This window comes from Oxalobacteraceae sp. CFBP 8761 (assembly GCA_014841595.1).
GTDB lineage: Bacteria > Pseudomonadota > Gammaproteobacteria > Burkholderiales > Burkholderiaceae_D > Telluria.
This window is the reverse complement of the sequence record JACYUE010000002.1, coordinates 286,702-344,372: the sequence shown is the minus strand read 5'-3', so window position 1 is coordinate 344,372 and position 57,671 is coordinate 286,702. Positions and strand designations below refer to the sequence as shown.

Below are 57,671 nucleotides of genomic sequence, written 5' to 3'. Positions count from 1 at the left end.
CTGGCCGGGCTACGACGTCGTGTTTCCCGAACACGCGCGCGCGCTGAGCGGCGGGTATGCCAGCATTGCCTCGCCCGATTTTGCGCGCACCATTGAAGCCGCCCTGGGACCGCTGCTGCGCACCGGCGTGCGGATCGACGCCGTCATGCCCACGAGCGTGCGCCTGGCCGACGGCACGCTGCTGCATGCGCACGCCGTCATCGACGGGCGCGGCCCCAGCGCCAGCCCGCACCTGGCACTGGGCTACCAGACCTTTCTGGGCCAGGAAGTGCGCCTGCATACGCCGCACGGTTTGACGCAGCCGGTGATCATGGACGCCAGCGTGGCCCAGCAAGGCGGCTACCGCTTCGTCTACCTGCTGCCGTTCGGCCCCGACCGCGTGCTGATCGAAGACACCCATTACGTCGACAGCGCCATCTGGGAACCGGAGCGGCTGCGCGCCAACATCGCCGCCTACGCCGCCGGGCGCGGCTGGCAGATCCGCGATGTGCTGCGCGAAGAACAGGGCTCGTTGCCGATCGTGCTGGCCGGCGACTTCGACCGCTTCTGGGCTGCGCTGGACGGCCAGCCCACTGTCGGCCTGCGCGCCGGTCTGTTTCACCAGACGACCGGCTATTCGCTGCCGGTGGCCGTGCGCCTGGCCGAACGGATCGCGGCCCTGCCCGACCTGGCCGCGCCATTTGCGGCACAATCACTGTTTGCGGCGATCCGCACCGAGGCACGCGAGGAATGGCAGCGCCAAGGCTTTTTCCGCATGCTCAACCGCATGCTGTTCATGGCCGGCAGCCCCGACCACCGCTGGCACGTGATGCAGCGCTTTTACCGCCTGGGCGCGCCGATGATCGCGCGCTTTTACGCCGGCCGCCTGACATTCGCCGACAAGCTGCGCCTGTTGACCGGCAAGCCGCCGGTCCCGGTCATGGAAGCATTCGTCGCCGTCCGCAAGACACAACCCCATCAGATCAGGAATTCCGAATGAACCAGATGAAAATCGAACCCAAGCGCGCCGTCGTGATCGGCGCCGGCTTCGGTGGCCTGGCCCTGGCCATCCGGCTGCAGGCCGGCGGCACGCAGACCACCCTGCTCGAAAAGCGCGACAAGCCGGGCGGCCGCGCCTACGTCTACGAAGACCAGGGTTTTACCTTCGACGCCGGCCCCACCGTCATCACGGATCCGACCGCGATCGAAGAACTGTTCACGCTGTGCGGCAAGAAGATCGGCGACTACGTCGAGATGCTGCCGGTCACGCCGTTCTACCGCCTGTGCTGGGAAGACGGCACCTTCTTCGACTACGCGAACGACCAGGAAGCGCTCGATCGCCAGATCCATGCCCTCAATCCGGCTGACGTGGCAGGCTACCAGCGCTTTCTCGCCTATTCGAAAGCCGTGTTCGACGAGGGCTACCTGAAGCTGGGCGCCGTGCCGTTCCTGTCGTTCCGCGACATGATCAACGCCGGCCCTAAGCTGGCGCGCCTCGAAGCGTGGAAGAGCGTCTACAGCATGGTCTCGCGCTTCGTGAAGAACGACCATCTGCGCCAGGCCTTCTCGTTCCATTCGCTGCTGGTGGGCGGCAATCCGTTTGCCACCAGCTCGATCTACACGCTGATCCACGCGCTGGAACGGCGCTGGGGCGTCTGGTTCCCGCGCGGCGGCACCGGTGCACTGGTCAATGGCCTGGTGCGCCTGTTCCAGGACATGGGCGGCAAACTCGAATTGAACGCCCCCGTGGCGCGCATCGAAACCGTTGGCAACCTGGCCAGCGGCGTGCGGCTGGAAGATGGCCGCTGGTTCCCGGCCGACGCCGTCGCCTCGAATGCCGACGTCGTGCACACCTACGCCAACCTGCTGAGCAACCACGGTCGCGGCAGCAGCCAGGGCGAAGCGCTGCGCAAGAAGCGCTGGAGCAATTCGCTGTTCGTGATCTACTTCGGCCTGAACAAGCACCATGAGCAGCTGCAACATCACACGGTCTGCTTCGGTGCGCGCTACAAGGACCTGATCACCGAAATCTTCAAGAGCGACAAGCTGGCCGACGACTTTTCGCTGTACCTGCACGCGCCCTGCGTGACCGATCCGTCGCTGGCGCCACCGGGCTGCGGCAGCCACTACGTGCTCGCGCCGGTGCCGCACCTGGGCAATGCGCCGATCGACTGGGATGTCGAAGGGCCGCGCTACCGCGACCGTATCTTCGACTACCTCGAGAAGCGCTACATGCCGGGCCTGCGCAGCCAGCTGGTCACGAGCCGCATCTTCACGCCGAACGACTTCCGCGATGAGCTCAATGCGCACGTGGGTTCGGCCTTCTCGCTCGAGCCGATCCTGACGCAAAGCGCCTGGTTCCGCCCGCACAACCGCGACGCCGAACTGCCGAACCTGTACTTGGTCGGCGCCGGCACCCACCCCGGCGCGGGCGTGCCGGGCGTGATCGGTTCGGCCAAGGCCACGGCCGGCCTGATGCTCGAAGGTGTCAACGCGGGAGCGCACGCCGGAGGGCTGCGATGACGACGCAGGCCGGCCAGACCCTGATGGCGCACGCGACCCAGACCATCGAGGTCGGGTCGAAGAGCTTTGCAGCGGCGGCCAAACTGTTCCCGCCGGCCACTCGGCGCGCCGTGCTGATGCTGTATGCGTGGTGCCGTCACTGCGACGACGTCGTCGACGGCCAGGAGCTGGGCTTTGCCAGTGCACCGGCAGCCCAGGTCACGCACGATGCGCCGTTCGAACTCGACCGGCTGTACGACAACACCCGCCGCGCCTACGAGGGCGAGCCGATGCGCGATCCGGCCTTTGCCGCGTTCCAGGAAGTGGCGCTGGGCCACGCGATCGCGCCGCGCTATGCGTACGATCACCTGGCCGGCTTTGCGATGGACGTCAACGAGGCGCGCTACCGCACGATCGACGACACGCTGCGCTACTGCTACCACGTGGCCGGCGTCGTCGGGCTGATGATGGCGTCGATCATGGGCGCGCGCGACGAGGCGGTGCTCGACCGCGCCTGCGATCTGGGGCTGGCGTTCCAGCTGACGAATATCGCGCGCGACATCATCGACGACGCCGCCATCGGCCGTTGCTACGTGCCGGACGCGTGGCTGATCGAGGCCGGCATCCAGCCGGATCTGGTTGCGTTGCCGCGCCACCGGGCCGCACTGGCCACGGTCGCTGCACGCCTGGTGGACCATGCGGAGCCGTACTATGCGTCAGCGTCGATCGGTCTGGCGGCGTTGCCGCTGCGCTCGGCGTGGGCGATTGCCACGGCGCGCAATGTCTATCGGCAGATCGGGGTGGAAGTGAAACGGCGCGGACCGCGCGCGTGGGACAAGCGGGTCGGCACGTCGAAGGCGACCAAGCTGCGCCTGCTCGCGCTGGGCGGGCTGCAGGCGCTGGCCTCGCGCTTACAGTCTAGTCGCGAGCTGCCGGTGCGGCGTGGTCTGTGGCAGCGCCCTGGCCGCGTGGACCCCGCAGCTGGTTCTGCTGGGCCTGCAACTGCTGCTTGAGTTTGGTGACGGGCGGCGCGTACAGGAAACCGAACGACACGGCGCCCTCTTTGCCCTCGACCGCATGGTGCATGCGGTGGGCCTGGTACAGGCGCTTGAAGTAGCCGCTGCGCGGCACGTAGCGGAACGGCCAGCGCTGGTGCACCAGGCCATCGTGGGCAATGAAATACAGCAGGCCGTAGCCGGTCATGCCGGCGCCGATCCATTCGATGCGCCCGTAGCCGCGCGTGCCGAACCAGATCAGCGCGATGGCGATGCCGGCAAAGACGACGGCGTACAGGTCGTTCTTTTCGAACCAGCCGGTGCGCGGCTCATGGTGCGAGCGATGCCAGCCCCAGCCGAAGCCGTGCATGATGTACTTGTGCGCGACGATGGAAAACAGTTCCATGAAGGCGATGGTGGCGAGAACGATGAGCGCGTTGAGCAGCATAATGAAGTAAGCGCCTTGATGGGGTGGCGGGCATGGAAGCGGATGCCGACAGCCTAACATGCGACCGCTCCGCACGGTAGCGCAGCAACGGCGGCAGGCGGTCAAACACGATACACCAACAATTGAACCATTGGAGAATACATGCAATCGACTTTCCGTACTTTAGCACTCGCCGCAGCACTCTGCGCCGCAGGCAGCGCCTCGGCCGCCTCGATCGAAGTACGCGTCCAGGGCGTCACGGCCAAGGGCAAGGTGCTCGTCGCCGTGTGCGACAAGACGACCTTCCTGAAGGATTGCGCGTATTCGGGCTCGGCCCCGGCCAAGGCGGGTGAGACGGTCGTCACGGTCGATGGCGTGCCGACCGGTTCGTGGGCCGTGCTGTCCTACCAGGACGAGAACGACAACGGCAAGCTCGATCGCAACGTGCTGGGTATTCCGAAAGAGCCGTACGCATTCAGCCGCGATGCCCGTGGCCGTTTCGGTCCGCCGAGCTTCGAGGATGCGGCGTTCGAGCTGCGTGACGAGAAAGCCGTCACCACGATCAAGCTGCGCTGATCGCTGTCAGTGCGTCGCACCGCCCGCTTCGCGCAGGTCGGTGTCGACGCCGAGCGTGACTTCCACCGCCAGTTTGACCCCGGCGATGATGTCTTCCAGCGCCATCGACGGTGGCGCATCCGGTCGCGCAGCCGCCTGCTCCGGCAGGAACGGCACGTGGATGAAGCCCGCCTTGATCGGTTGCGGCTGCATCGCCGCGTGATGCATCAGGCCATAGAACACATGGTTGCAGACGAACGTGCCGGCCGTCTGCGAGACCCCCGCCACCAGCCCTTGTTCTCGCAGCGCGTGCACGATCGCCTTGATCGGCAGCGTCGAGAAATACGCGGCTGGACCGTCGGCGGCAATCGCCGTATCGACCGGCTGCTGCCCGCCGTTGTCCAGAATCGACGCATCGTCGACATTGATCGCCACCCGCTCGACCGAGATATCGGGCCGCCCGCCCGCCTGACCCACCGCGATGACGACGTCCGGATGCAGCTCGTCGATCAGCGCCGTCAGATTCTCGATGGCGTCGCCGAACACGCACGGCAACTGGCGCACCTCGACCTGAAAGCCGTTGCCCTGCCAGCCTTCCAGCGCGCGCACGGCCTCCCATGCCGGATTGATAGTGGCGCCATTGAACGGCTCGAAGCCCGTCAGCAGAACAGTCTTGATCATCACAGGTTCATCAAAAAGTAGAGCAGGAAGATATTCGCCACCAGGATCGGCAGCGCACTCGGGATCTGGGCCCGGATCACGGCGTTCTTGTCGGGTAGTTCCAGCAGCGCGGCCGGCACGATATTGAAGTTGGCCGCCATCGGCGTCATCAGGGTACCGCAATACGCGCTGAACATGCCGATCGCCGCCATGACGGCCGGGTTGGCGCCGTACACGCCCACCAGCACCGGGATCCCGACGCCGCCGGCCATGACGGGAAACGCGGCAAAGCCGTTGCCCATCACGATCGTAAATAGCGCCATGCCGAGGCAGTACACGGCCACCGCGATGAATGCCGAATCCAGCCCGATATAGGTTGTCGTCAGGTGCGCGACCGCCTTGCCCACGCCGGCTTCGGAAAACAGCAGGCCCAGCACCGCCAGAATGTGCGGCAGCACGACCGCCCAGCTCATCGCGTCGACCAGGCGGCGCGCTTCGCGCACGCCCTGCAGCGGCGTGGCGCGCGTGAGCCAGCAGGCAGCAATCAGCGCCACGACCGCGCCGCAACCCATGCTCACGATGGTGATGTGGGCCGGATCAAGAAGCGGCAGGCCGCGCAGCTGCACGTCCTTCAGCAGGGTCGCGCCGATGACGGTTACCAGCGGCAGCAGCAGCGCCGGGATGAACAGGCGGTTGCCCAGCCGCGCGGCGCTGGCCTGGCGTGCTTCCGGCGCCAGCGCCTTGGGCTGGCCGGCCTTGACGCCGCCAAAACCGGCCAGCAGCGCCATGCCGATCATCAGCGCGCCGACCGCCGCCAGCGGCAGCGCTTCACCCGCCAGGTACAGCAGCGCGTACAGGCCCCAGAACAGGGCCGTCGTGAACCGACGCGGATTGCTGCGGTCCACCAGGTTCATGATGGCCACGGCCGCCAGCAGCAGGCCGACGAGGATATAGAAGTGATCGATCGAGAGCGTCATGCGGCGCCCTTCTCGTCCAGCACGGCGCGGGCAATCTCGGCGTCCAGGCGGCGCAGGTTCCAGGCGTGGATGACGAACGCCGTGATCGCCGTCGGGATGCCCCACAGCGCGATGTGCAGCGGATTGACCTCGATGCCTTCGGCCTGCAGGATCGTGTGCATCAGGACGATGGCACCGAACGCCACGAAGATGTCTTCGCCGAAGAACAGGCCGATATTATCGGTGGCAGCCGACATCGCCCGGATGCGGTAACGGATGCGCTGGGGCAGCGGGCCGTGCTGCGCTTCGGCCGCCGCTTCGGCCATTGGCGCGACCAGCGGGCGCACCATCGTCGGATGGCCACCCAGGCTGGTCAGGCCCAGCGCCGCCGTGCTTTCGCGCGCAAACAGGTAGACGATCAGCAGGCGCCCGGCGGTGGCTGAGCGCACCTTGCCGATGGCGGCCTGGGCGCGGTCACGCAGCCCGAAGCGCTCGAGCAGGCCGATGGCGGCCAGCGGCAGCAGCAGGATGAGTGGCAGGTTACGGGTCTTGAGGAAGGCGGCGCCGAGCGTTTCGAGCAGCGTCATGACGGACATCGCCGCAGCAACGCCCGTCACGCCGCAGGCAGCAACGGCCACCAGCACCGGATTGGCGCGCAGCACGAACCCCACCACGATGACGACCACGCCGAGCAGTGGCCACAGATTCACAGCAGATTGCATTGCATTCCCCGGCGGTGATAAACGCGGGCAATCTTACCCGATGTTCATGGGGCGCCGAGGTGAATGTCGGATGAAGGTTAGCCGGGCCGGACGGGATTGGTCGCCAGGTCGCCGACGACCGTATTCCACTGGCGCACGTGGAACGCGCGCACGAGGCCATTGAGCACGTAGGGGTCGCGCGCCGCGAACAGCTGTACCAGCTCCGCGGTCTCGCAGTCGAACACGAGGACGGCCTTGTCGGCCGGCTCGGCCATGGCGCCAGCAAGGATCAATTCGCCACGCTCCTGGGCTTCCCACGCCAGCGCCAGGTGGGCGTCGCGAAATTCACCGCGGCGTTCGAGATAGTCGGGGGCCAGATCATAGGTCAAAAGAAAATGCACAAAGACTCCAGGAGATGGCGCGAGGCCGGATGCATCAATCCTACCGGAAAGCCGACCCGGCGGCGCAAGCGTGCCGTCCGGCATCGCTACAATCAGACGGGCTCAGCTATGTTGGAATAAAACAACTTTTTAGGCTGACAAACCGTCATGGAACATGCATAGAAGGATGCCTCTAAGAACAAAACTCGACGGCAGGCGTAGACTTGCAAGCATGGACACCTCGAAAAAAATGGCGGCGGGACTCACTGGACTGGCCAGCATGCTGTGGCTGGGCCTGACCGCTGCCGTTGCGGCCAACCAGCGCCGCCTCGTGTTCAATCCGACGCTCGTGCGCGAAGTCAAAAGCCCCCGTTCGAGCGGCCACCGCACCCGCCCTGTCGTCTTGCGCGCGAAAGACGGCACGCGCCTGGCCGGCTGGCTGATGACGCCCGTCATTCCCGGCCCGCGCCCGGCCGTGCTGTATTTCGGCGGGCGCTCCGAAGAAGTGTCGTGGGTCGCGCGCGACGCCGGCAAGCTGTTCCCCAACATGACCGTGCTGGCGATGAACTACCGTGGCTATGGCGACTCGCAAGGCATCCCGGCCGAGATCCACATGATCGAGGACGGCGCCCTGCTCTACGACTGGCTCGCCACGCGCGGCCAGGTCGATCCGCAGCGCATCGCCGTCGTTGGCCGCAGCCTGGGCTCGGGCGTAGCGGTGCAGGTGGCCCGCGAACGCCCCGCGCATTCGGTCGTGCTGATCACGCCGTACGATTCGATCCTGGCGATTGCCAAGCGGCGCTTTCGCGTGATGCCGATTGAATACATGCTGCGCCACCGCTTCGAGTCGATCAAGTACGCACCGATGCTCAAGGCCCCCACCTACGTGCTGCGCGCCGCCAGCGACGACGTCGTGCCCCACTTCCACACCGACCTGCTGGTGGCCAAGCTGGGCGCGCTGGTGGCCGACGAGGTGGTGCCGGACTCCGACCACATGACCATCCCGTATCTGGAGGCGACACACGCCATGGTCGCCGGATTTCTCACGCGCCAGTTCAGCCAACCGGTGACGCCGGCCGCTGCGGCCGCCGTGGCCGATGCCGTGGCCAATGCCACGCCACCGGTCGAAACGACCGCAGCAGCGCCCGATCTGGTCCTCGCCACAAAATAATTGATGAAAGTTGTCAGCATTTATATTTCCAGTGAATAAATTGGGAAGTAAAATCGTATTTGTCATCAACTTGCAGCTTGATGCATATTTGACAGCTTGTGCCCGAAGGGCGCGGGCCTGGCCCCAACGACCCTCCCCAGATACAAACCGTAACCACTTGCACGGCGCCGTGCTGCGACAATCGCGCAGCCGATCCCATCGCAAGGCATGCGGCGGGTACAATATCGCTATTCCAGGAGCTCAACCATGAAATTCAAGCAACTCAGCATCACCGTGGCGGCCATGTGCCTTGCCGGCAGCGCGCTGGCGGCGCCATCGACCGCACCGATCGCCGCGCCGAAATTTGGCATGGTCTACGATGCGGGCGGCAAGTTCGACAAGTCGTTCAACCAGTCGGCCTTCGAGGGCCTGCAGCGCTTCACGAAAGAGACCGGCGTGAAAGTGTTCGAGGTCCAGGCCAATAGCGATACCCAGGCCGAGCAAGTCATGCGCGGCCTGGCGCGCAAGAAGGTCGACCTGATCGCCGCCATCGGTTTCTCGCAAACCCAGGCCGTGCAAAAAGTCGCCCGCGAATTCCCGAACGTGCGCTTCATCCTGATCGACAGCGTGGCGCAAGGCCCGAACATCGAATCGGTGATGTTCAAGGAACAGGAAGGCGCGTACCTGGTCGGCGTGGCGTCGGCCATGGCGTCCAAGACCAAGAAGCTCGGCTTTGTCGGTGGCATGGACATTCCGCTGATCCGCGCGTTTGCCTGCGGCTACGGCCAGGGCGCCAAGGCGCAGGCACCAAAAGCGGAAATCATCCAGAACATGGTCGGCACCACGGCAGCAGCCTGGAACGATCCGGCCAAGGGCGGCGAGCTGGCACGCGCGCAATTTGACCGCGGCGTGGACGTGGTCTTCGCCGTGGCCGGCGGCAGCGGCATGGGCGCGCTGCAGATGGCCAAGACCAAGGGCAAGCTGGCCGTGGGCGTCGACTCGAACCAGAACTACCTGCACCCGGGCACGATGCTGACCTCGATGGTCAAGCGCGTCGACGTGGCAGTGTATGACTCGTTCATGGCCGTCAAGAAAGGCACCTGGAAAGCAGGCGTCACCTACAAGGGCCTGAAAGAAGGCGGCGTCGACTGGGTGCTGGACAAGGATAACCGCGCGGTCGTCACGCCGGAAATCGAAAAACGCGTCAACGGCGTACGCCAGGACATCATCAACGGCAAGATCAAGGTCATCGATTACCGCGCCGGCAGTTCCTGCCCGGTCTGATCACCTTCATTCCATTCGAAGCGCGCCGCGCCGGTTGATTACCGGTCCGGCGCGCTTTTGAATGATAAGCACACTTCCTTTTTACGACAGATCGCAATGCAGCCAGCCGTAGAATTTCGCAACGTGAGCAAGGCCTTCGGGCCGGTGCAGGCGAACGCCGACGTCAGCTTCTCGATCGCCAAGGGTTCGATCCATGGTGTGATCGGCGAAAATGGCGCGGGCAAATCCACCCTGATGAGCATCCTGTACGGCTACTACCACGCCGACAGCGGGCAGCTCGTCATCAACGGCAAGGAGCAGCAGATCCGCTCGAGCCAGGAAGCCATCGGGCTCGGCATCGGCATGGTGCACCAGCACTTCATGCTGGTCGAGAACATGACGGTGCTCGACAACGTGATGCTGGGGGCCGAAGGCGCCTTCAAGCTGTCGAAAAAACGCCGCGAGACCGAGGTGAAGCTGCGCGAAATCTGCGCGCGCTACCACCTTGACGTCGATCCGCTGGCTGTGATTTCCGATTTGTCGGTGGGCGCGCAGCAGCGCGTTGAAATCCTTAAGCAGATCTACCGCAGCGCCGAAATCCTGATCCTGGACGAGCCGACCGCCGTGCTCACCACGCAGGAAATCGCGTCGCTGTTCGACATCCTGCGGCTGTTCAAGGAACAGGGCAAGACCATCATCCTGATCACCCACAAGCTGGGCGAGATCATGGACATCACCGACCAGGTGACCGTGATGCGCGCGGGCCGCCTGGCCGGCGCCGTCGCCACGGTCGACACCAGCAAGGAGCAGCTGGCCAACATGATGGTCGGCCGTCCGATCGAAGGCAACCTGCCGCGCAAACCGTATGCGCCGGGCGCCCCGGTGCTGCAGGTCGAGAACCTGCAACTGAAGGACGCGAACGGCGTGCAGCTGCTGGGCGATATCGCCCTGTCGGTGCGCTCTGGCGAGATCGTTGCCATTGCCGGCGTGTCGGGCAATGGCCAGAGCGAGTTGATGCACATCCTGTCGGGCATGCGCCTGCCAACGTCCGGCACGGTCTCGCTCGAGGGCAAACCCCTGCCCTTCGCTGGCCGCTCGAACGCCGACGGCCTGCCCGCCGAACTGCGCGACATGGGCATCGGCCACGTGCCGGAAGACCGCCTGCGCGACGGCGTGATCAAGGATTTCTCGGTCATGCAGAACACCGTGTTCGGCTACCAGGAGCGCGTCACGAAAGGCATGGGCCTGTTCGATTTCGACGCCATCGCCAAGCGCTGCGCGCATTTGCTTGAGGCCTTCGATGTGCGCCCGAAAGACCCCAACGTGCGTATCGGCCTGCTCTCGGGCGGCAACCAGCAGAAGGTCGTCATCGCGCGTGAAGTGTCGGCCTCGCCCAAGCTGCTGCTGGTGGGCCAGCCCACGCGCGGCGTGGACATCGGCACCATCGAGAGCATCCACACGCAACTGCTGCGCCTGCGCGACGAGGGCGTCGCGATCCTGCTGGTCTCGACCGAGCTGGAAGAAGTGCGCGCGCTGGCGGACCGCATCATCGTGATGTCGGGCGGGCGCATTACCGGCGAATTGCCGATCGACGAATTCGACACGACCCGCATTGGCCTGTTGATGGGCGGGATGCACAAATCATGAAAACCACTGAACTCCCACGCTGGGCCTCGGGCTTTGTCCTGCCGGTCCTGAATTTGCTCTCTGCCCTGCTGGTCGCGGCGCTCGTGATCCATCTGCTGGGCGAAAGCCCGGTCGAGTCGCTGCAGATCCTCGTCAACAGCGCCGTCATCAATCCGGAAGGCCTGTCGTATACGCTGTTCTACGCGTCGACCTTCGTGTTCACCGGCCTGGCCGTGTCGATCGCCATGAAGGCGGGTCTGTTCAACATCGGCGCCGAGGGCCAGATGTATCTGGGCGGCCTGGGCCTGACGCTGGCGATGCTGGCGTTCGACGCGACGCTCTCGCCGTGGCTCCTGATCCCGCTGGCGATCGTCGCCAGCGCCGTCTTCGGTGCCGCCTGGGCATTCCTGCCGGGCTACCTGCAGGCCAAGCGCGGCAGCCACGTGGTGGTCACGACCATCATGTTCAACTTCATCGCCGCCGGCCTGATGAACTTCATCATCGTCAAGTACATGATCCCCGAGGGTGACCAGAACCCGGCCAGCCGCACCTTCACCGACGCTGCCGCGATCCCGCTGCTGTCGAACTGGCTGCCATTCTTCGGCGAGAGCACGCCGCTGAATCTGGCCTTCCTGCTGGCCCTGGTCGCGCTGGTGGTCTACTGGGTGGCCGTGTCGCGTTCGAGCTGGGGCTACCGCCTGCAGGCGACGGGCCTGAACGCCCACGCCGCGCACTATGCGGGCGTGCGCATCAGCCGCACGATCATCATTGCGATGCTGATCTCGGGCGCCCTCGCGGGCCTGGCGGCGGTGAACTCGATCCTCGGCTCAACCCACTACCTGAGCCTGAACTTCCCGGCCGGTGCGGGCTTCATCGGCATCGCGATTGCACTGATGGGCCGCCAGCATCCGGTGGGCATCCTACTCTCGTCGATTCTGTTCGGCGCGCTGATCCAGGGCGGTTTTGACCTGTCGCTGGAAAAACCGAACATCCCGCAAGAGACCTTCATTTTCATCCAGGGCCTGATCATCCTGTTCTGCGGCGCCATGGAAAACATGTACGCGCCGGCGGTACTTAAACTGATCAACGCAACACGCTCCAACAACGGCGCAAGCAAGGGATAAGCCATGGAAGACTTCCAGTTCGCCAGTATCGTCGTCTCCACCATCCGCAACGCGCCGGTGCTGATGTTCGCGGCCATGGCCGGCCTGTTCGCCGAGCGCAGCGGCGTGGTCGACATCGGCCTCGAAGGCAAGATCCTCGCGTCGGCTTTCGTCTCGGCCGGCGTTGCCTACACCTACCAGGATCCCTGGCTGGGTATCGCGGCCGGCATCGTCGCCTCCGTCGTGCTGGCGCTGATCCAGGCCTTCGTCTCGATCACGCAAAAGGGCAACCAGCTCGTGGCCGGCATTGCGATCAATATCGCGATGAGCGGGCTGACGTTCGTCGTCGCCCAGTATTTCTTCCAGCAGGGCGGGCGCACGCCGGACCTCGGCGAGGCGCGCCTCGCGAGCGTCATCCTGCCCGGGACCGAACTGGTGGCCGACGTGCCGGTATTGGGCTGGGTTTACGGCAGCCTGATTGGCGGGCACTCGGTGCTGGTGTACCTGGCCTTTGCCCTGCTCCCGATCGTGCACTGGGTGCTGTTCTACAGCCGCTTCGGCCTGCGTCTGCGCGCCTGCGGCGAAAACCCGCACGCGGCCGACGCGGCCGGCATCTCGGTCCAGCGCACCCGTTACACGGCGATGATCATCGCCGGCGTGCTGTGCTCGTTCTCGGGCGCTTACCTGTCGATCGTCCAGAGCGGCTTCTTCCTGCGCGACATGTCGGCCGGCGCCGGCTACCTGGCGCTGACGGCGCTGGTGTTCGGCAACTGGCGCCCCGTGCACACGGTGCTGGGTTGCATGATGTTCGGCTTCTTTGCCGCAGTGCAGATCCAGATCGAAGGCGTCGACCTGCCGGTCGTGGGCCGCATTCCGGGTTCGCTGATCCAGATGATTCCGTACATCGTCACGGTGGTCGTGCTGGCAGGCCTGATGGCCAAGTCGGTGGCGCCCAAGGCGCTGGGCAAGCCGTTCGTCAAGTCGCGTTGATCCTCCGCCGGCCAGTGCCGGCCGGTGCCTGAACAATGACGCTGCCGCCCTGGCAGCGTCAAAAGCAGCCAGGGCCAGGTCTAACATTAGCAGCCAGGGTCAGGTCTGACATTTGGACACGGACTCTAGCAGCCAGGGTCAGGTCTGACATTTGGACACGGACTCTGCCCAATCCCGTTCAGAAGGGCTTTGAAGAACAGCCGGGGTCAAGAACAGCCGGGGTCAAACAGCCGGGGTCAGGTCTGACATTTGGACACGGGCTCTGCCTTAGTCCGTTCATAAGGGCTTTCATCAATAGACTTTTGTTGAGCCCGTGTCTGAATGTCAGACCTGACCCCGCCGTGTGTGTGTTGAGCCCGTGTCTGAATGTCAGACCTGACCCCGCCGTGTGCTGACCCCGCCGTGTGTGTTGAGCCCGTGTCTGAATGTCAAACCTGACCCCGCCGTGTGTGTGACCCCGCCGTGTGACCCCGCCGTGTGTTGAGCCCGTGTCTGAATGTCAGACCTGACCCCGCCGTGTGTGTTGAGTCCGTGTCTGAATGTCAGACCTGACCCCGCCGTGTGTGTGACCCCGCCGTGTGTGACCCCGCCGTGTGCCCCTGCCGTATCCTTGCCCCTGTTCGTGCTGAGCCTGCCCAGCATGTGGGAGACCTGCAACAATGTAAAAAAATGGAATCGTGCGCACAACCAGATTTCTGCTCTTATCTTAGTATGTGCCATATCATTTTTTTAACAGCCAAGGAAATTTTGTAATGAAGACTGTCTCCGTACGCCTCCTGTCCAGCCTGGTCTTGATGGCCGCTTCGTTCTCGGCCTCTGCCGGTCCGAACGTCGTCAGAGCGCTTGAAGTCAAAGGCGTATTCAATGAAAAAGTGGGGCCTGCGCCGCAATGTGCGTCCACCCTTGGCGGCAAGCTCGCCGGCCACGGTGAGACGGCTGAAGGAACGCCGGTCGCGTTCGTGGGCGGTGATTGCTTCGCTCAGTCTGGCACGACGTTCACCTTCAGCAAGGGCAAGTTCATCCTGCTGTATCCAAACGGCGACCAGATTTTCGCCGACTACAGTGGCCAGTTCGTTCCTACCGGCGCAGGCACTGCCTACGTCATGAACGGTGGCACCTTCACCATCACCGGCGGCTCCGGCACTTATTTTCACGCAACCGGCGGCGGCTCCCTGAGCGGTACCGAAGACTTGTCGAACGGCGCCGGTACGATTGGCTTATCGGGTCGGGTTTCTTACAAGCAGAAGTAACTCCCTGAAACAGCGCCGAGCGACGCTGATACTGCGTCGTGGCGGCCTGAGTCAAAAAGAGCGGCATGTAAAAGAGCGGCGGATGTCCCGCTCTTTTTACATGCCGCTCTTTTGCTTGCCGATTTCTGATGGTGTCATTAACGAGCAGCGAAGCTGACTGTCGTCAAACCCGACGATGCCCGCGTTATGTCACGGCGTAACGGGATCGACCGGCTCGAAGCCCGCCGCTCGGCGGCTCGAGCGTGCCAGTGTCCAGGCGAAGCCGATGCCCGCCGACGTGCCCGAATTCTTCAGGTGCAGCGGGCTGTCGCGGTTGGCGCTGCCAGCGTACGACTCGTAACGCACGTAGCCGAACAAACGCACGTCAGGATTGAGCTGGCGCGTGGCGAACAATCCCACGCGCGCGAGGACCAGGCCGGCGTCGGCGCTGTACGCATCGCGGCTCGCGGTTGCATACTGCGGCGCGACCTCATAGAAGTAGCGGTTGATACGCTTGTCGCCGAACACCACCGACGTATTGGCTTCGAACGACCACAGACCGCGTTCGCCGCGCGTTTCGTAGGCCAGCTTTGGCTCGAACGTCCAGCCCTGGCGCCGCAGGCCACCGCGTGCTTCGATCACGGCGCGCACTGGCAGTTCGGCACGCAATCGACTCGTCGCGTCAATGTCAGCCACGCGGATTTTCAGGCGCGGGCCAAATTCGAACAGCGCACCCAGGTCCGGCATGCCGGCGCGCGCCTCGACGTCATCGGAATCAGACGGCAACGCCCCGGACAGGCCAACATCGAACTCTAGCCGATCGGAGCGGAACAGACGCGCACCGATACCCGACTGGTCAGCGCGCAGCACTTCCCCGCGATAGAGCAGGAACGGGATGGGCAGGATGCGATTGGTGCGATCGTCGGCGCCGGGATAAGCAGGCGTGCTCAGGGCCGCAGCGCCAAGGCCAAACTCCCACAGCGGCAGGCTGGCGCCGGCCGGGGTTTGTGCGTGGGCGTGGAGTGCGGGAAACAGGCAGGCTGCCGCGATGGCAGCCTTCAATGGAACGTGCATGGGGCCTCGGGAGTCTGGTCGGGGGATGACCGGATTCTATCCGAGGCCGTGCCAAAAGTGCACCGCGCGCGCGAACAATCCGCGCGCTGCAGGCCGTGGGCTTACGGCCAGATTGCCTGTAGCATCGCGGCCAGGTTGTACCCGCCCTTGATCAGCTGGGTCTTGGCGATTTCCGAGCTCGGCACCGGATAGTTGTCCGGCACTTCGAGCGCGAAGGTGTAGTAGGTCTCGCCCTTCTTGCCCGTCTGCGGCGTCAGCTTGCCCGGCACCACATCGGCATACGCCAGCTTGGCCGACTTCAGGCCGTCTTCCACCCACTGCACGGGCCAGGTGGCCACGTCGCCTTTGGCTTTCGCAACCAGCGGCGCGCTGGCGATCGCCACGTCCGCGAACTGCTCCGGCGTGCGCGTCTTGATGCGGCGGAATGCGTAGTCGACCGTCGTGCTGTCCCAGTACGAGTGGAACGGCTTGGTCAGCGCCTTTGGCACGCCTTCCTTGATGACGACTGGCTCACCGGGCGGAATCACCCCTTTCGACAGGGCTGCCAGTTTCTCGTCATCGAGCAGCAGGTTGTTGCCACCGCGCGAATCGAACACGAGCGCATCATCGATCTCGGCGCGCGATTTCGGCACGATGAACTTGCCGTCCTTGCTCACGAACGCCGAACCGACGTGCAGCGGCTGATGGATGTCGCCAGCAAAGTGTGCCAGCAGGATCAGGGCCTGGCGCTTGGTGAACTTGTGCGGGTTCAGCGCCGGATCGGTCTTGCCCTGCAAGACGGCGATGCACTGCTCCAGCGTCTGCACGATGTCGACGTCGCTCGTGCCCACGCCATGCTCATGGTAGTGATCGAGCTGGAACGGCACGTTGGTGTAGTGGTATTCGCTGTGGCGCGGGTTGCCTTCGACGTATTCCACCATCTCGGGCGTCTGCGGGCCGCAGTACGTGCCCTTGACGCAGTCGGCCCAGTTCGCGACCGACGCCAGCGATTCGCCCGGCTGCAACAGCAGCGCGATCTGCTTTTGCGCGTTGGTCCCCTTGAGCAGCTTGTCGGCGATCGAGCCGACAGCGCGGTGACCGTCGCGGCCCCAGGCGGCGGCGTCCGATGCACCCAGTAATCCAAAGGCGCCGGTCAGCGCCAGCACGCATGCGAGTTTTTTCATGATGGTCCTGATGGTCTTAATTGAGGCGCACGATGCGCGGGGTAGCCGGGGCCAGCGCGGCGCCCTGCCCTTCGAGTTTTTTCAGGTAGGCGATGAAGCCGTCCAGGTCACGCAGGCCGGTATCGATGCGCTGCGTACCGAGCGCGAATTCCGGATAGCCGTCGCTGCCTTCGGCCAGGAAGTTATTCAGCGCCAGGCGGTAGGTTGCACCGTCGTCGAGCGGCTTGCCATCGAGCTTGACGCTGCCCGGCACCAGCCGGTTGCCGGCCGGCCGCTTCGCGTCCCACGTGTAGGTGAAGCCTTGCGAGACTTGCAGGACGCTGGACGTCACGTTCGGGCCGTCGGGCCACTGGCGCTCGAGCAGGTTGCGGATCTGCGCGCCGGTCAGATTCATCACGACGGTCGTGTTCCCGAACGGGAGCACGGCCTGCGCCTGGCCGAAGTTGACGGTCTTGTCGGCGCCTGCTTCGAGATCGCGCCGGATGCCGCCGTTGTTCATGAAGGCGAACTGGGCGCCCAGGCTGCGCGCCGAGTCCAGCGCCGCATCGGCAACCAGGTTGCCGAGGGGCGATTCACCCGCGTCGTTATTCTTGCGCAGCAGCGGCGCGGTCGCGATCTTCGCGATCGGGCGCGTCAATGCGGCTTCGCTGCGCTCTTTCACTTGCGCGACATACGCGGCGATCTTTGGATCGGCCGGATACTCGCCCGGCTTCATGACCACGTTGGCAACGGTCAGGTTCGACACCGCGCCGGTGGTTGGCTCGACCTGCATCGACACGCGCGTGAGCAGGTGGCCGGCCGTATCGGCCTGGGTCACGACGCGGCCATCGACGTCGCACAGATAGCCCTGGTGCGAGTGCCCGGTCAGCACCAGCTTGACCGACGGGTCGATCTTCTGGACGACCGGGACGATGTCGCCCGTCAGCTTGCTGCAACCGGTTTGCAACGGCGACTCGACCGTGCGGCCACCCTGGTGCACGAGGGCCACGATGACCTTGGCGCCGGCCGCGCGCATCGCCGGCAGCGCGTTGTTGACCGCCTCGGCTTCGTCACCGAACGTCAAGCCCGCGATGCCCGACGCGACCACCATGTTCGGCGTATCGCGCAGCACCACGCCCACCAGGCCGACCTTGATGCCCTTGACGGTTTCGATGGTGAAGCCCGGGATGATCGGCTTGCCGGTGACCTTGTCGATCACGTTCGCGCCCAGGTACGTGAATTTGGCGCCACCAAACGTCGGCGTGAACTTGCAGGCCTTGGTTGGATGTGGCGAATCACAGCCGCCGTTCTGCTGGCGCAGCAGTTCCTTGCGGCCGCCATCGAATTCATGGTTGCCTACCGCGCTCGCGCGCAGGTTCAGCATGTTCATCACTTCGATCGTCGGCTCGTCGGCCCACAACGACGACAGCGCCGGGCTGGCGCCGACGATATCGCCGGTCGACACGAGCAGCAACTCCTTGTCTTCCTTGCGCCAGGCCTGCAGGGCCGCTGCCACGGCTTCGGCGCCGCCGGCGCGCATGACCTGGTCCTTGCCGTCGGCGCCCTTGAGCACGTAGCGGCTTGGTTCCAGATTGCCGTGGAAGTCATTGAGCGATACCAGATTGATGGTGACCGGGCCCTGTGGGGCGGTCACGCAGCCGGCCAGCAGCAGCACGACGGTGAGTGTGGAAAGACGAGCGCTTGCGCGACGCGAGACGATCATGAAAAACACCTTTTATGGAATCGGGCCGGGGTCGCCGGCATCCGAAAAACGGGGCTTGGATAAGCGCAACAGCAAGCATTATCCCATGCCGCCTGTGCGCAGGAAATCCTTACAGCAGCAGGGCTAATGACCTTTTTGATGAAAAAACGGCCGGTGTTTCCACCGGCCGTTTTGACTACCTCATGCTACGAATTGGCGCTGCTTAGAATTCGTAACGCAGGGTTGCCTGGATTGCCCACTGCGACTCGCCCTTGGCTTGCTTCAGGTCCTGACGCTCGACGTCGTTACGCACGACGTAGACATAACGACCTTGTGCATCGATACCGGCGACATCGACGAAGCTGCGTGCCTGGCCACCGGAACCCTGGAAGCTGATCTCTTCGGTACGGCCCCATTTCTTGTTCAGCAGGTTGCCGAAGTTCATGAAGTCGAGCGAGAAGGTCGCCTTGTTGCGTGCGAAGATGCCCGGGATTTCCTGGCTGATGCGCACGTCGAAGGTGTTGACCCATTCAGCGGTCGAGTTGTTACGGCTCACGACACCACCGGCAGCCTTGCTCAGGCCCTTGTTCGCATTGACGACGTCCCAGAAGCGCTGCTCGTTGGCGCGGTTCGTTGCGGTGTCACCTGCGAAAGCGACTTCGTTCGAGCCGAAGGCGGTCGGGATGTACATCAGGTCGTTACCGGCCAGATTGTCACCGTTCATGTCGTTGTTGAACGTCCAGCTGTACGGACGGCCTTCACGACCTTCGTAGAAGACGCCCAGACGCGTGTTGTAGCCTTCGAAGAATTTCTTCTGGAAGTTCATCAGCGCATTGACGCGGTTCTTGATGGCGTAGCTCGAGGTCGCGGCGACTTCTTCGTTCGGGTTGAACGACGAACGGCCGTTGAAGTTCGAGTTGGCCACCGACGACGTCAGCGGCGAGACTTCGGTCGCATCGGTGTAGGTGTACGCCACCGACCAGCCAAAGCCCTTGGTCATCGGCTGCGACAGCGACATGGTCAGCACTTTCGCGTCGCCCTTGTCGGTATCACGCGCCACCAGCACGTTGTTGAAGCTGCGGTTGTTCAGCGAACGGTTGACAGCGCCGCAGCTGGTGATGATGTTCGCCGTGTTGTTCGACACGCCGTAGCACGCCGTGCTCAGGCCGGCTGCGTTCCAGAACAGCGGACGGCCATCCGAACCGTTGCGCGTTGCTGCGCCCAGGTTCAGGTGTTCGTAGTAGATGCCGTTCTTGTTCTTGGTGTACAGCGCTTCGGCGCCGAAGACCAGACCGTACCATGGCAGTTCGGTGTCGAACGCCAGGTTGGTTTTCCAGATCGATGGCTGACGGAAGCTTGGATCCAGGAAGTTGACGTCCGCGGCCGGAATCGCGCCGGCAATGGCAGGCTGGGCGTCAGGATTGAAGCTGGTCAGGCCGCCGGTGGTCGGGCAGCGGGTTGCGCCGGTGCCCGAGCAGCTGATCGTGGCGGTGGCCACGCCGGTGCCCGAGAACGGGTTCGACATCCACACGGTGGCTGCCGCGCCCTGGAACAGGCCGAAGCCGCCGCGGATCTGGGTCGGACGTGGCGACTTGTCGAAGCGGTAGTTGAAGCCGAAGCGTGGCTGGATCAGGTCGGTACCATCGATGGTGCGGGTGTTGTCCAGACCGAAGCCGCCGGACTGGCGCACGCCGGTGGCTGGGTTGCCGGCCACCAGTGGCTGGGCAGCAGCAATATTGGCCAATGGACGGCCGCCGACATCGTTACGGTCGTAGCGCACGCCGTAGGTCAGGGTCAGCTGGTCGTTGACGGTCCAGGTGTCTTGCAGGAACAGGCCGGTGTTCTTGGTGCTGAACTCGGCAACCGCATCGTTCAGCGACGCGCCTGGCAGCGCGCGCTGCTGGCTGTAGCTCAGTGGGCGACCCTTCTGGAAGTTCTCCAGCACGGCTTGCTGCACTTGTGCATTGGTTGCGCGTGCGCAGCTTGGCAGTGCGCCGAAGCTGTAGAAGTTCGCGTCTGCCGAATCCAGGCAGGCGTAGGTGTACGAGCCGTTGATACCCTGCAGGAACGCGTTGTAGACATCGTTCTTGGTGTAGTCGGCACCGAACTTCATTTCATGGTCGCCCACGATCCAGTTGGCGCCGGCGTACAGGTCCTTGGTCTTGTTGCGCAGCACGTTGTTGTGACGGCTGAACTCGGTACCGAAGTTGATGTTACGGTTGGCGGTCGACAGGCCGCTTGGTGCGTCAGCCGGCAGCGCGCCGCTGAACTGCAGGGCCATCGATGGCGTGCGGGTCGCGTTGACCGGGACCGAATCGTAATCGCGGTTCGAGAACTTGAGCTCGGTCGAGAAGTTCGGGGTCCAGTCCGAGAACAACTGGGCGACGGTGGTCTCGATCGACTTGCCCTGGTTGTAGAAGCTCGACGACAGGCCGACACCGGTGGCCGAGAAGCCCGGGTAGAACGGCTCGCCCTGTTCGGTCTTGGCGTAACGCAGGTTGGCGCGGTGTTCGTCGGTGATGTTCCAGTCGAACTTCACCAGGCGCTCTTTCGAGGTCAGCATCGAGCCGGTTGGCACGGCAGTGCTGCCGATGTCGACACCGTAGGTCTGCTGGGCGATGCGCTGGGCTTCCGAGATGGCCGACTGGCTGATGCCGACGGTGGTGCCGGCGCCGCTGCCGATGGCGCCGAACTCAGGGCTCGAACGCGAGCTTTCGAAGTTTTCGGCCAGAGCGTAGATGAACAGCTTGTCCTGGATCAGCGGACCCGATGCCCAGATACCCTTGGTGGTTTCCTTCGATTTCGGCGCGTCGGTGTAGACGTCGGTAATCGGGTTGTAACGGTCGCCCGACAGATTGTCGTTGCGGTACACGTAGTACACGCCACCCTTGTAGGTGTTGGTACCCGACTTGGTCACGGCGTTGATGTTCGCGCCGGTGTAGCCCTTCTGGGTGACGTCGTAGTTGGCGACGTTGACCTGCACCGACTGGATCGCTTCGATCGAGATCGGCTGACGCGCGGTCGGGCTGCCATTGGCTTCCAGGCCGAACGTGTCGTTGATCGCGACGCCATCGATGGTGGTCGAGTTGTAGCGCGAGTTCTGGCCGGCGACCGAGATTTCGCCACGGTCCTTGTCGGTCTGCGACACACGCGGGTCGGCACGCGCATAGTCTTGCAGGTTACGCTGGATCGATGCCTGGGTCTGGAGCTGGGTGTTGCTGATGGCGGTGCCCGCACCCATGTTGTTGCTCGTGAAGACTTCCGAACGCGATGCGGTACCGGCGATGGTCACGGTCTGCACGCCCAGGGTGGCGTCGACTTCGGCGGTCTGCGCCAGATCGAGGAAGACGTTGTTGCGGGTTTGGGTGATGCCGTCTTTGGTGATAGTGATGGTGTAAGGACCACCCACGCGCAGGCCACGTGCAACGTAGCGGCCTTCAGCGTCGGTTACGACATTGCTGACAGAACCCGACTCGGTGTGCAGGATCTGCACTTGCGCGCCGGCAGCCGGCTGACCCGAGACGTTCGAGATACGGCCACCGACGGCCGAAGTGGTGTTCTGTGCGAACGACGGCGACGCCGCCAACGCAACTGACAAAGCCAGCGCCAACTTGGTGAGCCGGATCTGCTGCTGAGTGATCATTGATTACCCCAAAAAGAACTTCAAAGTTGTTTGTTGGACGCCCGACGGACGTCCTCCCCTGCTTTACTGCTTGTTGTATTCGTCGTGCCGCGCCAGTGATTCAGCCGGCAAGCGGCTGCGATTGTATCGGTACAATGTTTCAACAAAATGACACGATGTGTGGTTTGATTTACAGCAGAATTGCGCCAATATGCATCAGCGTTTTCAGCCCGACAAATTCAATTTGGCTTGGCTATTCAGAGCTTTCTCGTATAAATCACCCCGTCGGCGTTGTCCTTACGCGACAGAAATCGTGTCATTTGGCGCGCTTTATGACATGGCGGAATTATATGCGTGGCATTCCACGGTGAAATTTTTTCGGCAAAAAATCAGTAGAACCAGCGGTGCAACACAGAATTGTGTAGCGAGAAGACGACAAACCTTACTTCTGAATTAACTAAGTGCCGAAAAGTCGAAGGTCGTTTATGACAGGCAGGCGATCCGGCGAGCGCCGGATCGGGGATGACACACTTTATTTCGCGCGCGCTGCCTGGGGCGCCATGGCAGCGACTTGCGCCTCGAATCGGGCGTAACGCCCATCGAGCTGTTTCGTTAAGCGTTGTTTTTCTGCAACGGGCAGGAAGGCGTAGCGGATGCTGTTGTACGACGCCTTCTTGATTTCCGCGTAAGAAGGCTTGAACTGGCTGGCAAATTGCACGTACTCGTGCGACAGCGTGTGGCGGGTCACGCCAGCGTCGTCGGTCGAAATCACATACGGCACGCCATACTTGCGGTACAGGTGGATCGGATGATCCGCGCCGGCCACGCCGCTGATGAATGCGTTCGAGGTCAGGTTGATCTCGACCGGAATATCCTTCTCGCGCATGGTCTTGATGATGGCCGGTGCGTTGGCTTCATGCGCCAGGTCCAGGCCATGGCCGATGCGGTCGGCGCCGGCAATGCCCAGGGCACTGTCGATGTGGAACTTCAGGCCTTCCGGCGGTACTTCGCCCAGCGCCAGCTCGCCCGCATGCATCGCCACCTTGACGTCCGGGTACACGGTCTTGAGGAAGCGGAACATCTTCATGTGCAGCAGGTAGTCGCGCATCGACACGTGCAGGCTTTCCTGGCCGACGATGTTCACGCCGACGATGCGCCCGCCCTTGGCGGCCGCCTTGAAGCTCGACACCATCGCCGAGAACACCTGCGACGGTGCCAGGAGGCGCAGCGTGTAGTTCTGGTAGCGCATCGTGAAGCGCTCGTCGTCGATGCCTTCCGAGGCCGCGTTGATCTGCGCGACGAAGCTGTCGATCGACGTGTTGTAGGCGGTGTTCGCGTCCAGCGCCGCCAGCTCGGCGCGCAACTGGGCGCCCAGCGCCGCGTCGTCGTTCACGCTGGCGCGGGTGCTGGTGTCGAAGGCGGCGTTGGCCACGAATGGCGAGAGCAGGAACATCGTTTCGATGTAGCCGACATTTTCGGCGATGGCGCGCGCCTTGATCTCTTGCAGGCCTTCGCGCAGGTTGTCGTTGGCCACCGGGCCGAAGTAGCCGAAGGTGCCGAAGAACAGGCGGTCCGGCGCCGGCTGGATCGCGACGTGGTTGCTGAAATCCTTGTTCGACCAGCGCTTGACCAGCTCGCGCCAGGTGTTTTCGTCGGCATTGACCTGTGCGCCCGACAGGCACGTGCGTTCAGCCGCCGGTTTGGCGCGCTGCGCGGCGATGGTCGCCTTGTCGGTCTCGATGCGGTAGGTGTTCTTGTCGATGCAGAAGCCCTGCTTGTCGACGAAATCGACATAGGTCTCGGCATAGATCGCGCCCGAATAATGGTGGTGCAAATCGCCACCCTTGGGCATCTGCGTGAAGAACATCGTCAGCTCGGACAGGCGCGGCGTGCTACCCTCGATCAGGTTGGCGTAGTGGCGCGCGGTGGCCGCTTCGTTGGCGGTGACCGATGGCGCCCGGGCCAGGACGGGCGAAGCGACGACGGCCAGCGCCAGCAGCGCACTGCCGGGCAAATACTTGTGCATGGTGAGACTTTCAGGATGGATGGCGGATAAATGACAAGCGCCCAACTCTAACGCCTTCGTGCGGGGTTGGCAATATTGCCAACCCTACCTTTCGTGGACGAGGCGACCATTTGAATACGTCGCGGCCACCGTACGGTCATCCCCCAGCAGCGCCAGCGCGAACAGCAACTCTTCGAGCGAGTGGCTGTGACTTGTGCGGCGCGCCATCAGCGGCGTCGCCTCGCGGTCAAGCACCACGAAGTCCGCTTCGAGGCCGGGCGCGAAGCTGCCGATCGTGTCGTCCAGTCCCATCGCGCGCGCGGCGCCCAGCGTGGCGAGATAAAACATCCGTAGCGCCGTCAGGTAGCTGCCCTTCATGCGCGCGACCTTGTACGCTTCATTCATCGTCTGCAGCAGCGAGAACGACGTGCCGGCGCCCACGTCCGTGCCCAGCGACAGCAGCATGCCGGCCTTGTCGGCGCGCTCGAAATCGAACAGGCCACTGCCCAGGAACAGATTCGACGTGGGGCACACGGCGGCGGCCGAGCCGGTGGCCGCCATGCGCGCCATGTCCTCGTCGTCGAGCCAGATGCAGTGGCCAAACATCGCGCGCGGGCGCATCAGGCCATAGCTGTCGTACACGTCGAGATAACTGCGCGCCTGCGGGAACAGCTCGCCCACCCAGGTGCACTCGTCGCGGTTTTCGGCCACGTGGGTCTGGATGAAGGTGTCCGGATACGCCGCCGCCAGCTCGCCCGTCAGGCGCAGCTGGGCCTCGGTCGACGTCGGCGCAAAGCGCGGCGTGATCGCATACAGCGCGCGGCCGCGCTTGTGCCAGCGCTTGATCAGCGCTTCGCTCTCGCCCAATTCGCCTTCGATGTCACGTAAAAAGTCCGGGCAGTTGCGGTCCATCAGCACCTTGCCGGCCACCATGCGCAGGTTGCGCGCTTCGCTCGCGGCAAAGAACGCGTCGACCGATTGCGGGTGCACGGTGCAGTAGACCATTGCCGTGGTGGTCCCGCAGCGCAGCAGCTCGTCGAGGAAGAAGTCGGCCGTCGAGCGCCCATCTTCATGATCTTCGTAGCGGCGCTCGGTCGGGAACGTATAGGTCTCGAGCCACGGCAGCAGGCCCGGGGCCGGCGAGGCGATCATGTCGGTCTGCGGATAATGCAGGTGCGTGTCGATGAAGCCGGGAACGATCAGCTTGCCGCGGTAGTCGACGGGTTCGAGGCCCGCAGGCAGCGTGGGCGCGAGCGCGGCGTAGTCGCCAGCGGCCTGGATGCGGCCATCCTCGACGATCAGCAGGCCGTCTTCGTACAACAGCGCGGCGCCGTCGTCGAACGCCGGATCGGCGCGAAAGTGCAGCAGGCTGGCGCGATAGGCCTGCACATTGGGTGATGCAGTGGGCATTACAGGAATTCCGGTTGAGGTTCGGGGTGATGTGCAGCTTCCCACACGGCCAGCAATTGCGCCACACTCGACGCTGCGATCACGGCCGGGGCCTTGCCGGCAATCCCGGGCAGGCCGATCGGGCAGACCATATTGGCCAGGCGCGCATCGTCGATGCCGCGCTCGCGCAGGCGTGCTTCGAACTGGCTGCGCTTGGTGCCTGATCCAATCAGGCCGAACCAGTCGGGCGTGGCCGGATGCGCGGGGCGCGCCAGGATTGCATGGCACAGGCGCAGGTCGAGCGCGTGGCTGTGGGTCATGACGAGAAAGCTCGTACCGGGCGCGGCGTGTTCTACCAGCGCCTCGGGCGTATCGGTCGCCTCGATCGTCACGTTCGGGGGAATGGAGGCCGGGAACATGGCGTCGCGTTCGTCGACCCACGTCACGCGGCACGGCAACTCGGCCAACGCGCGCACGATGGCGGCGCCGACGTGGCCGGCGCCGAACAGCATCAGGTGCGCGCGCGGCGCCAGGACCGGGTCGAGCAGCCAGCGGCGACCGCCCTCGCCTTCCAGCACCCGGGCCTCGGGTACGCGTTCGAACGCTGGCGCGTCCGGCGTGCCCGCGAGCAGCGCCGTGTCGTCGAACAAGGCCCACTCGAACGCGCCGTCAAGCGCAACGAGGCGCCAGGTGTCGACGTTGCGGCGTGCGCGAAGAATCTCGACCTGCGCGGCATCGAAGCGTTCGAACGCCAGCCAGGCGACGCCGCCGCAGCACTGGCCCAGGCTCGGGCCGAGCGCAAAGCGCTCGGAGCGACGCGCTTCGCCAAGCTGCAGCATCGTGCGCGCAATCTCCAGCGCGCGGTGTTCGAGATGGCCGCCGCCGATGGTGTCGTCAAAATCGTGTGTGCGCACCAGCATCTTCGCGCCCGGCTCACGCGGCGCCGAGCCCTTCACGGCGGCCACCGTGACCAGCACGGACGGCACATCGCCTTGAGCGCGCAACCAGTCCATCGTCAAGCGCGCGCCCCGGCGGCGCCTTCGACGAACGCGATCGCATCCAGAATGGCTTCGCTCGTCGCGGGGGCGTTCAGTGGTGGATTGACCCGGTGCCCGCCCACGCTCGAGATGGCGTCGCGCAGCGCAAAGAACACCGAGAACGGCAACAGCAGCGGCGGCTCGCCCACGGCCTTGGAGCGGTGGATGCTGTCTTCGACGTTGGCGTTGTCGAACAGCGCAATGCGGAAATCCTCCGGGCAGTCCGAGACCGCAGGAATTTTATAGGTCGACGGCGCATGCGTCATCAGCTTGCCGGCCGGGTTCCACCACAGTTCTTCGGTCGTCAGCCACCCCATGCCCTGGATGAACGCGCCTTCGACCTGGCCGATGTCGATCGCCGGATTCAGCGAGCGGCCAGCATCGTACAGCGCGTCGACGCGCAGCAGCTTCCATTCGCCGGTGAGCGTGTCGACCACCACTTCGGACACCGCCGCGCCGTACGCGAAGTACGAAAACGGGCGACCCGTCATCGTCTTCGGGTCCCAGTGCAGGCCGGGTGTGGCATAGAAGCCATCGGACCACAGCTGCACGCGCGCCAGGTAGGCTTTGGCGACGAGTTCCCCGAACGGCAGCGCCAAGCCGGCGACGAACACGGTGCCGGCCGCGAAGCGCACGTCGCTGGCCGCGCCCCCATACTGCTGCGCGGCGAATTGCGCGAGGCGCGCGCGGATCTTGCCGGCGGCATCCTGCGCCGCCTTGCCGTTCAGGTCCGCGCCGGTCGAGGCGGCGGTGGCCGACGTGTTCGAGACCTTGCTGGTGTTGGTGGCGGTAGCGCGCACGCGCCCCAGTTCGACGCCCAGTTCGTGCGCCACGACCTGCATCACCTTGGTGTTGATGCCCTGCCCCATCTCGGTGCCGCCATGGTTGACGAGGATGGAGCCGTCCACATAAACATGCACCAGCGCGCCGGCCTGGTTCAGGTGCGTGACGTTGAACGCGATACCAAACTTGAGCGGCGTGAGCGCCAGCCCCTTCCTGAGTACGGGGCTGGTGCGGTTGTAGTCGTCCACGGCCGCGCGGCGTGCGCGGTAGTCGCTGCCCGCTTCCAGCTCGGCCACCAGTTCGGGGATGACGTTGTCGACGATGGTCTGGCCGTAGGGCGTGACGTTGCGATCCTGCGCGCCGTAGAAATTCAGGCGCCGGATATCGAGCGCATCGCGGCCCAGGTTGCGCGCGATCTCATCCAGCACGTATTCGATGGCAATGGCGCCCTGCGGACCACCAAAACCCCGAAACGCGGTGTTCGATTGCGTGTTGGTCTTGCCGCAGGCAGCGCGGATGTCGACGTCGGACAGGTAATACGCATTGTCGAAGTGGCAGACGGCGCGCGTGGCCACGGGGCCCGACAAATCGGCCGAGTAGCCGGCGCGCGTGACCATGTCGACCCGCGCGGCCAGGATGCGGCCCGCGTCGTCGTAGCCGACTTCGTACTCGTAATGGAAGCAGTGGCGCTTGCCGGTGACGAGCATGTCGTCGTCGCGGTCGGCGCGCAGCTTGACAGGGCGGCCCGTACGCACTGCGGCGATGGCGGCCGCGGCGGCCCACAGTGCCGACTGCGATTCCTTGCCGCCGAAGCCCCCGCCCATGCGGCGGCACTCGACCGTCACGTGGTGCGAGTGCAGGCCGAGCGCATGGGCGATCACGTGCTGCATCTCGCTCGGGTGCTGGGTCGACGAATACACGTGCATGCCGCGGTCTTCGCCGGGAATCGCATACGCGATCTGGCCTTCGAGGTAGAACTGCTCCTGCCCGCCCACGTACAGCTGACCCTTGACGGTGTGCGGCGCGCGCGCGAACGCTGCTTCTGCATCGCCGCGTGTCAGGCGCATCGGCGGGAGCACATACGATTGCGCAGCGCGCGCTGCCTGCGGCGTCAGGATCGCCGGCAGGTCCTCGTACGTCACCTGCGCCAGGCGCGCCGCACGGCGTGCGTTGTCGTGGCTGTCGGCGACGACGATGAAGATCGGCTGGCCCACGTACTGCACCAGGCCATCGGCCAGGATCGGGTCGTCGTGGATGATCGGACCGCAATCGTTCAGGCCCGGGATGTCGGCCACGGTCAGCACGGTAACCACGCCGGCGCTGGCCCGCACCGGCGCCAGGTCGATGGCGGTGATGTGCGCATGCGCGTGCGACGACAGGCCCAGCGCCGCATGCAGCGTGCCGGCCAGCTCGGCGATATCGTCGGTGAAGGTCGCGCCCCCGCGCACGTGCAGTTCGCTCGACTCGTGCTTGCGCGCGCGGCCCACTTCGGCCCAGACGTCCAGGTTCTTGATGCCGCCGTCGTTCATGGTCGTCTCCTCAGGCGCCGGCAAAGGCATTGACTGCCTGCGCGGGCAGCGGGTCGTGCAGGCGCGTCTCGAGCCAGAAGCGGCGCAGCAGGTTCTGCGCGGTGCGCATCCGGTAGCTGCTGGAAGCCCTCGCGTCAGTGAGCGGCGCATAGTCGCGGCCCAGCGCCGCCATCGCAGCGCTCAAGACGTCTTCGCTCCACGGCTGGCCCAGCAGCGCGGCTTCGGCCTGCGCGGCGCGCTGTGGCGTTGCGGCCATGCCGCCAAACGCGATGCGGGCGTCGACGATCGTCTCGCCGTCGAGCACGATGGCAAACGCGGCGCACACGGCCGAGATGTCCTGGTCGAAGCGCTTGGCCAGCTTGTAGGTGCGAAAGCGCAGGCCCGGCCGCGATTGCGGCAGCGGCACGCGCACGGCCTGGACGAATTCGCCGGGCTGCAAGTCCTTCTTCTGGTAGCCCAGGTAAAAGTCGTCCAGCGCCAGCACGCGCGTCCCGGCGCTGCTGGCCAGAACCACCTGGCTGCCCAGCGCGATCATCCACGGCATCGAGTCGCCGATCGGCGAGCCGTTGGCCACGTTGCCGCCCAGCGTGCCGGCGTGGCGGATCGGCAGCGACGCAAAACGCTGCCAGAGTTCCGTCAATTCAGCTGGGTAGCGCGCAGCCAGTGCCTCGTAGGCGTCCTGCAGCGAGACGCCGGCGCCGATCTCCAGCATGCCGTCAAGCTCGCGCATCGTTTTGAGCTCGGCGACCTGGCCAAGATAGATCACGTCGCCCAGTTCGCGCAGGTGCTTGGTCACCCACAGCCCGACGTCGGTCGAACCGGCCAGCAGCACGGCGGCCGGATGGTCAGCGCGCAGCGCCGCCAGTTCGGCCACGGTGCGCGGCACATGGAAGTGCTGGCCATGCGCGGCGTAGGTGAAGCCGTGACTGCGCTGCAGCGCGCGCAGGCGCTCGGCCAGTGCAGCGCGGTCGAAGGCGACGGGCGGCAGTTCGACCATGCGGCGCGCGGCGTCGATGATCGGGCGGTAGCCGGTGCAGCGGCACAGGTTACCGGACAGCGCATCGTTGATCTGGCAGCGCGATGGCGGGCGCCCTTCCTGCTTCAGGTACATGCCGAACAGCGACATCGCGAATCCTGGCGTACAAAAGCCGCACTGCGAACCGTGACATTCGACCAGCGCCTGCTGCACGGGATGGGGAGCGCCATCGGGCTGCGCCAGGTCTTCGACCGTGAACAGCGCCTTGCCATCGAGCGTCGGCGTGAACTGGATGCAGGCGTTCACGGCGCGCAGCGCCAGTTCGCCATCTTCCAGCGAGCCGATCACAACGGTGCAGGCGCCGCAATCACCTTCGGCGCAACCTTCCTTGGTGCCGGTGCAGCGCAAGTCCTCCCGCAGATGCTGCAGGATGGTTTGCGTGGGCTTCACGTCGCGCAGTTCGCGCACCTGGCCCTGGTAGAGGAATCGGATCGGTTCTGACATGCCTGTCTTTGGTGAGTGGATTGCTGAACGCCAAAGGCGGAAGGCTACCATCCACGGCCCACCAACCCATAATCAATGGATGATATTGCTCATATCATGAAACATATAATGCAACGCCATCACACGGGGCAAGGATGCACCATTTTCCAATGATTGGCGATATCGATGCGTCGCGTGACCCAGACCTTGTCGTGCCGGCCCACGTAATCGAGAAAGCGCGCCAGCGCCGCCGTGCGGCCCGGGCGGCCCGCCAGGCGGCAATGCAGGCCGACCGACAGCATCTTGGGCTGATTCAGGCCATCCGGATCGCCCTCGGCGTACAGCACGTCGAACGCGTCCTTCAGGTAATCAAAGAACTGCGTCCCTGAATTGAAGCCGCCAGCCGAGGCAAAGCGCATGTCGTTGGTGTCGAGCGTGTACGGCACCACCAGGTGCGGCGTGCGGCGCATCGCTCCATCCGGCCCCGCCGCCTCGACCTGCTGCCAGAACGGCAGGTCGTCGCCGTAATGGTCGGCGTCGTAGGCAAAGCCGCCATGCTCGACCACGAGGCGGCGCGTGTTGGGCGAATCGCGCCCCGTGTACCAGCCCTGCGGCGGCGCCCCCGTCAGGTCGCGGAAAATCGCCACCGCTTCGCGCAGATGCGCACGCTCGGTGGCTTCGTCGACGTTCTGGTACGAGATCCAGCGCAGCCCGTGGCAGGCAATTTCATGGCCCAGTTCCTGGAACGCAGCCACCGCGTCGGGATGGCGCGCCAGCGCCTGCGCCACGCCGAACACGGTCAGCGGCAGCTTGCGGTCCTCGAACAGGCGCAGCAGGCGCCACAGGCCAGCGCGCGAGCCGTATTCGTAGAGCGACTCCATGCTCATGTGTCGCGCGGGGAAGGCGCTGGCGCCGACGATCTCGGAAAGAAACGTTTCGGACGCCGCATCGCCATGCAGCACATTGTTCTCGGCGCCTTCTTCGTAGTTGAGCACGAACTGCAGCGCGATACGCGCCCTGCCCGGCCACTGCGGATGAGGCGGCGTGCGGCCGTAGCCGGCCAGGTCGCGCGGGTAGAAGGTTGGCATGCGCATTCCAGAGGGAGTTGGTCCACTCACATCGTGCCATGCCATGCGTGCAGCAGTCCAGTGTGGATGCCCGGTCTGTCGTTCTCTATGTCACTTGCAACGATTCAACCACCGGTCCCGGGCGCACCCGGCCGTCGATGAAGCGTTCCTTGAGCGCAGTGCGCCCGAGCCCCGCAACCGCCCCGACATCGACGACCAGCGTCGAGCCAGGTGCCGCCTTCTGCAGGCCCGACAGGAAGCCACCGAGCAGGCGGCGCGTCAGCGCCTGGTGATCGTCCAGCACCCTCACACGGTCGGCGGCGCCCCACTCGAACTGCACGCCGACCACCCGCGCTTCGGTGGCCAGCAGATCCAGAAGGTCCTGCACGATGTCCGCAAGCGCCAAAGGCTCGGGCTGGGCCGGGCCAGTGCGCTCGAGCGCCAGCACACGCCAGGTGCGCGCCTGGCGGGCGAACTGCGCGCTCATCGTCTTGGAGGTCTGCACCATGGCGGTGACGTCGGCGCCAGCGGCGATCCGGCGCGCCGCAACCTCCATGCGCAGGCGGGCGCTCGTCAGGCGTTGCAGCATGTCTTGCCGCAGGCGTTCCAGCGTGTGCGCCATCTCGTGGCCGCTGATGCCGGAGAGCCACTTGGCCAGCAACTCGCATTCCACCGCTTCGGTGGCGCAGAACAGGATGTCACGCACACGGTCGGCCGTGGCCAGCGTCCGCACCGACATGCTCAGCACGCCCATCGGCCCTTGCGGTCCGGTGATCGGTACACCCTGGCACGTGAAGGCATGAAAGCCCTCGATGAAATGCTCGGGGCCGACCAGTTCCACATAGCCGTTCTCGGCGATGGCGGTGCCAATGCCGTTGGCGCCGGCATGCGCCTCATCGAGCAGGGAGCCCGGCCGCGGGAAGTTTTCATCGGCCATGGTTTCAGCGTCGCCGGCCAGGCACAGCAGCCGGCCGTCGGTGTCCGCCAGCATCGCCGCGTGCCGGTTCTCACCTGCCGCTCTGGACAAGGCCCCGAGAAAAGGCGCTGTCGCCGTGATGAGCTCGTGACGCTCTGCGAGCAGCTGCTGTGTGTCGTGTTCCCCCAGCAGATCGGCGCGGCCGAGGCGCGGATTGCACCCACTGGCGCGTGCGCGGTTCCACGCCCTGAGCACGTACGGCCGCAGCGTGTCCGGCGCCAGCTCCTGGTGCTGCACGTAGCGTTCCCACACGGCGCGCACCTGCTCGACATCGGGATGCCTGACGTTGGACAGAAAATGCATCAGGCCATTCCTGCACTTGGCGCGCGCCCGCCTGGCAGCAGGCTTCGCATCAGGCGGACCATCTGGTCGAACTCGAATGGCTTGGACAACGCCTCATTAAAGCCGGCAGCGGCCGATTCAGCGGCCAGGCTCGCCATGGCCGACACCAGTACTGCAGGCGCCGTCAACCCGCAGTCCCGCATCTGCCTGAGTGTCTGCGAGCCGTTCAACCACGGCATGCGATAGTCGAGCATGACCAGATCCGGGCTCAACCCGTCACAGATGGCGGCCACGGCTTGCCGCGGGTCGTCGTGCGTTGACACCCGGAAGCCTTCAGTTTCGAGCAGCCATGCGACGCTCTCGAGCAAATCCAGCTCGTCGTCTACGATTAATACGTGCCATTTACCTGTCATTCCTCATGATACACCGGCTTGCCAGGCATCAACTCCAGCATTCATGCCGGCACGCGGTATTGCTGCGCTGTGCAGGCGGCCGGCGCGCCTTGGTGGAACTACAGGTTTCGTCACCGACTTCGTGCGCGTTATGATGAGCTATCACTAGAAAGGGAGGACACGCATGGGCAAACTCACCACCCACGTACTCGACACCGCGCACGGCTGCCCCGGCGCCGGCATCACCGTCGAACTGTACGCAATCGACGCGGCAGGCCGCACGCTGCTCAAGGCCGATGTGACGAACGACGATGGCCGCTGCACCACGCCACTACTCGAGGCAGCAACGATGCAGCCCGGCCAGTACGAGCTGGTGTTTCATGCCGGGGACTATTACGCGGCGCGCGGCGTGGCCTTGTCCACCCCGCGCTTTCTGGACCGCATCACGCTGGGCTTCGGCATCGCGGCCACGGACCAGAATTACCACGTGCCGCTGGTGATGACGCCCTGGTCGTACTCGACCTACCGGGGCAGTTAGCTTGGCGCCGCACCGGCTCGGCCCCGCCCGCATCGGCATCGGCCTGGCCCAGGGCGTGCTGCTGTACCTGCTCTACACGGCGCTGCAGGATACGCTTTGGCCCGCGACGGTTCCCCTGCTGTTCGCGCCACTGGTGATGCTCGGCGTGCTGCTGCCGGTGATCCTGATCACCGGCCTCGGGCATCTGCCGCGCCGGACGCTGGCAGGCTGGGGCGCCAGCGCGGCCAGCGCGATCGCGCTGCTGGCGGTGCATGACATCTGGCGCCGGCTGGGCGGCGTCGACGTGCTGCGCCCGACCCCGTCCGGCCCCTTGACGGTGTGCCTGGCGACCGGCTGCTTCATCGCCCATGCGCTGGTACTTGCCGGCGCGCGCGAGCGCCGGCGCATCGCAGCATATGCCACGTACTTTGACGTGGCCTGGACTTTCGGCCTGCAGCTCGCCTTCAGCGCCCTGTTCGTCGGCGCGACCTGGCTCGTGCTGCAACTGGGCGCATCACTGTTCGACCTGATCCGGCTCGACTTCCTGAGCCAGGCCATGCGCAAGGCCTGGTTCTCCATTCCCGTCACCGCGTTCGCCTTCGCCTGCGCACTGCACCTGACCGACGTCAAGCCGGCCATCGTGCGCGGCATCCGCAATCTGGTGCACGTGCTGCTGTCGTGGACCTTGCCGGTGCTCACGCTGCTGGTGGGCGGCTTCCTGGCCAGCCTGCCGTTTACCGGGCTCGAGCCGCTGTGGGCCACGCGCAGCGCCGCCGGGGTGCTGCTGTCGGCGGCGGCCAGTTTCGTGGTGCTGATCAATGCGGCCTGGCAGGATGGCAGCGAGCGCCCGGCGCGTGTCATCGCCGTCTCGGCGCGCGTGGCGAGCCTGCTGCTGGTGCCGCTGACGCTGCTCGCCGCCTACGCCCTCGCGCTGCGCGTGCTCGATCATGGCTGGTCGCTTGACCGCGTGATCGCCGCCGCCTGCCTGCTGGTGGCGGCCTGCTATGCCGGCGGCTATGCGGCAGCGGCCCTGCGGCGCGGCTGGCTGCCCACGCTGGCCGGCGTAAACATCGCCGCTGCCTTCGCGGTGCTCGGCGTGCTGGCGCTGCTGCTTTCGCCGCCCGGCGATCCGGGCCGCATCGCCGTGGCGAGCCAACTGGCGCGCCTGGATGCCGGCCAGATCACGTTACGGCAACTGGACGTGGCCTATCTGTGGCATCACGGCGCGCGCTACGGCCGCGCTGCACTGGCCCGCCTGCAGGGCAGCACGACCGGCCCGGATGCTGCCTGGCTGCAGACCGAACTGGCGCGCCTGCGCCAGCCTGCCCAGGACACCGGCGTCATGAACCCGGCCGAGCAGCTGCGCGTATGGCCGACGGGCGCCACGCTGCCGGCCGGCTTCGCGCAGACCGACTGGCGCCGCACGCCCCAATGGGCGCGCCTGCCGCAATGCATGCGCAGTCAGAACGCGGTGTGCGACGCATTCGTGCTCGATCTGGGCGGCGACGCCCGGCCCGAGGTCGTGGTGGTCGACGCTGATGGCAATGGCGATGCAGATGGCGGCGCCGTCTTGCAGCAGGACGCACGCGGCGCGTGGGGACTGGCTGCCGGCCTGCCCGTCATGCTTGGCGATTGCACGCCGCTGTTCAACGCCATGCGTGCTGGCCGCTTGCGCGCTGCGCCGCCGGTGCTGGCGGATCTGGAGATCGATGGCCGCCGCATCCCCCTGCAAAACGATCCCGGTCATCTGGATTGCACTGCGCCATCCGTCAAGCCTGTCGATTAACTTGCAATAAAGGAATGTGTTCTGACCACATTGTGTGTCAGTCAGGCCACATTCCAACCGGAAATATCTCCAATACTCTCGGGATGTCATAAAACTGTTGCTGTGAATATTGCCGTCTGGATAGAATAAATTCCAGTATGTACCGGCGCTCCTGCCTGCTGCCCTTGTCAGCGCCGTCGTTTCCAGCAGCTTACGTTACCGCACATCCATATTATGAAAAAAACAATGATCGCCAGTCTGCTGGCGCTGCCTCTGTGCGCGTCGGTCGCACAAGCACAGGAGAACGCCGTCAAAATCAGCGGTTTCGGCACCGCTGCCGCCACCTATGCGGATGACGACCGCGCCGAATTTGCCCGCCCGAATCAAGCCAGTGGCAGCGCGGGTGATTTCCGCACCGGCATCGACTCGAACCTCGGCCTGCAAGCCGACTACACCGTCAACGACTGGCTGTCGCTGACCGCCCAGGGTCTGGTGCGCAAGGATGCCGAAGAAGGCTATGGCGCTGAATTGAGCTGGGCCTTCGCCAAATTCCGCATCTCGGATGAACTGAGCGTGCGCGTGGGCCGCGTCGGTCTGCCGATCTTCATGATCTCGGACTACCGCAACGTCGGGTATGCCAACACCATGCTGCGCCCACCGTCGGAAGTGTATTCGCAAGTGCCATTCAACAGCGTCGACGGCGCCGACATCACCTGGCGCCACGAGTTCGGCAACACCAGCCTGACCACGCAGTTCGCAGCCGGCAGCACCAAGGCGCCGGTGACGAGCTTCCACGTGCGCGGCAAGGACATCCTGGCACTGAACCTGGTGGCCGAAAACGGCCCGTTCACGCTGCGCGTGGGCCACGCCCGCACCAAGGTCACGCTGGACGACCTGCCATCGCTCAATACGCTGGTCGGCTCGCTGCGCGCCGCTGGCGCCGGCTACCGCCTGCCCCAGCTGACCGCGCTGGCAAGCGAAGTGGAAGCCAAAGGCGACAAGGGCACGTTCAATTCGATCGGCCTGACCGCCGACTGGAACAACTTCGTGCTGCAAAGCGAATTTGCCAAGCGCAAGACCGAGACCTACATCAACGACACCACGTCGTGGTACGTGATGGGCGGCTACCGCATCGGCAAGTTCCTGCCGTACTACACGCGCTCGGAACTGAAGATCGACAGCACCATCAACAACACCGTGCCGACCGCCTGCCCGGCCGGCTTCCCGGCCGCCTGCACCCCGACCCTGCAGGCGCTGCGCGCCGGCGTGAGTCGCATTGCCGTCTCGGGCGTTGGCCAGGGCGAGCAGACCACCGACACCATCGGCGTGCGCTGGGACTTCTACAAGTCGGCCGCACTGAAGGTGCAGATCGACCGCATCAAGCCAACCGGCAACGGCCTGTTCATCAATGTCAAGCCGGGCTTCTCCGGTCCTGTGACCGTCGGCGCCGTCGCGCTCGACTTCGTGTTCTAAGGAGCGCCCATGAAAAAATTCCTCATCGCCGCCTGCCTGAGCACCGCTTTCACTGCACTGCCGGCCCTCGCCGAAGTCGTCGTCGTCGTCAATCCGAAGGCCGCCGAGAGCGCGCTGACCAAGGACCAGGTCGCCCAGTTCTTCCTCGGTAAATCGACGTCGATGACGCCGATCGACCAGCCCGACAGCGCCCCGGTGCGCGCCGAGTTCTACAAGAAGGTCGCGGACAAGGACGCGGCCCAGGCCAAGGCCCTGTGGTCCAAGCTAGTGTTTACCGGCAAGGCCACGATGCCGAAGGAAGTCGCCGACCACGCCGCCGTCAAGGCCGCCGTCGCCGCCAACCCGAAGGCCATCGGCTACATCGACAAGAGCGCCGTCGATGCCAGCGTCAAGGTCGTCCTCACCCCATAAGCAAGTACTAACCACGCCCGCCACCGGCTCTGCGCCGCGTGGCGGGCGTTGTATCTGGAGACAAGCATGAGCATCAAGCGCAGGATCTGGGCATTGCCCATCATTTCCGCCATCATCTTCGGCCTGGGGGCCGGCATCAGCGCGACCATCGCAAACGGCGCCCTGAAGTCGATCACCACCACCGAGTCGGTGGACTATCCGCTGATGGACGCGGTCAAGGTCCTGTCGCTCGACATCGGGGCCGTCACCGTCATGCTGACCGATGCCGTCACCGAGAATGACAAGGCGCTCGTCGACCAGGCCAATAACCAGGCCGCCAAGGTGCGCACCGCACTGGGCGAGCTCGCCAAGATCCCCGGCCAGCAAGCCACGAGCGCACGTTTGAACACCGAATTCAACGCGTACTACACGCCGGCACTGTCGTCGGCCCGCATCATGCTCGAACTGGAGCAAGGCGACCCGCAAGCCACCGTCGGCGCCATGCAGAAAGCGCTGGCTGCGCTCAATGCCGACCTGGCCAAGACGGCCGACCTGGCCCAGCGCCAGTTCGCCGCCGGCATCGAGGCCAGCCAGAACAGCGTGCGCCAGACCGTGATCGCGATGGTGCTGTCGGCCCTGATCGTGATCGCGGTGCTGGTGGCGATTTCGTGGTTCATGGTTCGCACGATCTGGCAGCAGCTCGGCGGCGAGCCGGCCTACGCGCGCACGATCGCGCAGGCGGTGGCCGCCGGCGACCTGTCGATGGAGATCCACACCGACGCGGGCGACAACAGCAGCCTGCTGGCCGCGCTGAAGGAAATGCGCACGCGCCTGTCGACGCTGGTGGGCGACATCAAGGCGTCGGCCGACGCCATCGCCAGTGCCAGCAGCGAGATTGCCAGCGGCAATGCCGACCTGGCCAGCCGCACCGAGTCGCAGGCATCGAACGTCGACCGCACCACACGCGCAATGGCCGAGCTGACAGGCGAAGTGCGCCAGAACGCCGCCAACGCCAGCGAAGCCAGTGCGCTGGTGGTCACGGCCAACGAGATCGCCTCGCGCGGCGGCGACGTCGTCGGCGGCGTGGTGACGACAATGGGCGACATCAGCGCCTCGTCGAAAAAGATCGTCGACATCATCGCCACCATTGACGGCATCGCGTTCCAGACCAATATCCTGGCCCTGAACGCGGCCGTCGAAGCAGCCCGCGCCGGCGAGCAGGGCCGCGGCTTTGCCGTGGTGGCCAGCGAAGTGCGCACGCTGGCGCATCGCTCGGCATCAGCTGCCAAGGAGATCAAGGAATTGATCGGCGACTCGGTCGCCAAGGTCGGCGCCGGCAGCGCGCTGGTGGACCAGGCCGGCGTGACGATGGCGCAGATCGTCGAGGCCGTGGGTAAAGTGCAAACCATCATGCTCGAAATCCGCGACGCCGGTACACGCCAGAACGCGGGCATCGAAGACATTGGCCTGGCCATCGGCAGCATCGACGCGATGACCCAGCAAAATGCGGCGCTGGTCGAGGAAGCGGCAGCTGCGGCCGAATCGCTGACAGGTCAGACCGGCCACCTGACCGATGCGCTGGCCGTGTTCAAGCTCGCGCATGCGCCTGGCGTGACGGGCTCGGCCGCCGCCAAGCGCCTGGCGCTCGCACACTAGAACGCATGCAGTATTGACGGGCTGAAGTGTTGCGAAAACCCAGCTTTGCAAGGCGACCACAACCGTAATGGCTTTACCAAGAGTGTTTCATCGCCGCCAAGGCGGCTCACTCTGTAGCGCGGCCGATGCGCGCAGCGCCATGTGGACGATCCGGCATCCATGCCAGATTGTCCACATGCCCGTCTTGCTGCACGTCACACCAAATCCTTTACAAAATTAGTGCCCATAGGCATCATCCCTTGATCCGCCGGTGACTCTGGCGTCCTGGTCACTTTCCTGAGGTACCCACACCCGGCTCATATGGCAGCAGTCCTCCCTCATCCGACCACCGGCACACCGTTGTCGGGCCTTGCGCGCGCGCTCGTCCAGGCCAACCGCCTGAGCGCCGTGCAGGCGGACATGCTGCACAAGAAGGCCGCGCAGGAAAAGATCGCGTTCATCGATGCGCTATTGGCCAGTGGCGCGATCGAGGCGCGTACGCTGGCCGCCTTTTGCGCCGAGACGTTCGGCTATCCGCTGCTCGACCTGTCGGCCTTTTCGGTGGGCGTGCTGCCCGCCAGCGCCATCGACGCCAAGCTGATGCAGGCCCAGCGCGTGATCGCGCTGGCCAAGCGCGGCAACAAGCTGTCGGTCGCGCTGTCCGACCCCACCAACAGCCAGGCGCTGGACCAGATCAAGTTTCAGAGCGAGGCCACGGTCGAACCGGTGATCGTGCCGCACGACGCCCTGCTGGCGCTGCTGGCAGCCATCGCCAAGGGCGCCGAGCAGGACCTGAGCGACCTGGCCGGCGAAGAAGCGGCGATCGAGTTCGCCGACGACGACAAGGAAGCCGCGCCGCCCGAGGCGGCCAACGATGTCGAGGACGCGCCAATCGTGCGCTTCCTGAACAAGATCCTGATCGACGCGGTGACGATGGGCGCATCGGACATCCACTTCGAGCCCTTTGAAAAGTTTTACCGCATTCGCCTGCGCGTGGACGGCGTGCTGCGCGACCACGCCTCGCCGCCACTGGCGATCCGCGAAAAGCTGGTCTCGCGCATCAAGGTGCTGGCGCGCCTGGACATCGCCGAAAAGCGCGTGCCGCAGGACGGCCGCATGCGCCTGATCATGTCGGCCACGCGCACGATCGATTTTCGTGTCAGTACGCTGCCCACGCTGTTCGGTGAAAAGACCGTCATGCGTATCCTGGACGCGACCCAGGCCCAGATGGGCATCGACGCGCTCGGCTACGATCCCGACCAGAAGGCGCTGCTGCTCGACGCCATCGCCCGCCCCTACGGCATGGTGCTCGTGACCGGTCCGACCGGCTCCGGCAAGACCGTTTCGTTGTACAGCTGCCTGAACCTGCTCAACAAGCCGGGCATCAATATCTCGACCGCGGAGGACCCGGCCGAGATCAACCTGCCCGGCGTGAACCAGGTCAACGTCAACGAAAAGGCCGGCCTGACTTTCCCCGTTGCTTTGAAGTCCTTCTTGCGCCAGGATCCCGACATCATCATGGTCGGCGAGATCCGCGACCTGGAAACAGCCGACATTGCGATCAAGGCTGCGCAGACGGGCCACATGGTGTTTTCGACGCTGCACACGAACGATGCGCCGTCGACACTGACGCGCCTGATGAACATGGGCGTGGCGCCGTTCAACATCGCCTCGTCCGTCATCCTGATCACGGCCCAGCGCCTCGCGCGCCGCCTGTGCACCTGCAAGCAACCGCTGGCGACGAGCCACGAAGCGCTGCTTGCCGCCGGCTACCGTGAGACCGACATCGACGACTCGTGGCAGCCGTACGGCCCGGTCGGCTGCGACCGCTGCCTGGGCTCGGGCTACAAGGGCCGGGTCGGCATCTACCAGATCATGCCGATCTCGCCCGCGATCGAAGCACTGATCCTCGCCAATGGCAATGCGATGGAAATCGCGGCCCAGGCCGAGAAGGAAGGCGTGAATTCGCTGCGCCGCTCGGGCCTGATGAAAGTCAAGCAAGGCCTGACCAGCGTCGAAGAAGTCCTCGGCTGCACCAACGAATAAGACCCTGAACAGGAACCCCCATGGCAACTTCCCTATCCCCCAAGAGCCGCGGCGCACAGGTCAAGGAGAACGTGTACGCGTGGGAAGGCAAGGACAAGACCGGGCGGACCGTGCGCGGCGAAGTGCGCGCCGGCGGCGAAGCGATCGTCAACGTGACGCTGCGCCGCCAGGGCATCATGGTCACCAAGGTCAAGAAGAAGGTCTACCGCAGCGGCAAGAAGATCACCGACAAGGACCTGACCATGTTCACGCGCCAGCTCGCGACGATGATGAAGGCCGGCGTACCGCTGCTGCAATCGTTCGACATCGTCGGCAAGGGCCACGGCAACCCGTCGATGGCCAAGCTGATCCAGGATCTGCGCAACGACGTCGAGACCGGCACGAGCCTGAACCGCGCATTCCGCAAGTTTCCGCTGTACTTCGATCCGCTGTTCTGCAATCTGGTCGGGGCCGGCGAACAGGCCGGTATCCTGGAAGACCTGCTCACGCGCCTGGCAATCTACAAAGAGAAAACGCTCGCGCTCAAGGGAAAGATCAAGTCGGCGCTGACCTACCCGATCGCCATCCTGGCCATCGCCTTCATCGTCACCGCCGTGATCATGATCTGGGTGGTGCCGGCCTTCAAGCAGGTGTTCGAAAGCTTTGGCGCCGATCTGCCCACGCCCACGCTGGTGGTGATGGCGATCTCGGACTTCTTCGTCACCTGGTGGTACCTGATCTTCGGCTCGATGTTCGCCACCGGCTACTTCTTCTTCCAGGCCTGGCGCCGCTCGCTGAAGATGCAGCAGGCGATGGACCGCCTGCTGCTGCGCCTGCCCATCTTCGGCCCCGTGATCCGCAAGGCCACCATCGCGCGCTGGACGCGCACGCTGGCCACCATGTTTGCTGCCGGCGTGCCGCTGGTGGAGGCGCTCGATTCGGTCGGTGGCGCGTCCGGCAATGCCGTCTACCTGGAAGCGACACGCAAGATCCAGAACGAGGTCAGCACCGGCACGAGCCTGACGGCGTCGATGCAGAATGTCGACGTGTTCCCGAACCTGGTGATCCAGATGGTGCAGATCGGCGAAGAATCCGGCTCGCTCGACGCCATGCTGGGCAAGGTCGCGGACTTCTTCGAGGAAGAAGTCGACGAGGCTGTCGCGGCGCTGTCGTCGCTGATGGAGCCGTTGATCATGGTGATTCTGGGCGTGCTGATCGGCGGGCTGGTGGTGGCGATGTATTTGCCGATCTTCAAGCTGGGTTCGGTGGTGTAAGCGAGGTCTGCAGGTTTTTGGATAACTTCGCGGTAAACGCGGCGTGGATCTCAACTAGGCCGCAGCAGCTCTACCTCTGTCCCGGGTAAAGCTACAGCCTGAGTCCGTCCGCCTTTCCTTGCTTGTGAAAATGTGCGCATCTTCACCGCTTTGAGTGTGCCAAACTTTTGATCCTCCCCTCATCTGGAAGCGGATCTCATATGCATCGAGCATTTGGCATCGCAGTCCTGGCCGCCATGTTTTTCACGCCCGCCGTCGGTGCTGAAGCGCCTGCCCAAACCATATCTGTTTCGTTGGCACGTGAAGTCGCCGGCAAGACGGTCGCGCTTGTCGAAAGCCGTGGCCTGTACCCACGCCAGCAGGCGGAATACGACCGGGCCAGGATGGCACTGCTGGCCATACTCGAAGATCAGCCGTCGGACATCGAGCGAACAGAGCTGTACACACGCATCACCGGTCTTCTGGCGACCCTCGACACGAACGGGCATAGTTTCCTGATCCCTGCACGCCATGAGTTGACCACACTGCGCACGCAATCAACGTCAACCGATCTTCCACCAGCGACTTTCCAGGTGCTGCAAACAAGCAAAGGCAAAGTACTGCGCTGGACACCGCCGCCTGTCGTCAATAGCACCATGACGGCCCTTGGCCCCTACCTGACACGCTTTCATGACGAGGCGGAGACAACGCCCGACATCGCCGACGCCTGCGCCCTGGTGGTCGACCTGAGCGAGCAGACTGGTGGTAATGCCTGGCCGCCCTTGGTGGCAATGTCGCCGTTGTTCAGCGATGCCAACAACGCGATGTGGGTCGACCGGGACGGCAAGCGTACGGCGCTGATGAATCGTGCCGGCCTGGAAGACATGCGGCAGAGGACGGGTGAAGGCCGTGCCAATCCGCTAAGCCGCTTCGACCAGGGACCGCTGGCGGTCGTTACCGACAAACGCACGTCGAGCGCGGGGGAAATGTTGTTGATTGCCCTGCTGGGCGAGGCCAGAGTGCAGACTTTCGGCAGCACCTCGTCTGGGATGACGACTGCCAACGCGACCTATCCTTTGCCGGATGGCTCGACCCTGGTGTTGACGCAATCCCGGTATGCGATTGGAGACGGGCCGGTGATTCGTGGAGGGGTCGAACCGATGCGCCAGATTCACCCGGGAGAGAGCTCAGTTGATCGGGTTGCCAGCGCTGCTGATTGGGTAGCGGCAAACTCCGCAAGTTGCCGTCCCACCGAGCACAAATAACAGCTATCGAACAAAGCCGTAGGCAGTGCCGTCCGCAGCGCCGGGCCGTCTTAATTCGATTCGTACATCTGCTGCATCTGCTGTAGTTGGGTCTCCATCGGCGGCAAACCCATGGTACGGCGGCGCTCGTCCAGCCGGGCAGGGTCCGCAACCAGGTAGAGCTTAAGAGGCGCGACCGACTCATACTGAGTACCGTACAACTGTGCTTTACCATCACTCTTCAGCACACGGTCTTCCAGCATCGCGAGATCGGATGCTGGCATCTCACCGCGCGAGACTGCCTTGCGCAACAATGGCAGGTAAGTACGCTGGCTCGCTGAGTCAGCGTGCTGCAGGACCATGAAAGCATTCTTCGCATAGGCAGCGCCGGCGAAGCGCATGCCTGGCCAACCATAGCGCTTTATGATGGATGCCAGGCGGTTCATGTTGGCCTTGTCGATTGCTTCTTGGCGCGCCCAGGCGTCCTTGTCCAAGTGCGCCGGGTTGGCGCGAATCGACTGGTCCGACGCTCCCATCGCCCTCAGGTCCTCCAGCGCGTGCGCCTCTTCAGCGTCAAGCTCCTCCGAACGTAGGATGAGATCGTCGCCATATAAAGTGATCGGGGTAGCATTCTCCATAATCATGGTCAGCTGCACGTGACCACTGGCATGGAAACCCTCAGCCGTCCAATCCTGCTTGATCGCATCGACGTTGATCTGGCGCTGCCCCTGGCCAGGCAGCAGAACCAAGCCAGCGATCTCCTTGCCGTCGGCGAGCAACGAGATAATGGTGCGACGAGGCTTGGTTGTCTCAGCAGCGAAACCAGGGTCAGGAAGGCAGAGAAGGATTAGCAGCGCCGTACAGCAGGTAAAACTTTTCATTCATTCGACTCCTTTTCCAGCTGAGTCTACCAAATCACAATGGCAACTAATCTCACTGAATCTCTCCGCCATAGTAGCCAGGGTCAGGTCTGACATTTGGACACGGACTCTTCCTTAATCCGGTGACAGGGCTCTCATAAATAGACTTTTGTTAAGCTCGTGTGTGAATGCCAGACCTTATCCTCTCCGTGCGTTGAACTCGTGTCCGAATGCCAGACCTGACCCTGTTCGTGTGTGACCCTGTTCGTGCAAGCAATGAGTGCCAAGACCATGTTCGTGTATGTCCATTGTCGACCTTGAACTCAACCGGTCGGTGCGCGCTCCAGACGTGCCCGCACGTCAAGTTCGTTTTTCAGTTTGGGAACATATGGACGGCTTAAGCATGCTCAGCCCGCCTCGCTGCGGTCGCGGCCGGCCGCCTTGGCGCGGTAGAGAGCGGCGTCAGCGCGCGCCATCAGGGCTTCCAGGCTCTCGTCCGGTGCCTGCTGGCTGGCGATGCCGATGCTGACCGTGTAGTCTGGCACGTCGCCGCCGCGCGCTGCGAACAGCGACGCATGGAGCCGTTGCGCCATCGCTTTCGCCCGCTCGGCTGTGGTTCTCGATAGCAGCACGATGAATTCCTCACCGCCAAAGCGCGCCACGTGATCGATCTCACGCAGGGCCGAGATGGTAGTGCGCGCCGCATGCACCAGTACTTGATCGCCGACTGCATGGCCGTGCTGGTCGTTGATGGCCTTGAAGTAGTCGAGGTCGATGCTGAGCAGGGAGATGGGCGCGCCGTGGCGTTTCATGAGCGCCACCTCGCGGCGGTAAGCGGCGGCGAAACCGCGTCGGTTCAGCACCCCGGTCAGCGGGTCCGTGCAGGAGCGGTGCTCCATTACAACCTGCAGGCGCCGGGTAGCGATGATCATAAAACCCACCGACATCATCAGCGTCATGAAGTTGGCGGTTAACAGGAAAATGCCCTGTACCGTGCTGTTGCTGGCGTTGCTGGTGCCAACCGCGCCATTGAGTGCCGCGACGAACCGCAACAGCAGTACCATGGACTGCACCAGCAACAGCGAGCCGAAAAACAAGCTGGAGAAGTGGCGTTCACCATGACGCACCAGCAGCACCAGTTGCGCCACGTAAAACGATAGCGTCAACAATGAAAACACTGCTACCCGCAACGCGTAGTCCTGGGTGATCACATACCAGCCGACCAGACAGCCCATGCCGGCCACCCATGCCAGCGCCAACCACCACCAGCTCGGCTTACGGCCATAGAATAACTGGGTGCCGATCAGCATCAGCCCGGCAGCGCCCAGCATGGTGCTATTGGCCACGAACAGCAACAGCCCTTCCGGAATCAATGGCCCCGCGCAGAATAGCAAGCCGCTCACCGTCAGCGACAACATGCCGAGCGCCTGATGGCCCAACCCTCGCACTTCGACAGGAAAGCTACGGTACGCGGAAAACAACACAATGGTCATCGCCGCCGCCATCATGGTCGACGTAAGAACGATGGTTGCAGGATCAAGCAATGTCACGGTGGAAAATCGGGAGGGGTCGTAATCCGCGAGGATACCAGCAACCTCTACCATGCCGTAAGGCTGGTCGGCTTCCCGGTCGTTTCTGCACCACACTATTATTTTGGCCCCGAGTAACGAGAACAACCTGACGTCCAATTATCGCTGTTTTCGTCTGTAGACAGACCAGGGCTACATCGCAAACACGCATCTCTATAGCCATTGGCCGCTTATAACAACGTCCGCCCTCTCCCGCCTCTCAAAAATCGTAGCGCAGCCCCACCGCCAGCGCACGACCGCCACGCACGCCCGCATCCACGTCCGCCAGGCCGCCACGGCGCGTCGTCAACGCCGCCGTTTCGGCTTCCCGATACAGCTCGGCAAACAGCCTGGCGTCACGCGACAGTGCGTAGTCGATGCCAAGGTGGATGATCTCGTCGCCGTAGTTGTCCACCTTCGCAAGCATCAGCTTGATCGTGCTCTTGCCCAGCGCATAGTGGCCATACAGATTGATGGCGCGGTTGCCATCGGTCGAGAAGCCGCCTGGCTGGCGGTTGCCCGTCTCGAATGCCTCGTACTTCACTGCGAGATACAGGGCATCGGCCTGGTGGCTCAGCGTGACCCCATAGATGCGGTTCTTGCCATAGCCCGCGTCGCCCCGGTCATCGACCCCTGCCGCCAGACGGGTGTCGCCGCGGACATATGTCGCCACTGCCTGCCAGCGCCGGTCATCGATGCGCGAGGTCGAGCGGCGGTTGCCGCTGCTGGGCGCATAGCCTGCGCCAAACGACAGGCCGTTGTAGTCCGGGGTCGTGTACGCCAGCGTCTTGGCTACCCGGAACACGGTGTAGGTCGCATAGCCGCTGTAGTACGTACTGAACATGTCCACCGGCGCCGCCACGGCGTTGTAGTAAGGCATCCACTGCTGGCCGTAGGTGAGCGCGCCGAGCGTGCCCTTCACGCCGACGCTGGCGATGCGGATGTTTTCATCCTGGTCGTAGGGGTCGCGCAGTCTGGCATTGGCGACGTCGACCGGCAGCTCGACCTGACCGACGAGCGCCAGACCCGCATTGATCGGGTATTGGCCGCTGACGCCCACGCGCGAATACGCGTCGCGCAGGCCAGTGTAAGAATCAGCACGGTCGGGGTGGACCGATTCGACTTGGGTGCGCAGCGAGCCGTAGAAGTCGAGCTCCGGCGTGTCCTGCGCGAACGCGGCGCTGCAGCAGAGAGAGCCCGATAATGCAAACGCCATGCGGGCAGGTGTGGTGGTAAGGAAGGTCATCGATGGTCTCCAAAGGTCAGGACCATAAGGTCATAGTAAAGCGGCAAGATGGGTGGCCACCGGCATCAGCCCGAGCACCAGTTCACGCACCCCGTCCCAGACGATCTGCACGCCCAGACACAACAGGATGAACGCGGTCAGGCGCAGGAAAACAGCGGTCCCGGCTTCGCCGATCAGGCGCAGGAAATGTTCGCCATAGCGGAACGCCAGGTACAGCAGCACGCCAATCAGGCCCAGGGCGAGCAAGGCGCCGCCCATGCGCGCCAGTGAAAACACGACCTTGACATCATGCAGGGCAACACCGACCGTGATGGCGACGGCGATCGAGGCCGGCCCGCAGCTGATCGGAAAGGTCAGCGGATAAAAGGCTTGCCGCTGGGCGTGTTCCGGCGTGAAGGTTTCGGCCAGGGAGGCGCGGCTGTCAGGCGTGGCAGGCGTCGCCCCGAGCAGGCGCCAGGCGACGGACGCCAGGATCAGGCCACCGCCAATGCGCACGATGGGCAGCGAGATGCCGAAAAAATCGAGGACATACGAGCCGATCAGCATCGAACCGGCCATCAGCCAGAACATGTTGCGGGCGATACGGCGTGCCAGCAGCGTCCGGATCGGCGGCGATGCGCCTTCGGTCAGGCTCAGGAAAATCGGCGCAGTGGCGGCCGGATTAAGGATTGGCAACATCGTTACCAATACAAACAGGAAGCTCCTGGCTGCCACCAGAATAAGTTCGATCGTCATGGATAGTCCGGCAGCCCCGTCAGGCTGCACCTCGGTTGCCAGCGCATAGGGCCGCTGGCGTGGTGATTGTTGACGTGCACACCTTCAAGCGAAACACGACGCGTGCCGATGTGGAACCTGCCGTCGTCGCGGGGGCTCTTAGTCTCACAGCATAAACTGTACAGGAAGGTCGGGTGGGATGGACACACGCCTGACGTCGCTCGGTGATGTGCGAAGGTGCGTTGAACGCGTGGGCGCGAAACCCGCCCACCCTACCCGTGAAAAAAAGCGGCGCCGCCAGCACCCGACCATTCAATGACCGTGTACCGACGGCGCCGCCGTCACGCTACCCTCACACGTTTAGTGCTTGGTATCGCCCTTGTCCATCTCGTGGATCTCGTGGTCCTTCAGTGCCTTGCGCACCTTGGCCACATCGGCTGCACCGACTGGCGCGGCCTTGTTACCCCAGGCATTGCGCACGAAGGTGGTCAGGTGCGCCGTCTCTTCGTCCGACAGACGCCATGCGAAGCCCGGCATTCCCAGTTCCGATGGCGCCGTTTTGGTCGATGGCAGGCGTGCGCCGGCCAGGATCACGCGGATCAGCGAGCTCGGGTCCTGCTGCAGCACGGTCGGGTTGCCCGGCAGCGCCGGGAACACATTGCCCGAGGCCTTGCCGTCGACACGGTGACAGGCCGAGCAATTGTCCAGGTACAGCTGGACACCGCGCTGGCTGTCGTCGCCGCTCATGATGGTGTCGACCGTCGCCGTGCTGGCCGTGAAGCTGGCTTTCTTGTTGCCCGTGGCCGGCAACGTCTTGAGGTAGCCGGCCATGGCGCTCAGGTCGTCATCCGTCATGTTCTGCGTGCTGTGCAGGACGACGTCCTGCATCGGCTCGCCGAGCACGCCGGAATGGCTGTTGCGACCGGTCTTGAGGGTATCGACGATATCCTTCTCGCTCCAGTTGCCCATGCCGTCGACCTTGTCACCACGCAGGTTCACCGCGAGCCAGCCGTCGATCAGCGGACCGCCAGCCAGGTACTCGGGACCGGACTCGTCCAGCGCCAGCTCGTTGAGCGTGGCGGCGCGTGGGGTGTGGCAGGTGCCGCAGTGACCCAGGCTCTGCACCAGGTAGGCGCCACGCGCGATGCGCTGGTCAGCGTACTTCGACAGGTCCATCGGGCCCTGCACCGGCACGAAGGTCTTGCGCCAGATGCCAAGCGGCCAGCGGATAGACAGCGGCCAGCGGATGTCGGCCGCGCGGTTCGCGGCGCTTGCCGGCGCCACACCATGCATGAAGTAGGCGTACAGCGCGCGCAGGTCGTCGTCGCTCATGCGGGCATACGACGGGAACGGCATCGCCGGATACAGCGTGCCGCCGGCCGGCATGATGCCGTGGCGGATCGCGCGATCGAAATCGTCCAGCGTGTAGTTGCCGATACCGGTCGTCTTGTCGGGCGTGATGTTCGTCGAGTACATATTGCCGATCGGCGACTGGATCACGCGGCCGCCCGCGAAGGCTTTGCCGGCTGGCGCCGTGTGGCAGGCGATACAGTCCGAGGCGGTAGCGACATAGCGCCCCTTCTCGATCAGGCTGGCATCAGGCTTGGCGCCCGCTGCAAGCTGCGGGCCGGGTTCGATCTTGCGCGTCTCGGTCGGCGCGACGGCATAGCCGTACATGCCGGCAACCACCAGCGCGCCAACGATACCAAGGGTCAGGAGGACTTTTTTCACAGGTTTTTTCGTCGTCATCTGTTCGTCCTCTTATGCCTGGACCAGTGGGCCTGGGTTCTTGATGTACTGCTCACGGATCGCCTTGGCACACCAGTAGGCCAGCGCGCCGACCATGCCGGTCGGGTTGTAGCCATTGTTCTGCGGGAACGCATTGGCGCCCGGCGCGAACACGTTCGGCACATCCCACGATTGCAGATACTTGTTCAGGGCCGACGTCTTCGGGTTGTCGCCCATGATGGCGCCGCCGACCGTGTGCGTGCTCTGGTACTGGTTGATGTTGTAGTGGCTGCCCGCCTTTTTCGCATCGCCCTTGATGGCCAATGGATTGAGCACCTGGCACATGTCCTGCGCCTTGCCGACCAGATATTGCGACGCGATGATTTCGTTCTCGTGCCAGTCGAACGTCATGCGCAGCAGCGGGCGGCCGAAACCATCCTTGTAATTCGGATCGAGGTCGAGATAGGCATCGTCGTACGACATGCACGAGCCCTGCACTTCGAAGTAGAACGAATGGCGCATCGCGTCCTTGGCGCCCTTCTTCCAGTCGCTGCCCCAGCCCGGCACGCCCGGTGCGGTCGCGATGCCGCGCACCGGACCGCCGCCCGGCTGGCGCGCCCAGATGATGCCGCCGCCGATGAAGCCGGTCTTGGTCGGATCGTTGCGGTTGCCGTTCAGGTCATCGAACGTGGCGCCGCCGCCGCCAATGCCCATGAACTGGTTGGCGTGCACGCTCTCGTCGAAGAACAGCGAGACGCGGTTCAGGTTCTGGTACGAGTAGTTCTTGCCGACGGTACCGGTCTTGGTGACGGGATCGTAAGCCGGGCCAATGCCCGAGAGCAGCATCAAGTGCACGTTGTAGAGCGAGAACGCGGCCAGGATGACAATGTCTGCCGGCTGCTCGGTCTCGCGGCCCTGGGCGTCGAGGTAGTTCACGCCGGTGGCCATCTTGCCGTCCGGCGTCAGATTGACCTTCATCACTTGCGCCATCGTGCGCAGATCGAACCCCTTGCGGCCACGCAGCACCGGCAGGATGTTCGCGTTCGGGCTCGCCTTTGAGTAGTTCAGGCAGCCATAGTCGGAGCAGAAACCGCAGAAGTTGCACGGTCCCATCTGGCAACCGTACGGGTTGACGTAAGTGCCCGACGCGTTCGAGGCCGGAATCGGGTATGGGTGGTAACCCATCGCGTTGGCGGCCTTGTAGAAGTATTCGGCGCCCAGGTAGTCCGGGTTCGGCCCCAGCGGGAATTCGCGCGAGCGCGAACCTTCGTACGGGTTACCGCCGGCAACTTGCGCGCCATTGATGATGCCGCCCTTGCCCGAGGTGCCGCACACGTATTCGAAGTGATCGAAGTGCGGTTCCAGATCTTCATACGTGATCGGGAAATCCTGGATCGACATGCCGGCCGGCAGGATCTTCTTGCCGTACTTCTGCTCCATGATGCTGCGGATCTTGAAGTCCTCTGGCAGCGCGCGGAAGTGGCAGCCCGACCAGTGCGAACCGGCGCCACCGACGCCCGTACCCGGCTTGAACGAGCCCATGCGGCGCATCGGCACGGCCGACGTGGTGCCGTTGTGGCGGATGGCGATGGTTTCCTGCGCCAGCGACTGCAGGTACTTGCGGTGCACCGAGCCTTCGAGCTCGTCGATTACGCGCGGATAGGCGAAGTCGGGCTGCGTGTCGCGGTCAGGACCGCGCTCGAGCACGACGACGTTCATGCCGGCGTCCGTCAATTCCTTGGCAATGATGGCGCCAACCCAGCCCATGCCAACGATCACTGCATCTGTTTTTGGTTTTACGATTGCCATGCTTTATCCCCTCCGTCCCGCCAGATCGACCGGTCCGAGCGGATACGGTTTGTCGCGAATCTTGACCCACTCGAGATAATCGCCCCGCATGCCGGGGTAGCCGATCATCTTCCATGCGCCCATGTTCTTGTTGCCGCCGTGGCTCGGGTCGGCAAAGTAGCCGGCGCGCACTTCGGCGAGGAAGTCAGCGAAGAACAGCTTGGACGAAATGTCGGCCAGCTTGATCTTGCCTTCTTCGAGATCCTTCAGCACCGCCTCCTGCATGCGCAGGTCGAGGTCGGCAAACGCCTTGCCCGAGAAGCTGCTGGCGCAATGCGCGTCGACAGCCTTGATGCCCACGCGGATGATGTCCTTGAGCGCCAGCTTGCCCTGGTAGCCGAATTCGGACGTCGCTTCGAGGAATGGCCCCTGCATGTACCAGATCGCGCCGGCGGCGTATGGTGTCTGCATATGGCGGTCGAGGAATTCCGGCACGCCCAGTTCGACGGCGCCAGGGCCGTGCTGGTCATGCGGGATCAGCCGATCGACGGCAGCGATGACGAATTTCCATTCGGTCGCGGTGAAGAATTTGGGGGTGTAGGCGTCAGGCTTGCCTTCGGCCGGCGCTGCGGCCGTCGCGTTGGGCAAGTTCTGCTGGATCGCCGCTGCCGCGCCCGCACCCATCGGCACGAAGACCAGGGTCTTGATGAGCGTGCGGCGCCGGGAAGGAGATTGCTGGTCATCGGACATAATGTCTTTGCTCCATATTGACGTTGGATATATATGCATCAGGCATCTCGCATGATAACAACGCTGACCTTGATATGCTATTGGAAATCCCGGAGCGGGAATTGGTGTTATTCATTTGGCGTCGTTAATTGACACTGTTTCAGTGTGATCCTTTCGCGTTCATTTCCGCATGGGGAAATCATCCACAGCATCACTAATATATTTACAAATGAAACATTCGAATATTCAGAAATTTCAAGAGTTTCAATTCGATGGATGGATTACGCACTTGTGCGGATACCGTGATGCATGACGTGATTGCCGCACAGATACACCGGAATGGTCGTCAATACGAATGTGTCTCGATGGGCAGAGTTCGGGGATAACCCGCGGAAACGTGTGGGCGTAGAAGGCGTCGCGATCAGCACGCGAGGAAGACAAATGCTACTTTGGCAACGCCTGCCGGCACGCCGACATGCGTTCAGGGTGTGACAACAAAAAACTTCACACGTTGCATAAATGAAACACTGTAACAGTCGTTTTTAATACAGGCAAACACCCTCTCATGCCGCTCTGCCTGACCACGTCCGACGAAAAGAATTGATAATAATATCAAGCCAATAATGTTTTCATATTTCTGCCCAGTGGTATATGGCCGAGATGTAATGACAAGCCCATGCACATTTTTAATACTCCCATCACTGAATATGATGAGATGGAAATAAATCACCGGTATGGCATCACGCCACCATCGAATTCGAATAGTCATTGGCTGGGAGCAGCAAATCCCGGCACTGCATTTACGACAATTGTGTACGTATTGCACGCCATGCCCAGATTAATGTTTCACGCAGCAACGCGGCGCCCATTACCCATGGTCGTTGCTGTTCCAGCACACGCTGGCATACACGCTGGGGCAAGAAGAAACGCCTGAACATCGACACGCCTTGCGCACGCATGCTCTGGAAACAACCGCCGGCAACGGTCGCGTCGAACCCATCCCCGGCGCGCAGCAGGTACAGCGCCGTCCCCGAACACATTGCGATATCGGCCCGGGCATCGCGCGCCAGTGAGCTCAGCCCATGCCGGTACGACAGCACGATCGTCCGGTGCAGGTCGGGCAATTCGAGATGCAGCGGGCGCAGTATGCCGAGCCATTCCAGCAGCCTGGCCAGGCCGTGCAACTGCACGCCGACGCGGTCGCGATAGCCAGCGAACGCCTCTTTCAGCTCGGCCAGCGTGGCCTGGCCCGGACGGGGCAATGGCGCAGGTTGCTGGCGCCAGCGCGCCATCCAGTACGTCAGCGCTTCGTCGTGCTGCGCGCACAAGGCGGCCGGTGTTGCAGCTGGCAGATCGAAATGCGCGCCGGGCTGCATGAACCGGATGACGCCACGCAGCGCAGCCAGCCCTGGCGCCTCGAGCACGTCCAGCGGCGTGGGACGGCCGTGATTACGCCACGCATTGTCGATGCGGCTGAAGTGCGCGAATGAGGCAACCGGCACGACCAGCCGTGGCCGGAATGCGTCGATCTGGCACGCCATGCGCCCGATGCCGCGCCCGGCCGCTGCTTCGTCCTGCGTCGCATGGGCGGCAAAGCTGGTCAGCAGTACATCGACACGCACGTGACGCGCGCGCAGTTGCGCGGCGGCGCAGCGGCACGCAGAAGCGGTGGCCAGCGCCCGTTCGCCCAGGTGCAGCAGCGTGTGGTGCCCGCATGTGATCAGGCAATAGGACTCGTCCTCGTCGGTGGCACGGGCCGTCAGGCGCAGGCCGGGGGCCAGCGCGCGCGGCGCGCCGACGGGGCATGTCGCAATGGCCAGGCAGTGACGCCGCAATCTGTCGGCCAGGCGTGAGTCGCCCTCGCGGCACAGAAAGGTGGCGATGCCGCGAAATTCGGCGCGAAATCGCTGCACGAAGGAGTGCGACAGGTGCTCGGGCCGGCTACTCGAGCACCAGACAAACACCGGCAAACTGCTTGCGTTGAGTGCATCGATCACGTGCGCGTCGCGGGTAGTGTCGTCAATCAGGCGACAGGCATTGTTGTGCACGGTGCCTTCGAGCCACGGGTCGACCAGCAACAGCGCATGGTCGGTGCGCAGCAACCAGCTGGCGTGGTTCAGGAATGTGAAGGTCGGAGTTGGCATGGGTGTGATGGCACGGGACGTCAATACGATCGAGTCTGGTGCGTGGCCACGCACGACGCGTGAGGCGTCGCAATCGTGCGCGGGAACCGGCAAAGCACTTCGCCAAACGGGGGAAACGCCCTACAATAAGGTTGTTCTACAGAATCTACCGTGCAGCTTGCCAGTACTGCACGCCACCCGACCCGAAACGACCGACATGCCCCTGGAATTCCTTCTGTTTGCGCTCCCTGCGCAGCTCGCACCCACGCTGGTGGCGGCCCTGCTGGGCCTGTTGGTCGGCAGCTTCCTGAACGTCGTCATCTACCGCATCCCGAAGATGATGCAGCGCGAGTCCGACAACTATGTTGCGCAAGAAAGCGGCCAGCCGCCACCGCACACGGACCGCTTCAACCTGACCGTGCCCCGCTCCGCCTGCCCGTGCTGCGGGCACCGGATCACGGCGATGGAAAACATCCCGGTCATCAGCTACCTGGTCCTTGGTGGCAAGTGCCGCAAGTGCAAGACGCCGATCTCACCGCGCTATCCGGCTGTCGAACTGTTCACCGCCATCGTCTCGGGCTTGCTGGTCTGGACCTTCGGCAGCGGCGCGATGGGCATGGCCAGTCTGCTGTTTGCGTGGCTGCTGATCGCCATGACCTTCATCGACTACGACACGCAGTTGCTGCCGGACGACCTGACCTACCCGCTGCTGTGGGCGGGCCTGCTCATCAACCTGAACGGCACCTTCGTGCCGCTGCAGGACGCCGTCATCGGCGCCGCCGCCGGTTACCTCGTGCTGTGGTCCGTGTACTGGCTGTTCAAGCTTGCCACCGGCAAGGAAGGCATGGGCTACGGCGACTTCAAGCTGCTCGCCGGCCTGGGCGCGTGGCTGGGCTGGACCGCGCTGCCGACGATCATCCTGCTGTCGTCGGTCGTTGGCGCGATCGTCGGCATCAGCCTGATCGTGTTCGCCAAGCGCGCACGCGACAAGGCTATCCCGTTCGGCCCTTACCTGGCGGCGGCGGGCCTGCTGACGATGCTGTATGGCGCGCAGCTGGGCGGCTTCACGGCGGGCCTGTTCGGATGAGCACAACATTTTCGGTAGGACTCACCGGCGGCATCGGCTGCGGCAAGAGCACGGTCGCAGACCTGTTTGCCGCGCTCGGCGCAACGATCGTCGACACCGACGTCATCGCCCATGCGCTGACCGCGCCGCAGGGCGCGGCGATGCCGGCCATCGTGGCCGAGTTCGGGCCCGACTTCGCGCAGCCGGACGGCGCGCTCGACCGCGCCCGCATGCGCACCCTCGTGTTTTCGGATGCCACCGCGCGCGCGCGGCTGGAAGCCATCCTGCACCCACGCATCCGCGCCGCAACCGAGGCCGCCGGCCAGGCGGCCACGGGCACCTACGTCATCTATGTCGTGCCACTCCTGATCGAATCGGGCAGCTGGCGCGAACGCGTCACGCGCGTGCTGGCCATCGACTGCAGCGAGGATACGCAGGTGGCGCGCGTCATGCAGCGCAGCCATCTGTCCGCTGACGAGGTGCGCGCGATCATGGCAACCCAGGTCACGCGCGCCCGGCGCCTGGCCGAAGCCGACGACGTCGTCGACAACGACGCCGGTCTGGAGGCCCTGCGGGCGCAGGTGCAGGCATTGCATGAACGGTATCTCGCGTTAAGTCTGTAACAATAGTGATGCAGGGTTTGTAATTTCGGGCCGCATGGTTCAGAATCACGCAGTTGCCTTCCAGCCTACATTCAGAGGAATGTCATTTTGATCGTCTACGAATACCCTTTCAACGAGCGGATTCGCACGTTGTTGCGGCTGGAAGACCTGTACGAGAAATTCAAGTTCTTCGTGCATCAGGAACACCCGATGCAGCACCATGTCGCGCTCGCGACGATCTTCGACATGCTGGAAGTGGCCGGCCGCGCCGATCTGAAATCCGATCTGCTGCAGGAGCTCGAGCGCCAGAAGCAATCGCTGCTGGCCTACCGCAGCAATCCGGCCGTCGTGGCCGAAACCCTCGACGCCGTGCTCGCCGAACTCGATGCGGCCAGCAGCGCGCTGGTCGCGAGCCAAGGCAAGACCGGGCAGAACGTGCGCGAGAACGAGTGGCTCATGAGCATTCGGGGCCGCACGATCATCCCGGGCGGCGCCTGCGAGTTCGACCTCCCGTCGTACTTCGCCTGGCAGAAGCGCCCGTTCGACAAGCGTTTTGACGACATCATGGGCTGGTTCGGCCCGCTCTCGCCGCTGCTCGAGGCGCTGTCGCTGGTCCTGCGCCTGCTGCGCAACTCCGGCGCGTCGGTCAAGATGTTCGCGGCCGCTGGCAGCTACCAGCAGATGTTGCAGGGTAAAATCTACCAGATGCTGCGCCTGACGCTCGACGAAACCACCGGCGCGATCCCCGAGATTTCTGCCAACAAGTACATGCTGTGGGTGCGCTTCACCAGCCAGGACGGCGACTGCAAGCCCAAGCCACTCGAAGCCGATGTGCCGTTCGACCTGACGCTCTGTAATTTTTAACTGATTGACCGTACGATGACCGTTGTCTCCTGCCCTACCTGCAGCAAGAAAGTCGAATGGACCGAGGCGAACAAGTATCGCCCGTTCTGCTCCGAGCGTTGCAAGCAAATCGACCTGGGCGCCTGGGCCGAAGAAAAATTCGTCATTCCCGGCGCCGTGCCGGCCGATCCGCTCGATCCGTTCGACGAACCGCCACCGCCACAGCCACCACAGCGCTGACCGCCGGATGCGCGGCTAGGTCACGCTGCGGATCCCCTGCGGCACCACCACCGGCTTGTTGCGCCGCCCGTAGCGGTCCATGAACAGGCCTTCCAGGCCAATCTCCGGCTGCCTTCCCGACAGCATGTCGGCCAGCACGCGTCCCGAACCACATGCCATCGTCCAGCCCAGCGTGCCGTGGCCCGTGTTGAGGAACAGGTTGCGATACGGTGTCGGCCCGATCACCGGCGTGCCGTCCGGCGTCATTGGCCGCAGGCCGCACCAGAAAGATGCCTTGCCCACGTCGCCGCCATCCGGGAACAGATCGGTGACCGAGTGTTCGAGCGTGTCGCGGCGCGCCTGGTGCAGGCGCAAATCGTAGCCTGCAATCTCGGCCGTGCCGCCCACGCGGATGCGGTCACCCAGGCGCGTGATTGCCACCTTGTAGGTCTCGTCCATCACCGTCGATTCGGGCGCGCCCGAGGCATCCGTGATCGGCACCGTGATCGAGTAGCCCTTGACCGGATAGACGGGGACGTGGATACCGATCTGGCGCAGCAACTGCGGCGAGTAGCTTCCCAGCGCCATGACGAAGGCATCCGAGGTCAATGTGCCCTGATCGGTCACGACGCCGGTGACACGGTCGCCTTCCGTCGTCAGGCGTTCAATCTTGAGGCCATAGCGAAACTTGACGCCCAGGCCCTCTGCCAGTCTGGCCAGGCCCTGCGTGAACTTGAAGCAGTCGCCCGTCTCGTCATTCGGCAGCAGCAGGCCGCCGACATACTTGCCGGGCACCCGTGCCAGCGCCGGCTCGTAGCGCGTGCAGCCAGCCGGGTCGAGCAATTCGTACGCCACGCCCGACTGGCGCAGCACCTCGGTGTCCGTGTGCGCGCCGTCGAGCTGCTTCT

The 57,671-nt window shown here is 64.1% G+C and carries 48 protein-coding genes (2 of these 48 only partly in view); 22 read left to right on the top strand and 26 right to left on the bottom strand.

The window, feature by feature from the left end:
- The 3 genes in view from crtY to IFU00_13950 are tightly spaced (each overlapping or abutting the next) and all read left to right on the top strand, a layout consistent with a single transcriptional unit that may run on beyond the window.
- Positions 1 to 979: the 3' portion of a lycopene beta-cyclase CrtY gene (crtY, locus tag IFU00_13960; GenBank protein ID MBD8543386.1), read on the top strand. 233 nt of this gene lie to the left of the window's left edge; the window shows 979 of its 1,212 coding nt (coding positions 234–1,212); its start codon lies beyond the left edge, outside the window; the stop codon is at positions 977 to 979.
- Positions 976 to 2,502: a phytoene desaturase gene (locus tag IFU00_13955; GenBank protein ID MBD8543385.1), complete on the top strand. Its 1,527-nt coding sequence runs from the start codon at positions 976 to 978 to the stop codon at positions 2,500 to 2,502. Before crtY ends, IFU00_13955 begins: the two co-directional genes overlap by 4 nt.
- Complete coding sequence (locus IFU00_13950; protein MBD8543384.1) at positions 2,499 to 3,494, top strand: phytoene/squalene synthase family protein; 996 nt, start codon at positions 2,499 to 2,501, stop codon at positions 3,492 to 3,494. Before IFU00_13955 ends, IFU00_13950 begins: the two co-directional genes overlap by 4 nt.
- On the opposite strand, the gene IFU00_13945 is transcribed toward IFU00_13950, so the two are convergent.
- Positions 3,400 to 3,924, bottom strand: a complete 525-nt coding sequence (locus IFU00_13945; protein MBD8543383.1) for a sterol desaturase family protein — start codon at positions 3,922 to 3,924, stop codon at positions 3,400 to 3,402. The two genes, IFU00_13950 and IFU00_13945, sit on opposite strands and share 95 nt — an antisense overlap.
- A 141-nt stretch (positions 3,925 to 4,065) precedes the next feature.
- On the opposite strand from IFU00_13945, the gene IFU00_13940 reads away from it, so the two are divergent.
- Positions 4,066 to 4,479 (top strand): DUF2141 domain-containing protein, encoded by a 414-nt coding sequence (locus IFU00_13940; protein ID MBD8543382.1) that lies wholly within the window; start codon positions 4,066 to 4,068, stop codon positions 4,477 to 4,479.
- A gap of 6 nt (positions 4,480 to 4,485) precedes the next feature.
- On the opposite strand, the gene pcp is transcribed toward IFU00_13940, so the two are convergent.
- From pcp to IFU00_13920, 4 genes are all read right to left on the bottom strand, one after another.
- Positions 4,486 to 5,139, bottom strand: coding sequence for a pyroglutamyl-peptidase I (pcp, locus tag IFU00_13935; GenBank protein ID MBD8543381.1), 654 nt, complete (start codon positions 5,137 to 5,139; stop codon positions 4,486 to 4,488).
- Positions 5,139 to 6,095 carry a DUF979 domain-containing protein gene (locus tag IFU00_13930; protein ID MBD8543380.1) on the bottom strand — a complete coding sequence of 319 codons (957 nt, stop codon included), beginning with the start codon at positions 6,093 to 6,095 and terminating at the stop codon, positions 5,139 to 5,141. The genes pcp and IFU00_13930 overlap by 1 nt, the downstream gene beginning before the upstream one ends.
- Positions 6,092 to 6,796, bottom strand: coding sequence for a DUF969 domain-containing protein (locus tag IFU00_13925; protein MBD8543379.1), 705 nt, complete (start codon positions 6,794 to 6,796; stop codon positions 6,092 to 6,094). The genes IFU00_13930 and IFU00_13925 overlap by 4 nt, the downstream gene beginning before the upstream one ends.
- Before the next feature lie 77 nt (positions 6,797 to 6,873).
- Complete coding sequence (locus tag IFU00_13920; GenBank protein ID MBD8543378.1) at positions 6,874 to 7,176, bottom strand: YciI family protein; 303 nt, start codon at positions 7,174 to 7,176, stop codon at positions 6,874 to 6,876.
- 211 nt (positions 7,177 to 7,387) lie between these two features.
- On the opposite strand from IFU00_13920, the gene IFU00_13915 reads away from it, so the two are divergent.
- The 6 genes from IFU00_13915 to IFU00_13890 all read left to right on the top strand — a co-directional run bounded on the left by IFU00_13915 (position 7,388) and on the right by IFU00_13890 (position 14,537).
- The gene (locus IFU00_13915) at positions 7,388 to 8,326 is read left to right on the top strand and encodes an alpha/beta hydrolase (GenBank protein MBD8543377.1); all 939 of its coding nucleotides are present in this window, start codon (positions 7,388 to 7,390) and stop codon (positions 8,324 to 8,326) included.
- Positions 8,327 to 8,572: 246 nt separating this feature from the next.
- Positions 8,573 to 9,589 (top strand): BMP family ABC transporter substrate-binding protein, encoded by a 1,017-nt coding sequence (locus IFU00_13910; GenBank protein ID MBD8543376.1) that lies wholly within the window; start codon positions 8,573 to 8,575, stop codon positions 9,587 to 9,589.
- A gap of 96 nt (positions 9,590 to 9,685) precedes the next feature.
- Positions 9,686 to 11,215, top strand: a complete 1,530-nt coding sequence (locus IFU00_13905) for an ABC transporter ATP-binding protein (protein MBD8543375.1) — start codon at positions 9,686 to 9,688, stop codon at positions 11,213 to 11,215.
- The gene (locus IFU00_13900) at positions 11,212 to 12,318 is read left to right on the top strand and encodes an ABC transporter permease (protein ID MBD8543374.1); all 1,107 of its coding nucleotides are present in this window, start codon (positions 11,212 to 11,214) and stop codon (positions 12,316 to 12,318) included. Before IFU00_13905 ends, IFU00_13900 begins: the two co-directional genes overlap by 4 nt.
- A gap of 3 nt (positions 12,319 to 12,321) precedes the next feature.
- Positions 12,322 to 13,287, top strand: a complete 966-nt coding sequence (locus IFU00_13895) for an ABC transporter permease (GenBank protein ID MBD8543373.1) — start codon at positions 12,322 to 12,324, stop codon at positions 13,285 to 13,287.
- 752 nt (positions 13,288 to 14,039) lie between these two features.
- Positions 14,040 to 14,537 (top strand): hypothetical protein, encoded by a 498-nt coding sequence (locus IFU00_13890; protein MBD8543372.1) that lies wholly within the window; start codon positions 14,040 to 14,042, stop codon positions 14,535 to 14,537.
- A gap of 189 nt (positions 14,538 to 14,726) precedes the next feature.
- Here the strand turns inward: IFU00_13890 and IFU00_13885 are convergent, their stop codons facing one another.
- The 12 genes from IFU00_13885 to IFU00_13830 all read right to left on the bottom strand — a co-directional run bounded on the left by IFU00_13885 (position 14,727) and on the right by IFU00_13830 (position 32,951).
- The gene (locus IFU00_13885) at positions 14,727 to 15,590 is read right to left on the bottom strand and encodes a MipA/OmpV family protein (GenBank protein MBD8543371.1); all 864 of its coding nucleotides are present in this window, start codon (positions 15,588 to 15,590) and stop codon (positions 14,727 to 14,729) included.
- Between the two features lie 101 nt (positions 15,591 to 15,691).
- Positions 15,692 to 16,753, bottom strand: a complete 1,062-nt coding sequence (locus IFU00_13880; protein MBD8543370.1) for a S1/P1 nuclease — start codon at positions 16,751 to 16,753, stop codon at positions 15,692 to 15,694.
- A 16-nt stretch (positions 16,754 to 16,769) separates the two neighbouring features.
- A complete protein-coding gene (locus tag IFU00_13875; GenBank protein MBD8543369.1) occupies positions 16,770 to 18,455 on the bottom strand; it encodes a bifunctional metallophosphatase/5'-nucleotidase in 1,686 nt (561 codons plus the stop codon).
- A gap of 202 nt (positions 18,456 to 18,657) precedes the next feature.
- A complete protein-coding gene (locus IFU00_13870; protein MBD8543368.1) occupies positions 18,658 to 22,077 on the bottom strand; it encodes a TonB-dependent receptor in 3,420 nt (1,139 codons plus the stop codon).
- Positions 22,078 to 22,588: 511 nt separating this feature from the next.
- Positions 22,589 to 24,082, bottom strand: a complete 1,494-nt coding sequence (locus IFU00_13865; protein ID MBD8543367.1) for an adenosine deaminase — start codon at positions 24,080 to 24,082, stop codon at positions 22,589 to 22,591.
- An 84-nt stretch (positions 24,083 to 24,166) separates the two neighbouring features.
- Positions 24,167 to 25,471 carry a guanine deaminase gene (guaD, locus tag IFU00_13860; protein ID MBD8543366.1) on the bottom strand — a complete coding sequence of 435 codons (1,305 nt, stop codon included), beginning with the start codon at positions 25,469 to 25,471 and terminating at the stop codon, positions 24,167 to 24,169.
- A complete protein-coding gene (gene xdhC, locus IFU00_13855; protein MBD8543365.1) occupies positions 25,471 to 26,463 on the bottom strand; it encodes a xanthine dehydrogenase accessory protein XdhC in 993 nt (330 codons plus the stop codon). The genes guaD and xdhC overlap by 1 nt, the downstream gene beginning before the upstream one ends.
- Before the next feature lie 2 nt (positions 26,464 to 26,465).
- Positions 26,466 to 28,799 (bottom strand): xanthine dehydrogenase molybdopterin binding subunit, encoded by a 2,334-nt coding sequence (gene xdhB, locus IFU00_13850; protein MBD8543364.1) that lies wholly within the window; start codon positions 28,797 to 28,799, stop codon positions 26,466 to 26,468.
- 10 nt (positions 28,800 to 28,809) lie between these two features.
- Complete coding sequence (xdhA, locus tag IFU00_13845; protein MBD8543363.1) at positions 28,810 to 30,279, bottom strand: xanthine dehydrogenase small subunit; 1,470 nt, start codon at positions 30,277 to 30,279, stop codon at positions 28,810 to 28,812.
- Positions 30,280 to 30,398: 119 nt separating this feature from the next.
- Positions 30,399 to 31,346, bottom strand: coding sequence for an allantoinase PuuE (gene puuE / locus IFU00_13840; protein MBD8543362.1), 948 nt, complete (start codon positions 31,344 to 31,346; stop codon positions 30,399 to 30,401).
- A gap of 85 nt (positions 31,347 to 31,431) precedes the next feature.
- On the bottom strand, positions 31,432 to 32,604 hold the full coding sequence (locus tag IFU00_13835; protein MBD8543361.1) for a sigma-54-dependent Fis family transcriptional regulator: 1,173 nt from the start codon (positions 32,602 to 32,604) through the stop codon (positions 31,432 to 31,434).
- On the bottom strand, positions 32,604 to 32,951 hold the full coding sequence (locus IFU00_13830) for a response regulator transcription factor (protein MBD8543360.1): 348 nt from the start codon (positions 32,949 to 32,951) through the stop codon (positions 32,604 to 32,606). Before IFU00_13830 ends, IFU00_13835 begins: the two co-directional genes overlap by 1 nt.
- A gap of 208 nt (positions 32,952 to 33,159) precedes the next feature.
- Here IFU00_13830 and uraH point away from each other — a divergent pair, with 208 nt between their 5' ends.
- The 8 genes from uraH to IFU00_13790 all read left to right on the top strand — a co-directional run bounded on the left by uraH (position 33,160) and on the right by IFU00_13790 (position 43,298).
- Positions 33,160 to 33,513 (top strand): hydroxyisourate hydrolase, encoded by a 354-nt coding sequence (uraH, locus tag IFU00_13825; GenBank protein MBD8543359.1) that lies wholly within the window; start codon positions 33,160 to 33,162, stop codon positions 33,511 to 33,513.
- A gap of 1 nt (position 33,514) precedes the next feature.
- Positions 33,515 to 35,278 (top strand): DUF4153 domain-containing protein, encoded by a 1,764-nt coding sequence (locus IFU00_13820; GenBank protein MBD8543358.1) that lies wholly within the window; start codon positions 33,515 to 33,517, stop codon positions 35,276 to 35,278.
- Between the two features lie 213 nt (positions 35,279 to 35,491).
- A complete protein-coding gene (locus IFU00_13815) occupies positions 35,492 to 36,730 on the top strand; it encodes a hypothetical protein (GenBank protein ID MBD8543357.1) in 1,239 nt (412 codons plus the stop codon).
- A gap of 9 nt (positions 36,731 to 36,739) precedes the next feature.
- Entirely contained in the window at positions 36,740 to 37,141 is a 402-nt protein-coding gene (locus IFU00_13810; protein ID MBD8543356.1) for a hypothetical protein, read from the top strand.
- Between the two features lie 66 nt (positions 37,142 to 37,207).
- Positions 37,208 to 38,776, top strand: a complete 1,569-nt coding sequence (locus tag IFU00_13805) for a chemotaxis protein (protein ID MBD8543355.1) — start codon at positions 37,208 to 37,210, stop codon at positions 38,774 to 38,776.
- Between the two features lie 300 nt (positions 38,777 to 39,076).
- Positions 39,077 to 40,801, top strand: coding sequence for a type IV-A pilus assembly ATPase PilB (gene pilB / locus IFU00_13800; protein MBD8543354.1), 1,725 nt, complete (start codon positions 39,077 to 39,079; stop codon positions 40,799 to 40,801).
- Positions 40,802 to 40,821: 20 nt separating this feature from the next.
- Complete coding sequence (locus IFU00_13795; protein MBD8543353.1) at positions 40,822 to 42,054, top strand: type II secretion system F family protein; 1,233 nt, start codon at positions 40,822 to 40,824, stop codon at positions 42,052 to 42,054.
- A 200-nt stretch (positions 42,055 to 42,254) separates the two neighbouring features.
- Entirely contained in the window at positions 42,255 to 43,298 is a 1,044-nt protein-coding gene (locus IFU00_13790; GenBank protein ID MBD8543352.1) for a hypothetical protein, read from the top strand.
- A 50-nt stretch (positions 43,299 to 43,348) separates the two neighbouring features.
- Here the strand turns inward: IFU00_13790 and IFU00_13785 are convergent, their stop codons facing one another.
- From IFU00_13785 to IFU00_13750, 8 genes are all read right to left on the bottom strand, one after another.
- Positions 43,349 to 44,158, bottom strand: coding sequence for a hypothetical protein (locus tag IFU00_13785; protein MBD8543351.1), 810 nt, complete (start codon positions 44,156 to 44,158; stop codon positions 43,349 to 43,351).
- Between the two features lie 386 nt (positions 44,159 to 44,544).
- The gene (locus IFU00_13780; protein ID MBD8543350.1) at positions 44,545 to 45,630 is read right to left on the bottom strand and encodes a GGDEF domain-containing protein; all 1,086 of its coding nucleotides are present in this window, start codon (positions 45,628 to 45,630) and stop codon (positions 44,545 to 44,547) included.
- A gap of 295 nt (positions 45,631 to 45,925) precedes the next feature.
- Complete coding sequence (locus IFU00_13775) at positions 45,926 to 46,951, bottom strand: porin (protein MBD8543349.1); 1,026 nt, start codon at positions 46,949 to 46,951, stop codon at positions 45,926 to 45,928.
- A gap of 30 nt (positions 46,952 to 46,981) precedes the next feature.
- The gene (locus tag IFU00_13770) at positions 46,982 to 47,686 is read right to left on the bottom strand and encodes a MarC family protein (protein ID MBD8543348.1); all 705 of its coding nucleotides are present in this window, start codon (positions 47,684 to 47,686) and stop codon (positions 46,982 to 46,984) included.
- Positions 47,687 to 48,025: 339 nt separating this feature from the next.
- Positions 48,026 to 49,414, bottom strand: a complete 1,389-nt coding sequence (locus tag IFU00_13765) for a cytochrome c (GenBank protein MBD8543347.1) — start codon at positions 49,412 to 49,414, stop codon at positions 48,026 to 48,028.
- 12 nt (positions 49,415 to 49,426) lie between these two features.
- Positions 49,427 to 51,202 (bottom strand): GMC family oxidoreductase, encoded by a 1,776-nt coding sequence (locus IFU00_13760; GenBank protein MBD8543346.1) that lies wholly within the window; start codon positions 51,200 to 51,202, stop codon positions 49,427 to 49,429.
- Between the two features lie 3 nt (positions 51,203 to 51,205).
- On the bottom strand, positions 51,206 to 51,931 hold the full coding sequence (locus IFU00_13755) for a gluconate 2-dehydrogenase subunit 3 family protein (GenBank protein MBD8543345.1): 726 nt from the start codon (positions 51,929 to 51,931) through the stop codon (positions 51,206 to 51,208).
- Positions 51,932 to 52,710: 779 nt separating this feature from the next.
- Positions 52,711 to 54,054 (bottom strand): hypothetical protein, encoded by a 1,344-nt coding sequence (locus IFU00_13750; GenBank protein ID MBD8543344.1) that lies wholly within the window; start codon positions 54,052 to 54,054, stop codon positions 52,711 to 52,713.
- Positions 54,055 to 54,250: 196 nt separating this feature from the next.
- Between IFU00_13750 and IFU00_13745 the strand changes: the two genes are divergently transcribed.
- From IFU00_13745 to IFU00_13730, 4 genes are all read left to right on the top strand, one after another.
- Positions 54,251 to 55,120, top strand: coding sequence for a prepilin peptidase (locus IFU00_13745; GenBank protein ID MBD8543343.1), 870 nt, complete (start codon positions 54,251 to 54,253; stop codon positions 55,118 to 55,120).
- Positions 55,117 to 55,722 (top strand): dephospho-CoA kinase, encoded by a 606-nt coding sequence (locus tag IFU00_13740; GenBank protein ID MBD8543342.1) that lies wholly within the window; start codon positions 55,117 to 55,119, stop codon positions 55,720 to 55,722. Before IFU00_13745 ends, IFU00_13740 begins: the two co-directional genes overlap by 4 nt.
- Before the next feature lie 87 nt (positions 55,723 to 55,809).
- A complete protein-coding gene (gene zapD / locus IFU00_13735) occupies positions 55,810 to 56,565 on the top strand; it encodes a cell division protein ZapD (GenBank protein ID MBD8543341.1) in 756 nt (251 codons plus the stop codon).
- Between the two features lie 15 nt (positions 56,566 to 56,580).
- Positions 56,581 to 56,784: a DNA gyrase inhibitor YacG gene (locus tag IFU00_13730; GenBank protein MBD8543340.1), complete on the top strand. Its 204-nt coding sequence runs from the start codon at positions 56,581 to 56,583 to the stop codon at positions 56,782 to 56,784.
- Positions 56,785 to 56,799: 15 nt separating this feature from the next.
- On the opposite strand, the gene IFU00_13725 is transcribed toward IFU00_13730, so the two are convergent.
- On the bottom strand, positions 56,800 to 57,671 hold the 3' portion of the coding sequence (locus tag IFU00_13725; protein MBD8543339.1) for a D-amino acid dehydrogenase. The gene runs 430 nt beyond the window's last position; only the last 872 of its 1,302 coding nucleotides appear in the window; its start codon lies off the right edge, out of view — the gene reads right to left on this strand; its stop codon occupies positions 56,800 to 56,802.

Bases quoted from the DNA above. Each gene is read 5' to 3' on its own strand.
- IFU00_13955 (MBD8543385.1), top strand. From the start codon at position 976: ATGAACCAGATGAAAATCGAACCCAAGCGCGCCGTCGTGATCGGCGCC.
- IFU00_13950 (MBD8543384.1), top strand. From the start codon at position 2,499: ATGACGACGCAGGCCGGCCAGACCCTGATGGCGCACGCGACCCAGACC.
- IFU00_13945 (MBD8543383.1), bottom strand. From the start codon at position 3,924: ATGCTGCTCAACGCGCTCATCGTTCTCGCCACCATCGCCTTCATGGAA.
- IFU00_13940 (MBD8543382.1), top strand. From the start codon at position 4,066: ATGCAATCGACTTTCCGTACTTTAGCACTCGCCGCAGCACTCTGCGCC.
- pcp (MBD8543381.1), bottom strand. From the start codon at position 5,139: ATGATCAAGACTGTTCTGCTGACGGGCTTCGAGCCGTTCAATGGCGCC.
- IFU00_13930 (MBD8543380.1), bottom strand. From the start codon at position 6,095: ATGACGCTCTCGATCGATCACTTCTATATCCTCGTCGGCCTGCTGCTG.
- IFU00_13925 (MBD8543379.1), bottom strand. From the start codon at position 6,796: ATGCAATCTGCTGTGAATCTGTGGCCACTGCTCGGCGTGGTCGTCATC.
- IFU00_13915 (MBD8543377.1), top strand. From the start codon at position 7,388: ATGGACACCTCGAAAAAAATGGCGGCGGGACTCACTGGACTGGCCAGC.
- IFU00_13910 (MBD8543376.1), top strand. From the start codon at position 8,573: ATGAAATTCAAGCAACTCAGCATCACCGTGGCGGCCATGTGCCTTGCC.
- IFU00_13905 (MBD8543375.1), top strand. From the start codon at position 9,686: ATGCAGCCAGCCGTAGAATTTCGCAACGTGAGCAAGGCCTTCGGGCCG.
- IFU00_13900 (MBD8543374.1), top strand. From the start codon at position 11,212: ATGAAAACCACTGAACTCCCACGCTGGGCCTCGGGCTTTGTCCTGCCG.
- IFU00_13895 (MBD8543373.1), top strand. From the start codon at position 12,322: ATGGAAGACTTCCAGTTCGCCAGTATCGTCGTCTCCACCATCCGCAAC.
- IFU00_13890 (MBD8543372.1), top strand. From the start codon at position 14,040: ATGAAGACTGTCTCCGTACGCCTCCTGTCCAGCCTGGTCTTGATGGCC.
- IFU00_13885 (MBD8543371.1), bottom strand. From the start codon at position 15,590: ATGCACGTTCCATTGAAGGCTGCCATCGCGGCAGCCTGCCTGTTTCCC.
- IFU00_13880 (MBD8543370.1), bottom strand. From the start codon at position 16,753: ATGAAAAAACTCGCATGCGTGCTGGCGCTGACCGGCGCCTTTGGATTA.
- IFU00_13875 (MBD8543369.1), bottom strand. From the start codon at position 18,455: ATGATCGTCTCGCGTCGCGCAAGCGCTCGTCTTTCCACACTCACCGTC.
- IFU00_13870 (MBD8543368.1), bottom strand. From the start codon at position 22,077: ATGATCACTCAGCAGCAGATCCGGCTCACCAAGTTGGCGCTGGCTTTG.
- IFU00_13865 (MBD8543367.1), bottom strand. From the start codon at position 24,082: ATGCACAAGTATTTGCCCGGCAGTGCGCTGCTGGCGCTGGCCGTCGTC.
- guaD (MBD8543366.1), bottom strand. From the start codon at position 25,471: ATGCCCACTGCATCACCCAATGTGCAGGCCTATCGCGCCAGCCTGCTG.
- xdhC (MBD8543365.1), bottom strand. From the start codon at position 26,463: ATGGACTGGTTGCGCGCTCAAGGCGATGTGCCGTCCGTGCTGGTCACG.
- xdhB (MBD8543364.1), bottom strand. From the start codon at position 28,799: ATGAACGACGGCGGCATCAAGAACCTGGACGTCTGGGCCGAAGTGGGC.
- xdhA (MBD8543363.1), bottom strand. From the start codon at position 30,279: ATGTCAGAACCGATCCGATTCCTCTACCAGGGCCAGGTGCGCGAACTG.
- puuE (MBD8543362.1), bottom strand. From the start codon at position 31,346: ATGCCAACCTTCTACCCGCGCGACCTGGCCGGCTACGGCCGCACGCCG.
- IFU00_13835 (MBD8543361.1), bottom strand. From the start codon at position 32,604: ATGCATTTTCTGTCCAACGTCAGGCATCCCGATGTCGAGCAGGTGCGC.
- uraH (MBD8543359.1), top strand. From the start codon at position 33,160: ATGGGCAAACTCACCACCCACGTACTCGACACCGCGCACGGCTGCCCC.
- IFU00_13815 (MBD8543357.1), top strand. From the start codon at position 35,492: ATGAAAAAAACAATGATCGCCAGTCTGCTGGCGCTGCCTCTGTGCGCG.
- IFU00_13810 (MBD8543356.1), top strand. From the start codon at position 36,740: ATGAAAAAATTCCTCATCGCCGCCTGCCTGAGCACCGCTTTCACTGCA.
- IFU00_13805 (MBD8543355.1), top strand. From the start codon at position 37,208: ATGAGCATCAAGCGCAGGATCTGGGCATTGCCCATCATTTCCGCCATC.
- pilB (MBD8543354.1), top strand. From the start codon at position 39,077: ATGGCAGCAGTCCTCCCTCATCCGACCACCGGCACACCGTTGTCGGGC.
- IFU00_13795 (MBD8543353.1), top strand. From the start codon at position 40,822: ATGGCAACTTCCCTATCCCCCAAGAGCCGCGGCGCACAGGTCAAGGAG.
- IFU00_13790 (MBD8543352.1), top strand. From the start codon at position 42,255: ATGCATCGAGCATTTGGCATCGCAGTCCTGGCCGCCATGTTTTTCACG.
- IFU00_13785 (MBD8543351.1), bottom strand. From the start codon at position 44,158: ATGAAAAGTTTTACCTGCTGTACGGCGCTGCTAATCCTTCTCTGCCTT.
- IFU00_13780 (MBD8543350.1), bottom strand. From the start codon at position 45,630: ATGACCATTGTGTTGTTTTCCGCGTACCGTAGCTTTCCTGTCGAAGTG.
- IFU00_13775 (MBD8543349.1), bottom strand. From the start codon at position 46,951: ATGACCTTCCTTACCACCACACCTGCCCGCATGGCGTTTGCATTATCG.
- IFU00_13770 (MBD8543348.1), bottom strand. From the start codon at position 47,686: ATGACGATCGAACTTATTCTGGTGGCAGCCAGGAGCTTCCTGTTTGTA.
- IFU00_13765 (MBD8543347.1), bottom strand. From the start codon at position 49,414: ATGACGACGAAAAAACCTGTGAAAAAAGTCCTCCTGACCCTTGGTATC.
- IFU00_13760 (MBD8543346.1), bottom strand. From the start codon at position 51,202: ATGGCAATCGTAAAACCAAAAACAGATGCAGTGATCGTTGGCATGGGC.
- IFU00_13755 (MBD8543345.1), bottom strand. From the start codon at position 51,931: ATGTCCGATGACCAGCAATCTCCTTCCCGGCGCCGCACGCTCATCAAG.
- IFU00_13750 (MBD8543344.1), bottom strand. From the start codon at position 54,054: ATGCCAACTCCGACCTTCACATTCCTGAACCACGCCAGCTGGTTGCTG.
- IFU00_13745 (MBD8543343.1), top strand. From the start codon at position 54,251: ATGCCCCTGGAATTCCTTCTGTTTGCGCTCCCTGCGCAGCTCGCACCC.
- IFU00_13740 (MBD8543342.1), top strand. From the start codon at position 55,117: ATGAGCACAACATTTTCGGTAGGACTCACCGGCGGCATCGGCTGCGGC.
- IFU00_13730 (MBD8543340.1), top strand. From the start codon at position 56,581: ATGACCGTTGTCTCCTGCCCTACCTGCAGCAAGAAAGTCGAATGGACC.